35 protein-coding genes and 1 tRNA gene are annotated in these 57,671 nt (G+C 55.4%); 31 read left to right on the top strand and 5 right to left on the bottom strand.

Annotated features, from left to right (window positions below; all coding sequences use genetic code 11):
* Positions 1 to 587 precede the first annotated feature (587 nt).
* The 11 genes from I4V53_RS10090 to I4V53_RS10040 all read left to right on the top strand — a co-directional run bounded on the left by I4V53_RS10090 (position 588) and on the right by I4V53_RS10040 (position 11,621).
* The gene (locus I4V53_RS10090) at positions 588 to 1,418 is read left to right on the top strand and encodes a putative RNA methyltransferase (RefSeq protein ID WP_195985565.1); all 831 of its coding nucleotides are present in this window, start codon (positions 588 to 590) and stop codon (positions 1,416 to 1,418) included.
* Between the two features lie 5 nt (positions 1,419 to 1,423).
* On the top strand, positions 1,424 to 2,596 hold the full coding sequence (locus I4V53_RS10085; RefSeq protein ID WP_195985564.1) for a putative hexosyltransferase: 1,173 nt from the start codon (positions 1,424 to 1,426) through the stop codon (positions 2,594 to 2,596).
* Complete coding sequence (gene rimI / locus I4V53_RS10080; RefSeq protein ID WP_195985563.1) at positions 2,593 to 3,042, top strand: ribosomal protein S18-alanine N-acetyltransferase; 450 nt, start codon at positions 2,593 to 2,595, stop codon at positions 3,040 to 3,042. The genes I4V53_RS10085 and rimI overlap by 4 nt, the downstream gene beginning before the upstream one ends.
* Before the next feature lie 21 nt (positions 3,043 to 3,063).
* Positions 3,064 to 4,083, top strand: coding sequence for a tRNA (adenosine(37)-N6)-threonylcarbamoyltransferase complex transferase subunit TsaD (tsaD, locus tag I4V53_RS10075; RefSeq protein ID WP_195985562.1), 1,020 nt, complete (start codon positions 3,064 to 3,066; stop codon positions 4,081 to 4,083).
* Between the two features lie 165 nt (positions 4,084 to 4,248).
* A complete protein-coding gene (locus I4V53_RS10070) occupies positions 4,249 to 6,012 on the top strand; it encodes a phosphoenolpyruvate carboxykinase (GTP) (RefSeq protein ID WP_195985561.1) in 1,764 nt (587 codons plus the stop codon).
* 141 nt (positions 6,013 to 6,153) lie between these two features.
* Positions 6,154 to 6,543 carry an NINE protein gene (locus tag I4V53_RS10065; protein ID WP_195985560.1) on the top strand — a complete coding sequence of 130 codons (390 nt, stop codon included), beginning with the start codon at positions 6,154 to 6,156 and terminating at the stop codon, positions 6,541 to 6,543.
* A gap of 82 nt (positions 6,544 to 6,625) precedes the next feature.
* A tRNA-Pro gene (locus I4V53_RS10060) sits at positions 6,626 to 6,703 on the top strand.
* Between the two features lie 355 nt (positions 6,704 to 7,058).
* Complete coding sequence (locus I4V53_RS10055; protein ID WP_195985559.1) at positions 7,059 to 7,274, top strand: hypothetical protein; 216 nt, start codon at positions 7,059 to 7,061, stop codon at positions 7,272 to 7,274.
* A 411-nt stretch (positions 7,275 to 7,685) separates the two neighbouring features.
* Positions 7,686 to 9,110: a type I glutamate--ammonia ligase gene (gene glnA / locus I4V53_RS10050; protein ID WP_195985558.1), complete on the top strand. Its 1,425-nt coding sequence runs from the start codon at positions 7,686 to 7,688 to the stop codon at positions 9,108 to 9,110.
* Between the two features lie 273 nt (positions 9,111 to 9,383).
* On the top strand, positions 9,384 to 10,928 hold the full coding sequence (locus tag I4V53_RS10045; protein ID WP_195985557.1) for a DUF1538 domain-containing protein: 1,545 nt from the start codon (positions 9,384 to 9,386) through the stop codon (positions 10,926 to 10,928).
* Positions 10,929 to 10,940: 12 nt separating this feature from the next.
* On the top strand, positions 10,941 to 11,621 hold the full coding sequence (locus I4V53_RS10040; protein ID WP_195985556.1) for a P-II family nitrogen regulator: 681 nt from the start codon (positions 10,941 to 10,943) through the stop codon (positions 11,619 to 11,621).
* 134 nt (positions 11,622 to 11,755) lie between these two features.
* On the opposite strand, the gene I4V53_RS10035 is transcribed toward I4V53_RS10040, so the two are convergent.
* The gene (locus I4V53_RS10035) at positions 11,756 to 14,176 is read right to left on the bottom strand and encodes a lectin like domain-containing protein (RefSeq protein ID WP_195985555.1); all 2,421 of its coding nucleotides are present in this window, start codon (positions 14,174 to 14,176) and stop codon (positions 11,756 to 11,758) included.
* Positions 14,177 to 14,462: 286 nt separating this feature from the next.
* A complete protein-coding gene (locus tag I4V53_RS10030; RefSeq protein WP_195985554.1) occupies positions 14,463 to 17,276 on the bottom strand; it encodes a UvrD-helicase domain-containing protein in 2,814 nt (937 codons plus the stop codon).
* Positions 17,277 to 17,503: 227 nt separating this feature from the next.
* Here I4V53_RS10030 and I4V53_RS10025 point away from each other — a divergent pair, with 227 nt between their 5' ends.
* On the top strand, positions 17,504 to 17,824 hold the full coding sequence (locus I4V53_RS10025; protein WP_195985553.1) for a hypothetical protein: 321 nt from the start codon (positions 17,504 to 17,506) through the stop codon (positions 17,822 to 17,824).
* A 247-nt stretch (positions 17,825 to 18,071) separates the two neighbouring features.
* Here I4V53_RS10025 and I4V53_RS10020 read toward each other — a convergent pair whose 3' ends face one another.
* On the bottom strand, positions 18,072 to 18,956 hold the full coding sequence (locus I4V53_RS10020) for a helix-turn-helix domain-containing protein (protein ID WP_502709365.1): 885 nt from the start codon (positions 18,954 to 18,956) through the stop codon (positions 18,072 to 18,074).
* Between the two features lie 245 nt (positions 18,957 to 19,201).
* On the opposite strand from I4V53_RS10020, the gene I4V53_RS10015 reads away from it, so the two are divergent.
* The 7 genes from I4V53_RS10015 (at position 19,202) to I4V53_RS09985 (ending at position 31,085) form a co-directional block, all read left to right on the top strand.
* Positions 19,202 to 20,041 (top strand): RNA polymerase sigma factor, encoded by an 840-nt coding sequence (locus I4V53_RS10015; protein WP_195985552.1) that lies wholly within the window; start codon positions 19,202 to 19,204, stop codon positions 20,039 to 20,041.
* A complete protein-coding gene (locus I4V53_RS10010) occupies positions 20,034 to 20,708 on the top strand; it encodes a DUF2461 domain-containing protein (RefSeq protein WP_195985551.1) in 675 nt (224 codons plus the stop codon). The genes I4V53_RS10015 and I4V53_RS10010 overlap by 8 nt, the downstream gene beginning before the upstream one ends.
* Positions 20,709 to 20,794: 86 nt before the next feature.
* Positions 20,795 to 21,271, top strand: a complete 477-nt coding sequence (locus tag I4V53_RS10005) for an SAM-dependent methyltransferase (RefSeq protein ID WP_195985550.1) — start codon at positions 20,795 to 20,797, stop codon at positions 21,269 to 21,271.
* A gap of 602 nt (positions 21,272 to 21,873) precedes the next feature.
* Complete coding sequence (locus I4V53_RS10000) at positions 21,874 to 23,436, top strand: response regulator transcription factor (RefSeq protein WP_195985549.1); 1,563 nt, start codon at positions 21,874 to 21,876, stop codon at positions 23,434 to 23,436.
* The gene (locus I4V53_RS09995) at positions 23,433 to 25,229 is read left to right on the top strand and encodes a cache domain-containing sensor histidine kinase (protein WP_195985548.1); all 1,797 of its coding nucleotides are present in this window, start codon (positions 23,433 to 23,435) and stop codon (positions 25,227 to 25,229) included. Before I4V53_RS10000 ends, I4V53_RS09995 begins: the two co-directional genes overlap by 4 nt.
* A 190-nt stretch (positions 25,230 to 25,419) precedes the next feature.
* Positions 25,420 to 26,727 carry an ABC transporter substrate-binding protein gene (locus I4V53_RS09990; protein ID WP_353616506.1) on the top strand — a complete coding sequence of 436 codons (1,308 nt, stop codon included), beginning with the start codon at positions 25,420 to 25,422 and terminating at the stop codon, positions 26,725 to 26,727.
* 53 nt (positions 26,728 to 26,780) lie between these two features.
* The gene (locus I4V53_RS09985) at positions 26,781 to 31,085 is read left to right on the top strand and encodes a family 43 glycosylhydrolase (RefSeq protein ID WP_195985547.1); all 4,305 of its coding nucleotides are present in this window, start codon (positions 26,781 to 26,783) and stop codon (positions 31,083 to 31,085) included.
* A gap of 379 nt (positions 31,086 to 31,464) precedes the next feature.
* Here I4V53_RS09985 and I4V53_RS09980 read toward each other — a convergent pair whose 3' ends face one another.
* The gene (locus I4V53_RS09980) at positions 31,465 to 31,710 is read right to left on the bottom strand and encodes a DUF6514 family protein (RefSeq protein ID WP_195985546.1); all 246 of its coding nucleotides are present in this window, start codon (positions 31,708 to 31,710) and stop codon (positions 31,465 to 31,467) included.
* A 275-nt stretch (positions 31,711 to 31,985) separates the two neighbouring features.
* Here I4V53_RS09980 and I4V53_RS09975 point away from each other — a divergent pair, with 275 nt between their 5' ends.
* The 5 genes from I4V53_RS09975 to I4V53_RS09955 all read left to right on the top strand — a co-directional run bounded on the left by I4V53_RS09975 (position 31,986) and on the right by I4V53_RS09955 (position 44,189).
* Positions 31,986 to 39,227, top strand: a complete 7,242-nt coding sequence (locus I4V53_RS09975; protein ID WP_195985545.1) for a glycoside hydrolase family 2 TIM barrel-domain containing protein — start codon at positions 31,986 to 31,988, stop codon at positions 39,225 to 39,227.
* Between the two features lie 332 nt (positions 39,228 to 39,559).
* Complete coding sequence (locus I4V53_RS09970; RefSeq protein ID WP_195985544.1) at positions 39,560 to 40,336, top strand: hypothetical protein; 777 nt, start codon at positions 39,560 to 39,562, stop codon at positions 40,334 to 40,336.
* Positions 40,315 to 42,018, top strand: a complete 1,704-nt coding sequence (locus I4V53_RS09965) for a vWA domain-containing protein (RefSeq protein ID WP_195985543.1) — start codon at positions 40,315 to 40,317, stop codon at positions 42,016 to 42,018. Before I4V53_RS09970 ends, I4V53_RS09965 begins: the two co-directional genes overlap by 22 nt.
* Before the next feature lie 142 nt (positions 42,019 to 42,160).
* Complete coding sequence (locus I4V53_RS09960; protein WP_195985542.1) at positions 42,161 to 42,958, top strand: class I SAM-dependent methyltransferase; 798 nt, start codon at positions 42,161 to 42,163, stop codon at positions 42,956 to 42,958.
* A gap of 250 nt (positions 42,959 to 43,208) precedes the next feature.
* The gene (locus I4V53_RS09955; RefSeq protein ID WP_286167104.1) at positions 43,209 to 44,189 is read left to right on the top strand and encodes a DUF4397 domain-containing protein; all 981 of its coding nucleotides are present in this window, start codon (positions 43,209 to 43,211) and stop codon (positions 44,187 to 44,189) included.
* 306 nt (positions 44,190 to 44,495) lie between these two features.
* Here I4V53_RS09955 and I4V53_RS09950 read toward each other — a convergent pair whose 3' ends face one another.
* Positions 44,496 to 45,056 (bottom strand): GNAT family N-acetyltransferase, encoded by a 561-nt coding sequence (locus I4V53_RS09950; RefSeq protein WP_286167103.1) that lies wholly within the window; start codon positions 45,054 to 45,056, stop codon positions 44,496 to 44,498.
* Between the two features lie 369 nt (positions 45,057 to 45,425).
* On the opposite strand from I4V53_RS09950, the gene I4V53_RS09945 reads away from it, so the two are divergent.
* The 7 genes from I4V53_RS09945 to I4V53_RS09915 all read left to right on the top strand — a co-directional run bounded on the left by I4V53_RS09945 (position 45,426) and on the right by I4V53_RS09915 (position 57,494).
* Positions 45,426 to 50,885 (top strand): NPCBM/NEW2 domain-containing protein, encoded by a 5,460-nt coding sequence (locus I4V53_RS09945; RefSeq protein WP_195985541.1) that lies wholly within the window; start codon positions 45,426 to 45,428, stop codon positions 50,883 to 50,885.
* Between the two features lie 304 nt (positions 50,886 to 51,189).
* Positions 51,190 to 51,744, top strand: coding sequence for a cysteine hydrolase family protein (locus tag I4V53_RS09940; RefSeq protein ID WP_195985540.1), 555 nt, complete (start codon positions 51,190 to 51,192; stop codon positions 51,742 to 51,744).
* Between the two features lie 90 nt (positions 51,745 to 51,834).
* Positions 51,835 to 53,097 carry a cation:proton antiporter gene (locus tag I4V53_RS09935; RefSeq protein WP_195985539.1) on the top strand — a complete coding sequence of 421 codons (1,263 nt, stop codon included), beginning with the start codon at positions 51,835 to 51,837 and terminating at the stop codon, positions 53,095 to 53,097.
* A gap of 967 nt (positions 53,098 to 54,064) precedes the next feature.
* Positions 54,065 to 55,435 (top strand): NCS2 family permease, encoded by a 1,371-nt coding sequence (locus tag I4V53_RS09930; RefSeq protein ID WP_195985538.1) that lies wholly within the window; start codon positions 54,065 to 54,067, stop codon positions 55,433 to 55,435.
* Positions 55,436 to 55,658: 223 nt separating this feature from the next.
* Positions 55,659 to 55,937, top strand: coding sequence for a hypothetical protein (locus I4V53_RS09925; protein ID WP_195985537.1), 279 nt, complete (start codon positions 55,659 to 55,661; stop codon positions 55,935 to 55,937).
* A 103-nt stretch (positions 55,938 to 56,040) separates the two neighbouring features.
* A complete protein-coding gene (locus I4V53_RS09920) occupies positions 56,041 to 56,412 on the top strand; it encodes an iron chaperone (protein WP_195985536.1) in 372 nt (123 codons plus the stop codon).
* Between the two features lie 302 nt (positions 56,413 to 56,714).
* Positions 56,715 to 57,494 (top strand): formate/nitrite transporter family protein, encoded by a 780-nt coding sequence (locus I4V53_RS09915; RefSeq protein WP_195985535.1) that lies wholly within the window; start codon positions 56,715 to 56,717, stop codon positions 57,492 to 57,494.
* Positions 57,495 to 57,671: the final 177 nt, after the last annotated feature.

Raw genomic sequence — 57,671 nt, 5'->3', positions numbered from 1 at the left:
TTTTTGCACGCTTTTGCAAAAGCGTAATAGGTTGTATGATTGCACGTGCAATTAATTGTTTTAGATATTTAATTAAGAAGTATATGTTGCCTGCGCAACGATATATAAGACTATGTAATGCAGTAAAACAGAAGTTTTAAAAGAAATGTTGTTTGTGCAACAAAAAGAACTCCATCACTTTGTGAAAAAATTTTATTTTGCTTTTTGAAAGCAAAGAATGTCATTGCTTCCGCAATGTAAAATTTGTTTTACTTTTTTAAAGTAAAAAGTCTTTGCTGTCGCTTTTCAAAGCGACGAAAACCCCCGGCGAAAGCCGGGGAACCAAAGAAAAGCCCCAGAGGCAGCTCCCTGCCTCGTAAAGGACCCTATCACTCGTTCCCACTCGCTCTTCTCAGGAAGAGAGTTCCGCTCCTTGCGAGGAGCGGCAAAGGGCGCTGCCCTTTGATCCTGCCACCTTTTGGAAAGGTGGATAAATACGTTTTAGTCATCACCTATAAGGTGAAAAACAACCGTCGCCGGAGGCGCGAGTTGCCCGCGGGTCCCGCTTTTCTGAAAAGCGAGAAAACGCGATTTTGGGAGGCCAAACCATGTTTATCTGTCCCGTCTGCAAACAGCCGTTATTTCAAACGGAAAAAACCAGCCGCTGCCCGCAGGGCCACAGCTACGACATTGCGTCCGAAGGATACGTCTACCTTCTGCCGCCCAATAAGAAGCATTCCAAAGACCCCGGCGATAACAGGCAGATGGTCGCCGCGCGGCGGTCGTTCCTGGAAACCGGCGCGTATCAGCCGTTCAGCGATACCCTGAATCAATTGGCGGTGCGCCTGATGCAGGACGTTCCCAACCCCGTAGTCCTGGACGCCGGCTGCGGCGAAGGGTATTATACCGGACGGCTTGCGGAGGCGTTCCAACAGAAGGCGGACGTATATGGGTTCGATATTTCCAAATGTGCGGTGCGCGCCGCCGCTAAACGGTACAAGTCCCTGCATTTCGCGGTGGGCAGCAGCTTCGGTATCCCGTTTGCCGACGCGGGCGCGGATCTGCTCGTCAATGTGTTTGCGCCCATCGTGCCGGAAGAAATGAAACGCGTGGTGCGTCCCGGCGGCGCTCTGATCCTGGCGGTGCCGGGCGAGCGCCATCTCTATGGCCTGAAGGAAATCCTGTACGACGCGCCCTATGAAAACGAATGTAAGGATACGCAATATCCCGGGTTCACTTTTTTGGAACGCGCCGTCGTACAGGGGCGGTATACCACAACGGACAACCAGCAGATGCTGAACCTGTTTGCCATGACCCCCTACTACTGGAAAACCGGCGTGGAGGGTGGGGCGCGTCTGCGCCAAACAGAAAAGCTGGACACGGAAATCTGTTTTCATTTCCTTACATACCGGCGCGATACCGATCAAATGGAAGGATGATGCGTATGAAAAAGAGAGAAGAAAGAATCACCCGGCCGGAACTGGAAAACATGGCGTTTCTGTTTTTGGTAACAGCGGCCGCGTTTTTGATGCGGTTGTATCTGTTCCCTATTGAGTCGAATGACTACCACCAGTTTTTACAGGGCTGGTTTGCAACATTAAAAGAAAACGGCGGGTTTGCCGCGATCGGCATGAAGATCGGCGACTACATGCCGCCTTATTTTTACATATTGGCGTTTCTGACGTACATCCCGCTGAACGACCTGTTTTTAATCAAAATCGTTTCCTGTCTGGCGGATCTGGCGCTCGCGTTTTATGTCATGCGCATCGTGGAGCTGAAATATCCCGGGCGTTCCCATGGGGCGATGGCCTATGCGGCGATCCTGTTTCTGCCTACGGTGTTCCTGAACTCCGCGGCGTGGGCGCAATGCGATGCGATGTTCACCGGCGCGCTGGTTGCCTGCCTGTACTATCTGCTGGTCAAACGCCCCAACCGGGCGGTACTGGCGTTTTCCATCGCGTTTGTGCTGAAGCTGCAGGCGATTTTCTTTGCGCCGTTCCTTCTGCTTCTGTTCCTGAAGCAAAAGGTCAAGCTGCGCAGTATGATTTTGATTCCGGCTGTATATTTGCTTTCAATTATACCTGCTGTAATTATGGGGCGTGATTTATGGGACCTTTTGACGGTCTATGTCGCCCAGTCCGGCATCTATAAAAGTATCTGTATGTCCATCCCGAACCTGTACGCATTCTTGGGCAACGTCGCGCTGGACGAGGTCGGCAAGGCGGGTGTGATCTTTGCAGGCGGCGTTGTGCTGATGACGCTGTTTGTACTCTTTAAAAAGCGGTATGTGTTCACGCCGGAGATATTGGTCACAATGGGGCTGCTCTTTGCGATCCTGATGCCGTTTGTCCTGCCGCACATGCACGAGCGGTATTATTATCTGGCGGATATACTTAGCGTAATATACGTGTTCTATTTTCCGAAAAAGCTCTACACAGCGGTCATCGTGTGCGTTTCTTCCGCCTGCGCGGTGGGCAACTATCTGTTTGGTCTGGCGTACTACCCGCAGCAGCTGTTTGCAATTGCTATTTTGATCAATCTGATTCTGTTGTTTAAACATCTGCTGGAGCTGCTGGACCGCAGCCCGGTACAGGAACCGTTGGAGGCCGCAGTATGAGCGCGGTGCAAATCGTCCCGATGGAGGAACGGCACCTGGACGCTCTGGCGGAGATCAGCCGTCTTTGCTTCTCTATGCCGTGGACGCGGGACGGCCTCGCGGCGGAGCTGGCCAGCGATACCGCCCATTTTTGGACGGCAGAGGCAGGAGGCGACTGCGTCGGCTTTGCGGGGATGCACGCCGTCTGCGGGGAATGCTATGTCGATCTGGTGGCGGTCCATCCGGCGCACCGGAGGAAGGGGATCGCCCAACAGCTGGTCCGGACGATGATCGGCTGGATGGAGCAAAGCGGCGGTGCGTTCATTACCCTGGAAGTACGCGTTTCCAATCAGCCTGCCATCGCGCTGTATGAAAAGCTGGGCTTTGCGGAGGTTGGACGCCGAAAGGGCTTTTACACGGACAACCATGAGGATGCGTTGCTGCTGACGCGGAACGCACAAATTTGATGGGGTAAAGGGGAAAACAGCATGAAACTTTTGGCACTGGAAAGTTCCTGCGACGAGACGGCGGCCGCCGTGGTGGAGGACGGGCGGCGCGTTTTGTCCTCCGTGATCGCATCGCAGGTGGAAGAACATAAACTATACGGCGGCGTGGTGCCGGAAATTGCGTCCCGGCGGCATTCGGAGGCCATTGTGCCGGTGACGCAGAAGGCGCTGGACGACGCCGGCCTGACGCTGCGGGAGGTCGACGGAATTGCCGTTACCTATGCGCCGGGATTGATCGGCGCGCTGCTGGTAGGGGTCAATTTTGCGAAAGGGCTGGCGCTCTCCGCGAATAAACCGCTGATACCGGTCCATCATCTCCGCTCGCATATCGCGGCGAACTATATCACCTCGCCGGCGCTGGAGCCGCCGTTCCTGTGCCTGGTGGTCTCCGGCGGGCACACCCATATCATAAATGTAAAGGGCTATACGGAGCTGGAGGTCATCGGCCGCACGCGGGACGATGCGGCGGGCGAAGCGTTCGACAAAGCGGCGCGCGCAATGGGCATCCCGTATCCCGGCGGCGTGGAAATGGACAAGATTGCGGAGGGCGGCAGCCCGGACGCTTTCAAGCTGCCGCATCCGCGTGTAGACGGCGCTCCGTACGATTTCAGCTTTTCCGGGCTCAAAACAGCGGTCATCAACCTGATTCACAATGCGAAGCAGAAGGAGGAGACGCTTTCCGTCCCGGACCTGTCCGCATCCTTTCGGAAGGCGGTGGTGGACTGCCTGGTGCAGAATACGGAGAAGGCCGCACGGGAGACCGGGGCGCAGAAGCTGGTGATCGCGGGCGGCGTGTCCGCTAATTCCCTTCTGCGCCGCCGTTTGCAGGAGGTCTGCAAAGCGCGCGGCTGGGCGTTTTATATGCCGGCGCTGCCTCTCTGCGGGGACAACGCGGCGATGGTCGGCGCGCAGGGCTACTACGAATTCCTGGCGGGAAATACGGCGGGGATGGACCTGAATGCCTGCGCCCAAATGCCCATCCAGGGACCCAAAGCATTGTAAATTGGTAGGATTTGTTCAGGAAATGAAAGAAAGACGACAAATCCCTGCAAAATTCTAAAAATTGAGCAGGAAATTCATAATTTATCAATTGATATTCTTCAAACAATGTACTATAATGAAATTCAGTAACGTGATTTGGCCATTGGGCCGGAAGGAGAAAACTTTATGACAAAGAACGAATCCGTCTTAAATTGGATTGAAAACATGAAACAGCTTGTCAAACCGGATCAGGTTGTCTGGATTGACGGTTCCGAGGAGCAGCTCAACCAGCTCCGCGCGGAGGCCTGCTCCACCGGAGAAATGATTAAGCTGAATGAGGAAAAGCTCCCGGGCTGCTACCTGCATCGCACCGCTGTCAACGACGTTGCGCGCGTGGAAGGCAGAACCTTCATCTGCTCCCGCAAGGAAGAGGATGCAGGCCCGACCAACCACTGGATGGACCCGCAGGACGCTTACAAAATGCTGTTTGATATTGCAAAGGACAGCTATCAGGGCCGCACCATGTACGTCATCCCGTACTCCATGGGCCCGATCGGTTCTCCGTTTGCCAAGATTGGCGTGGAGCTGACCGACTCCATCTATGTTGTCATGAACATGAGCATCATGGCGCGCGTCGGCAATGCGGTCTGGGATGTCCTGGGCGACAGCAACGACTGGGTGCGCGGCCTGCACTGCAAGTGCCAGATCGACGAAGAAAAGCGCTACATCTGCCACTTCCCGGAGGACAACACGATCATTTCCGTTAACTCCGGTTACGGCGGAAACGTGCTGCTGGGCAAGAAGTGCTTTGCACTGCGCATCGCGTCCTATCAGGGCAAGACCGAGGGCTGGATGGCGGAGCATATGCTCATCCTGGGCCTTGAGAATCCGAAGGGCGAAGTCAAATACATCACCGCTGCGTTCCCGTCCGCTTGCGGTAAGACCAACCTTGCCATGCTGATTCCGCCGGAAGGCTACAAGAGCAAGGGCTATAAAGTATGGACCGTCGGCGACGACATCGCCTGGATGCGCAAGGGTCCGGACGGCCGCCTGTGGGCGATCAACCCGGAGAACGGCTTCTTCGGCGTGGCGCCGGGCACCAACCTGAAGTCCAACCCGAATGCGCTGTACACCACCAAGGAAGGCACCATCTTCACCAATGTAGTACACAATCTGGACGACAACACCGTTTGGTGGGAAGGCCTGGACAAGAATCCGCCTGAGAATGCAAAGAACTGGAAGGGCGAGCCGTGGAACGGCAAGACCGCGACCGATAAGGGCGCGCATCCGAACAGCCGCTTCACCGCTCCGGCGAAGAACTGCCCCTGCATCAGCTCTGAGTTTGAGAACGGCGCGGGCGTGCCGATCTCCGCAATCGTCTTCGGCGGCCGCCGTGCGCAGACCACTCCGCTGGTGTACCAGTCCCGCGATTGGAACAACGGTGTGTTTGTCGGTTCCATCATGGCTTCCGAGACCACTGCTGCTGCGACCGGCGCGGTCGGCGTAGTCCGCCGCGACCCGATGGCGATGCTGCCGTTCTGTGGTTATCATATGGGCGATTACTTCAAGCATTGGATCGAGATGGGCAAAGAACTGGGCGACAAGGCTCCGAAGATCTTCAACGTCAACTGGTTCCGTCTGGATGACGAAGGCAACTTCATTTGGCCGGGCTTTGGCGACAACCTCCGCGTTCTCGAGTGGATCATCAAGCGCTGCGACGGCGAAGTGGATGCACAGGAGACTGCGATCGGCTATGTCCCGTATGCGGAAGACATCAACCTGGAAGGCCTCGACTTCAGCATGGATACGCTGAAGAGCATCCTGGAAGTTAAGAACGACCAGTGGGCAAAAGAGGCGGAAGGCATCGAAGAGTTCTACACGAAGTTTGGCGACAGACTTCCGCAGGAGCTCCGCAACCAGCTTGAGACGCTGAAGGCCAACCTGAAATAAGCATTCTTTTGATAAGTTCGGGCGCTCCGGTTGATCCGGAGCGCCTTTTTGTATCTTCTTGCGGCTTGAATTGACACAATATGCCCCACGTGCTATACTGAAAAAAATAAAAAATGGAACTGACCTGAAAAGGAGCAGCATATGATTTGTAACCGTTGTGGATTTGATAATCCGCAGGATGTGCGTTATTGCAAGCAGTGCGGTGCGGACCTGTCCGCGCAGGCGCCTTCTGCGCCGCCGCCCTACCAGCCGCAGCCGAACCAGTGGAACCCGCCGCCCCCCAACTATTATGTGCAGCCGTCCTATCCCGCTTATATGGAGGTGATCTCGCCTTCCAGCCGCTGGGTGGCGCTGATCCTCTGTATCTTTCTGGGTACGCTGGGCATTCATCGCTTTTATGTGGGCAAGATCGGTACCGGTATCCTGTACCTGTTGACCGGCGGCGCGTTTGGAATCGGCTGGATTGTGGATATTATCATGATTGCGTGTGGCAGCTTCACAGACTCCTACGGCGCGCAGCTCAAGCAATAGAACAGAGAAAAAGCCCGGTTCTGCAGGGAATCCGGGCTTGCTTTTCTATAAAGGATATGGTATAATATTACACGTTGCAAATCCGGGTGTAGCGCAGTTTTGGTAGCGCGCTTGAATGGGGTTCAAGAGGCCGCAGGTTCGACTCCTGTCACTCGGACCAAGGGTAAGTCCTATAAGGACTTACCCTTTTTATATATTGACAAACTTTTTTATTTCTTTTATACTTGTAACAGCCGAAACAGTTCCTTACAGTAAATTGGAGATGGCCTGATAATTCTGACGATGACAGGCTTTTTCCTTAGTGTAGTATTGAAAGGGGTTGGTGAAATGGAGTTTTATATAAGTCTGTTGGAGAATTATTTCACCATAGTTTCAGCCGTTTCCGCTTCTGGGTCTAACCTACTGATGAGTTGGTGAAATTCCAACGAAAAGCATAGAGCTTCAGCACTTTTTCTTAAGCCCTATGCGTACACTCCGACTGAAAATTTTGTTGGAAAGGAAGGGGTAATAAACAAATGCAAAAAATTGTTTATATCAGCAACAGCAGAGACTATACTGAGCAAAAAGATATTAACGAAAATAAATATCTTATACGCATAAATAAGTTGTTGGAAGAAGGATGGACAGTTTCTCAAATGGATTCGCATACTGTTGAAGTTGATCCTAAGCTTGAAAACTACCTTCACAAAGAAACATTTGTATCGTTTGTTATCCTTGAGAAACCCGAGTAATCGGGGATAAGCTAAACGCTTTATCTCCAAATCCTATAATTACACACCGAACAACTTGGAGAGGCTGCCGACGTTTGTCGGCGGCCTTTTGCTATACTTGTATTCGTGTTAGTTTCATAAATGAAAGAGATCAAAGTATCGTCATTACACTGAAAAGTGAAGTTGAAAAACAGGATTTAAAATAGCGGGAATCGTAAGAACATGATTAATGGTAAGTTGTGTTTATTTTGCAAATGCGAGTTTGGGCTTTTTGTATTTTAATACCTCCATGAAACAATAATTGATTACACAAGGTGAAACATCAAAATAATTATCCGATCCTCTTTGTGAAAATCACTTTTTCGCTTGTTGACTCAAAAATAAAAAAATGATATGATGATTTTGTTGATTTTTACAAAGAGGAGTGATCTTATGGCAAGGGAAATACAGGAAATAAAATCCCTTATTCGAGAGAAAAACATTCAAATGGTTGATTTTAAAATGGTCGATATCAATGGGCAATATCGGCATGTGACCATACCGGCGGAGAATTTGTCCGCCGATACGATGCAGTACGGCATCGGGTTTGACGCTTCCAATTACGGATACGCCGTGGTTGAGAAAAGCGATATGGTTTTCATCCCTGACCTGGATACGGCTGTCGTCGATCCCTTCTGCCAGATTCCAACGCTTTCAATGACCGGCAACGCCATGGTCATTGATAATCCGGAAAACCGTCCTCTGACCCAGTATCCGCGCAATATCGTTTTGGCCGCCGAGCAGTATATGAAAGACAGCGGCATTGCCGATACCATGCTGATCCTTCCCGAATTTGAATTCTACTTGTTTGACCAGGTGGGCTGGGAAGTGCAGCCCAACAGCGTCGGCGTTACCATGGACGCCCAGCAGTCCTACTGGAACAGCGCGGTGGAAGGGAAGGGCTGCGTCATCCCCAAACAGAAGGCGTATCATATTGCCAAGCCCTTTGACCAGTCCTATGAGTGCCGCAGTGAGATGTGCCTGCTGATGAAAGAGGCCGGCATCGAGATCAATTATCATCATCCGGAGGTCGCGGCTTCGGGCCAGTTTGAGATTGAGCCCCAGCTGGGCCAGATGTCCAAGATGGCCGACGCCACAATGATGATTAAATATATTGTCCATAATACCGCCTTAAAGTATGGAAAGACGGCTACGTTTATGCCCAAGCCGATCTTCGGCGAGGCAGGCAGCGGGATGCATGTACATATGCTGTTGATGAAAGACGGGCAGCCTGTTTTCTCGGACGATGGCGGCTACGCGCATTTGAGCGAGACGGCTCACTATTTTATGGGGGGACTGTTACAGCACATCCATTCGCTGTGTGCGCTCACCAATCCCAGCACGAACTCCTTTAAGAGATTGGTGCCCGGATTTGAAGCGCCCGTCACCGTGGGCTACGCCACTTCAAACCGCAGTGCGGTCATCCGGATTCCGGCCTATGCGAAGAGCCCTGACAAACGCCGCTTTGAGCTTCGCAATCCCGACGCAACCTGCAATCCCTATTTCTGTTACGCCGCGATTTTGATGGCGGGCCTGGATGGCGTCAAAAACAAAATCGACCCGCATGAAAACGGCTGGGGGCCCTATGATGTAAACCTATATACGCTTTCCGATGAAGAAAAAGCAAAGCTGAAAAGCCTGCCCGTCTCTCTTGATGCGGCCCTCGACGCCCTGGAGGCGGACCACGGTTATCTGACGGCGGGCAGCGTGTTCCCAGAGGAGCTTCTCAGGAATTTTATAAAGTCCAAGCGTGAAGAGTGCCGCCAGATCGCCTCGATCCCGCATCCCGCGGAGTTTGAAAAATATTATAATATCTGATCGTAAGGAAACGGAGTTCGGACAGATTCAAACTCCATTCAGAACGTACATTAGAAAGACCGCTGATTCTTATCGGCGGTCTTTTGGTTTTTCACGCGTTTTAGTGAATCCTATTATGATGTACAAAGATGACGCCAACAGATTTTGCAGAAAAGCTTTCTTTCCTCCGGCCGCGTATGTTATAATTTCATATCGAATAAAATCATACAGGAACCAAAATCAGTTTTAGATAGATTGTCCGTCCTGCAACAAGAGTATAGAAAGAGGTGTTATGTGAGCAGAACAAAACTTCCATTATTAAAACAAAACCGGACCATTCTCTCAGAAAAGCTGAAAGAATCCCTGTCGTCGGTGCTGCCGGTGACAGGTATCGTCTTTTTGCTTTGCTTTACCATTTCCCCGGTCCCGAACGGCCTGCTGATGGGGTTCGTCCTGGGGGCGCTGCTGCTGATCCTCGGCATGGGCTTTTTTACACTGGGTACCGATATGGCGATGACGCCCATCGGCACCCATGTTGGTTCCGCCGTCACCAAATCCCGCAGCGTGTGGCTGATTGTGCTGGTGAGCCTGTTGGTGGGAATCTTCATCACCATGTCCGAGCCGGATCTGCAGGTGTTGGCCGAGCAGGTGCCCGGTATCCCCAACATGACCCTGATTCTCGCGGTTGCGGTTGGCGTCGGCGTCTTCCTTGTGGTCGCCATGCTGCGCATGCTGTTCCGTATCAAACTGTCCTATCTGCTGATCGGGGTCTATGCGTTTGTATTTCTGTTGGCCCAGTTTGTTCCAAGGGAGTTTCTCTCTGTCGCGTTTGACTCCGGCGGCGTCACCACCGGTCCCATGACGGTGCCGTTCATCATGGCGCTGGGCGTCGGCGTCGCTGCTATCCGGAGCGACAGTGACGCGGAAAACGACAGCTTCGGCCTGGTCGCCCTGTGCTCCGTCGGCCCGATCATTGCCGTGCTGATCCTGGGAATCCTGTACAGCGCCGGTACGGGCGAGTATATCCCCGTGACGATTCCGGAAATCGCCGATTCCAGGGAGCTTTCCCAGCTGTTTTTATCCTCCCTGCCCAAGTACGTGGAGGAAGTCGCGATCGCGCTTTGTCCCATTCTGGCGTTTTTTATCCTGTTCCAGATGACAAAGCTCCATCTGAAAAAGGGGGAGCTGATAAAAATATGTGTCGGCCTTGTCTATACATATGTCGGCCTGGTGCTGTTTCTCACCGGCGTCAACGTCGGTTTCATGCCCGTGGGCAACTATATCGGGCAGCTCATCGGCAGCATGGAGCACAGCTGGATCATTGTGCCGATCGGTATGGTCATCGGATATTTCATTGTAGCGGCGGAGCCGGCTGTCCATGTGCTGAATCGGCAGGTGGTTACCATTACCGCCGGGGCGATTCCCAAAAAAGCCTTGTCCACCAGCCTCTCGATCGGTGTTTCCATTTCGGTGGGGCTTGCCATGCTGCGGATTGTCACCGGTCTGCCGATCCTGTACCTGCTGGTACCCGGTTATCTGATCGCCGGGGTTCTTACGTTTTTCTCTCCCGCGCTGTTTACCGCCATTGCATTTGACTCCGGCGGCGTGGCTTCCGGCCCCATGACGGCGACCTTTCTTTTGCCGCTGGCGATGGGAACCTGCAGCGGCGTGGGCGGAAATGTAGTGGTGGACGCGTTCGGCGTAGTGGCGATGGTGGCCATGACGCCGCTGATTACCATTCAGGTGCTGGGCGTATATTACAAATACAAGTCAGAAGACACGGAAACGACGGAAGACACACCCGCCCTCCCGGAAGAGGACGACGTCATCACGTTTTAAAGAGGAGACATCATGAGCAATATGTACTATTTGGTTACGGTAGCCAAACGGGAATACGGAGAAGCCTTCCAGCAATATTTTTATGACAACGGAATCCATACGATGACAGCCGTCCTATGTGAGGGGACCGCACAGAAGAAAACCCTGGACCGTTTGGGAATCGAAAAAACAGAGAAGGTGATGATCTCCTCCGTGGTTTCCGGGACGCTGGCGGCGAAAATGCTGCGGGGGCTGATGCGTACCATGCAGATCGATGTGCCGGGCAATGGAATTGCGTTTACCATCCCGTTGCGGAGCGCGGCGAATTCCGGCAGCCTGCAATATTTGACCCACGGACAAAATACAGAACAAAATGAGGTGACGGAAATGGAAGAAACCCGCTTTTCCCTGGTGGTGGTCATTGTGCAGAGGGGCCATACCGAGGAGGTGATGGACGCGGCGCGCAGCGCCAACGCTGGCGGCGGCACCATCGTGCATGCCAAAGGGGTTGGAGAAAAGAGCGCTACACCGTTTTTCGGGGTGTCCATCGCTTCGGAACAGGAACTGATTTACATTGTCGCGAAGCAGAAGGATGAAAAGAACATCATGCGCGCCATCATGGAACAGGCCGGTTCCAAAAGAGAGCGCGTGGCGGCGGCGTTCTCCCTGCCGGTCAACCATGTTGTGGGTCTGCGCAGCCTGACGGATGAATAAAGCGCATGGACAAGTTGGATAGGCGGCAAAATGATTAAAATGTAAAAAACGGAACCCGGAGCGCGGATCCGCGCTCCGGGTTCCGCAATATGCGGGATTGTTTGCAGGGATTCCATGTGGTCAAGGAGAACGGTTTAAAGGCCCTGTTTTTTGCCATCGAGCACCATACAGGCAAGGTCCAAAGCGTTCTTTGCGTGATCGACCTCCGCCTGCGTATGGCTGACCTTGTGCAAAATCTGCTCGGCGTTTACCAGCGCATGGTCCAGCGCCGCCCTCTTTATATCGCATTCATAGAGGTACGCGTCCGTCTGTTTGATAGACTCCGCAGCGGCGATGGAAGTCTCCAACGCGGCGGTATGGACAGGCGCTGCACCGTTTAAAGCCGCCATTGCCGTGTCAAGAGCGGCCTTTGCGTGGTCGGCTTCCTTTTGCGTCGGCGCGGTTTTATGGACCGCCTGTTGGGCCGCCTGCAACGCGACGTCCAGAGCGGCCTTCTGGTCCGCGCCGCCGTAGAGATAGGCCGCGGCGCTTTTTGCGGCTTCGGCGGCGGTAATGGAATTCCGCAGAGCGGTCAGGTTTGTGGGCTGGCCGTTTAAGGCGTTCGTTGCGGTTTGCAGTGCGTTTGCCGCGCCGGTGATTTCCGCAGCAGCGGCGGAGGGCTGCTTCAGCAGGCGTTCCGCATTTGCCAGAGCGCGGTCGAACGCGTCCCTGGTGGATGCATTGTAGTATTTGGGCAGTTCCATCACTTTTTTGGCGTCGTTGACCGCCTTTTGCAGCGGAAGCCTGCTTTCGTGGCCGTCCACGGTAAAAGCCTTTAAACAGATATTGGCGGGTGTGACGATGCTCCTGCCGGATTTGCCCTGCTGCAGATCGCCGTAATCGGCAAGGTCCAGCCATTCGCCGCCGTTAAAGCTGATGAAGCTTTCACCGGGGCGGATGGAGGCGTCGCAGCGCACCCCGTCGCAGTAGCCGTCCAGCTCGCACGCAACGGGATAAATCGCTGATGCGTACCGGGCGCGGTTGTCCGCGTCAGGGTTCTGAATTTTTACCACGACCGCAAATTTTTCTCCCTTTTTCACGTTGACCGGAAGCTCCAGAGGGACGGTATGGTAGCCCGCGTAAGGCTGCGTCCCCTTCTGTTCTTCAGAAAAGGCCGGCGTACCGCTGGCCGGGTCGCCTGCAAATTTCAGATCCGTGTAAACCTGAATGGAATAGACCGCATGGTGCGCGGTGGTGTAAAACGCCGTGGCCTGAATGGTTTCATCGCCGGTGGCGGTAAAGACGTTGGACATATAGACCGGTTTGGTCGGATTGCCTGTTGCGCCTACCGTGGTGCTCCAGCCGGCGCCGTCGTATTGATAATTGTGGTCATATGGTTGGTCGGCGGAAGCGATGAACTGACAGGTTTCGGATAGGGAGCTGTCCTCATAGGAGAGATAGAAGCACCCGTCCATGCCCCAATTTTCGCCCCAGCTGTTCCGGATCAGCCAGCCGCCGTCGCCTGTTGGCAGTCTGCCAGACGTGGCGCGAAACGCCTCTTTGGGAATCTGATCGTTCCAGCCCACAATTTGTACCGCATGGTTGATGTTTACCCGGTTCGGCCCGTTGTACTGCTGGGCGATGATCACAGAGCCGTCGCTGAGCGGATAGTCGTTATAGGAGCCGGATGCGTAAGAGACGGATACGCTGTATCCATCCATCAGGGCTTTTTTGACTGCATCGCCATTCCAGTTTCCGTTGAGATCTTTCGTCGGCAGGTAGTTGCTCTCTACCAGCCGGTAAGGCGCTGTAAAATGATAGCCCTCTGCAACGTCGCCGTATTCCTGCAGGTAATCATCTTTCAGCGCCGGGGTTCCGTAGGAATCCAGTTTGGAAGAGTCAAAAAAGTCGTAGCGTTCCGGATAGGGAACGGCAGCGTCGGTCTGAAACCCAATGCGGGACAGAGTGGCGTTGGCCATAAAGGAGTTCCCACCGTATTCGTACCACGGATGCCACCGGCCCGCTGTTTCGCTGGCATTGAATGCATAGGGATGGAAGGTGTCGCCGTCCGTCCTGTCCTCCGGCAGGGCTGGATTCGCCGTGCCGTGGTAGGTAAAATAGGCCAGGTGGCGCGGGGAAAGCGTTGTTTGATCGTTCGGATAGAGGGAAGACTCCGCCGCGCCAACCGCGGCGAAAGCCCAGCAGGTTCCCCAGTTGGTCTGGTTGCGTACCGTGCCTGTTACCATTCCGTTGTCTGGAACGCTGAAAGCGCCGGGGAATCCAGTTTCCGCCTGTGCAGGCGTTTCCGAGAAGGTTCCCTCCCGCAGGTAGGACGGGTCGATGTAGGGATGCACGTAACCCAAAGACCCGCTGTGATCCGTTGGTTTGTCCCCGGTTTGGACGGAAGATTCCATCGCCGCGGGATTGATTTCACTCATGGCGAGGCTTGCCGCCAGAGCTTCCTTTGCAGGCTGCCCGCTGGCAGAGACGCCGGCGCTCCCAAAGGTACAGACCAGCAGGGACAGCGCCACCAGCAGAGACAGCACTTTACCGCCCCGTATTACATTTATTTTCAATTGTTTTCCACTCCTTCAGTGTTGCAAGGCACGTGATAGAACGGCCTGTTCTTCCTGTACCTAGATATGCGCCGATGCAAGGTTTTGTCAAATTTCACCAAGTAGTTATTTAATTAGAACGATATTGATGCAAATCGCCAAATTTTAAATAGATCTGTCGGAGACGCAGGGCGCTATTGACCAAAGCGTGGATAAAATAAAAATCCCGGCCAACAGGGCGGCTGCTTGCCTGCCCCTGCTTGGCCGGGATTTTTTATGTGGTAATGGATTGCGGCGATTCAGGCGGTTATTCGCGGATCGGCTCCATATGCGTGCAGGGCCGGTCCGTGTTGGTATAGTTGGTGCAGCCGTAAAAGATATTTCCCGTTTTGGGGCTGCGCTTGACAATCATAAAACCGTCTTTACAGGCGGCGCAGGGAAAAATATCGTGCCGGTGTTCTTTGTCGTTGGTCATGAAATCACAGACTTCCGCATCGTTCGTACACATCCAGAGGTTCAACCCGTAGTTTTTGTTGAACTCGTATTTGAGCGGAAAGCCGCATACCGGGCAGCGGAGCTGAAACAGGTCGACGGTTTCCAGGTTCATATCCGCCGCGTGCGGCAGGTGGAAGTCCCGGATCAGCTCAACCAGAAAGCGGGAGGGGCGCTGCTTGGGCGCGGCGATATAGACGCGGTTTTTGGTACGGGTCAGCGCGACGTAGAACAGGCGGCGTTCCTCCGCAAACGGCACGCTGCGGTCCTCGTAGGTCACCAGCTTCATAATGGGGTCGTCCTCCAGCTGGCAGGGGAAGCCGAACTTCCCTTCAAACATGTTGATTAAAATGACATTGTCGTAGCCGAGCCCTTTGGCGCTGTGCGCCGTCATGAACGAGAGTGGGACCTTGGGATACTGGGGGCAGTACACCCGGTTGCCGGGGCGTTCCTCGAACAGCCCGGTGCGGAACAGCTTGTACATGTCGTAATTGTACCGGCCGATCAGTAGAATGGAGGATTGCGCCCCGTATTCCGCGACAATTTTGCCGATCATTTCGAGCACGGCGCGGGCAAGCGCCTGCATCGGTTTGTATGCGTCATCAAAGGGATGGACCACAACGGGGTCCTTCAAATGTTTGGGGGAGATGAGCTGCTTGCGGATCTGCGCGGCATTTTTCTGCACAAACCCGCCCGCGATATCGATCAGCTCCTGTGAATTGCGGTAGGTGTGCGTGATTTTCAGCTCGGTACCGGAGCCCATCAGCTCCAGAAAACGCGTGAACAGGGTGATGTCCGACCCCGCGAACGCGTAAATGGACTGCCAGTCGTCACCGACCGCCACCACCTTTGCCCTGGTGATTTCAGAGAGGCGCTTGGTCAGGTTGAAGCGCTGGCGCGCGATGTCCTGAAATTCGTCGATGATGATGTATTTATAGGGCAGGGCAATGCCCTGCCGCTCGATTTCCTGCAAGTAAAAGTGCGCGTCGTTGATCATGTCTGCAAAGTCGATCTGGTTGTTCCGCTTCAGGGTTTCCTGATAGTGGGCATAGACCTGCTCCGCGATGTCCAGGAAGAGCAGCGTACGGGGATTGTCCGTCTTTTCGCGCAGCAGACGGAATCCGTTTTCCGTGTAGCCGGAGGTCTTGAACTGCTCGATGAATTCCATCAGGAACAGGATCAGGCGCACCACGTATTTGTCCTTGCCGGTCTCCACGATTTTTCGGTATACCTCGTCCAGGTTCCGCGGCTTGAGCACGAACCCGGCGGAAACGAGGGTTTCCCGCAGATGGTCGAGCAGCGGCCTGCGGTCGTTGTAAAGCGACCAGGTTTCCAGCAGTTCGGTTTTCCCTTTTTTGTGCAGCGCCCGTTTGTCCCGGATGGATTTCTTGTATTTGGCGATTTGCTGGGGAGTGAAGACGTTGCTGTAGCCGCTCTCCGTCAGCCCGTAATGCTCCAGATAGGCGGCGTGCTCCCCCTGCGTGATGTAAAAATCCGGCGTGTAGGTTTTGCGCGCGCCCGGTATGGGCAGTGGATAGGGGCGCTCATATTCGTAGTCCAGCCCATTCAGGTACAGGAAATTGGCGATCTGCACCTCCTGGATGGAACGCAGGTACTCCCCGGTCAGGGTCTTCACGCGGCGCTGGCGCTGATGCTCCACCTTTTTAACGTATTCGCCCAGGCCGCTTTTCATTGTCTCATAGTCCTGTGAGGCCTTGACCAGATGGTACTGGTTTAAGGAGGCGAACTGAAACACGTCCTCGGACAGGTCGAAATAGTAACCCATGAACAAAACCAGATTGCGCATCAGAGGCTTATTGTCAAAGATGGCCTTTTCCAGCATTTCAAACACGATCTGATAGGAGGAAAAATTGATCTCCGGTGGCGCTGCGGAAAACCGCTTGACAATCTCAAAGGCAAACGCGTGGAAGGTGCAGATTTTGGCGGGGATATTCAGCCCCTTGTTGATGCGCTCCTTCAGCTCGCCGATCGCCTTGTTGGTGTAGGAAATGACGATGATTTCCTCCGGCAGGACGTGCTTCTTTTCCACCAGATATTTGACCTTCGCGGCCATTGTGGTGGTTTTGCCCGCCCCGGCTCCGGCGACCATCAGGCAGTGGTCGTCGTCGGTGATGACGGCGCGGCGCTGTTCGTCGTCCAGCCGGATACCCGGGTCAATATCCTTTAAAATATTGTCGAAGTATGCTGCTTCCCGGTGCAGAATTGTCTCCACATACTGCTCATTGTGCGCGGTGACGGCGGCGTCCAGATGCAGAAAGCGCCGCAAAAACGATTGGAGCTGGCTGACGTCCACGCGCAGCGCCTGCGCCTGTCCGCACACATAGGAGTAAACCAGCTTATCCTTGAGGCAGCGGAAATAAGGGGCGTAGGTCTGCGCCATTCGTTCCTTCTGCCGGGAAGATATGTAGTTGTCCGCGCCGAACGCGGAGCAGTAGTCCCGGTCGAAGGATGTGAGCATGTCGGAGATCATGGCATAGTCGATCCCCTCCGCAGCGGGCGCGCCGTCCTGCGCCTGTGGGAAATAGGAGGCAGGCAGGCCGCAGTGCGGGCATTTTTCTGCGTGCGTGGAAATCTGTTGGCTGCATTCCGGGCAGGAGATCAATGCCATCGTCCATTCTCCTCTTCAAAATTGTTCCAGAACGTAAAGATGTCCTGCTTTATTCTTTATTGTATAGCAGGTGACAAATATTTACAATATGGAATGGCAAATCTCCCTGCTGCAGATACGTGTTGATGGTAAAAACTCCGTCTATTTCCCCATGTACATTGTGTTAAGCAATTTGATATGGTAGAATAAAAATATAAAAAGTTTTTACTGAAAGTGAGAAAATGAATATGAGGAAATTAGCAGCTTTCATCCCCGCAATCGTTTGTACAATTTTTTACGGCTGGGTGGCATTGGTGGGAGGAATGGGCTCTTTTAGTCCTATGGTTGTCGTATGGCTGGCATTGTTGTGGGTTGCAGGCGTTTTATTAAATAAGGTTATTTGGTGGGGCGGCTTGTTTGGCATTGTCACAGGCGCTTGTTTTATCTATATGGGCACACAGGAAACAGGGCAGATTATGCGTGAAACTCCATTTGGTGTAATCCTGTTGCTCTATTATGCAGCGTGCAGTTACTTTGTCTACAAAAAGAGTGGCTCAAAAATGAAATAAATATAACGTTCAACTTGATTTAAGCAATTAATTATCAGATATAGCCTGACCAGATGACAGGGTTGGGCTGTTTTTATGTGCTTCGTAGAAAGAGTCCAAATGGAACGAATAGTAAGACCTATCTACACAGGAAACGGCGCATCCGCTGGAAAATGCCTGCAGCGGATGCTGTGCCGATCAAGCGACAGGGTGATAAAAACAGCAAAACGCGGCCCCGTTCCGGCGGGGCCGCGTTTGTGTATCTTTCTTATTTTTTGACAGCGAGCAGCTCGATATACCCGCGCGTGCCGATGGGCTCCAGTTGAACGCGGGGATTTTCTTTGTCCCACTGGTAACCGGCGACCGAAGGGTCGTACCGGTCAATGGCCTGCCACACCTGTTCGATGGCCTCGCCATAATCCTCTTCCGCGAAGGGTTCGCCCTGGAACATCAGGTAGGTGCACGCGGGCAGTTCGATCAGATCGAAACCCTCGGGAATGGGGCCGTCGTAGTCGAGGGGGAGTTCCACGCCCTGCACATATTCGGACGTGCCGGGCTTGATGTATGCCTTTGGCAGCCAGAGCGAGACCGGCTCGCCGCTGATGGATTTGATGCTGGTCAGCAGTCCCCAGACGTCGCAGCCCACCTCCTCGCAGTAGGCGAAATAGTCGGCGGCTTTGACGCCCCGCTTGATGAGTACCTTGCGGGCGGGCTTTTCCACGGGCTGGATAAAAATATTTTTCGTGTTTTCCATGTGCTTCTCCTTCTTTCTGACCTCTCGGTATTTGACGCCGTAGGGGGTAAACAGATACAGGGGCACGGGTTCGGCGGCGTATTCACGGGGATTGCAGCCGAATTCCCGGAAGAACGCGCGCTGGTATCCGTCCACGCTGCCGAATCCCAGTTCAAATGCTACGTCCGCGATTTTGCAGCGTTCGTCCCGCAGCTTGAGCACGGACCGGGACAGCCGCAGCCGCCGGATGTAATCCGCCGGACTGAGATTAACCCATTGTATAAACAGTCGATAAGAATACCATGGGGAATAATACGACGCGCGCGCCAGATCTGCCAGCGTGATCGTTTCGCCCAGATGGGCGTCAATGTAGTCCTGCATCCGCTGGACGGCTTCCATCTGTTCCTGCAAGTGTTTCACCTCCCTGTGTTGACATCATACCATTTTGCCGGAAAGCGTTTCTCGACCTTTTTTGCTGCGTCTGTTTTTTCATAGGTTTTGCAGGCCCGGGCTGTTTTATGAATGTATCATACGGCATTTGGAAGAAACAGGCAAGCGATCCGGCTCGCATATGCCCCTGCTTTATGGTATGCTTGAAAAAAGAAAAGAAAGCTGTCACACGGCGTCCCTTTTGGCGTCTAACCTTACAGGAGGTGTCGAAAAAGATGCAACAAACGGAAAAAGAAATGATTGAAAAAGCCCTGTCCGGCGACCAGAAGGCGCTGGAAACCATCCTGTCCGGCGTACAGGATATGGCGTTTAACCTGTCCCTGCGGATGCTGGGGACGGTGCCGGACGCGGAGGATGCCACGCAGGAAATTCTCATCAAGGTTATGACGAGGCTGTCCGCCTTCCGTGGGGAGAGCAGCCTATCCACTTGGGCGTTCCGCATCGCGGTCAACCATCTGCAGGATTACCGCAGGCATATGTTTGCCCAGCGCCCGCTGAGCTTTGAGGCGTACGGCGCGGATATCGCGTCCGGGCGGGAAAAGGACGTTCCGGATCTGAGCGGCGGAGTGGACGAGGCCCTTTTGGAGCGGGAGCTGAAGCTCTCCTGTACCAATGTGATGCTCCAGTGCCTGGACGCGGAAAGCCGCTGCATATTCATTCTGGGCACGATGTTCCGGCTGAACAGCCAGGCTGCCGCTGAAATTTTGGAGATCACCCCGGAGGCGTACCGCCAGCGGCTGTCCCGCGTCCGCAAGCGGATGGCGGCGTTCCTGGCGGAATACTGCGGATTGAGCGGTACCGGCATGTGCAACTGCCGCAGGCGCGTCCATTATGCGATTGCCAGCCACCGCATCCGGCCCGACTGTCTGGAGTTTCAAAAGCTGGACGCGTGCGGATACGACGCCATTTGCTCCTTCACGGACGCGATGGAAGAGATCGACGGACTTTCGCAGATTTTTGCGGATTTCCCCGCCTATCGCTGCCCGGAGGAGGCCGCCGCACGCATGCGGGAGCTGATGGCCTCCAGGAGCTTTGCGGAGGTGCTGCATGAATAAGATTTTGACGTACCTGACGGAGCTGGAGCAGAACAATAACCGGGACTGGTTCCACGCGCACAAGCCGCAGTATCAGGAGGCTTTCCGGGACTTTGAAGCACTGCTCCAGGTTCTGATGCTGGAGTTGAAAAAGTTTGACGATCAGATCCCGGTGGTGGAACCGAAGGAACTGACTTTTAAACTGATGCGGGACACCCGGTTCAGCCACGATAAGTCCCCATATAACCCGGCGTTCCGGGCGCATATCGCGCCCCGCGGCAAGCTGCCGGTCCCGGTCGGGTATTATCTGATGCTCAAACCGGGCGGCCGGTCCTTCCTGGGCGGCGGGCTGTTCGCGGATATGTTCAAGGATGCGACCGCCATGGTGCGCGCGTATATCGCCGCCCACGGGGACGAGTGGCAGGAGATCATCACCGCGCCCGCGTTTACCGCACATTTTACTGTGGGCGGAACCGCGCTGAAAAATGTGCCGCGCGGGTACGACGCGGCGCATCCGCAGGCGGAATATTTGAAAAACAAAAGCTGGTATCTGGAATTCCCCATTTCGGACGGGCGGTGTCTGGAACCCGGTTTTGTCCCGTTCGCCGCGTCTGTCTTTGAGGCGATGCAGCCGTTCAACGCGTTCCTGAACCGGGCGCTGGAGGGCTTTGAGATGCCCACAAGATAAAATTTAAAAAAGCTTGTAGTATCAACGCAACCTGCTATACTGGAGATACGGTACCGTAAAAATCAAATCAAAGCGAGGAGATTCTTATGGATGTATTTACAGTTAAACAGATTGGTGTGATCCGCACGGGTGCGGAAGGGTTTTATGTGCAATTGGAGCCGGCTTATCGCAGGGCGCTGACCGGGCTGGAGGGATTTTCCCACTGCAATATCCTCTGGTGGTTTTCCGGCTGTGACAATGCGGCGGCGCGGGGAAAGCTGACAGAGCAAAAGCCCTATACAAACGCGCCGGAAACGTTGGGCACCTTTGCCACGCGTTCGCCGGAGCGGCCCAATCCCATTGCGCTGTCCTGCGCCTGCATCATCGGACTGGATGTGGAGAACGGCAGACTTACACTGGCGTATATCGATGCGGACGACCGGAGCCCCGTGCTGGATATCAAACCGTATACGCCGAGCGCCGACCGGGTGGAAGCCCCCGAAGTACCGAGCTGGTGCGCGCATTGGCCGGCAAATTTGGAGAGCAGCGGGGATTTTGATTGGGAACACGAGTTTAATTTCTAATCGTTTTACCGTGTACATACGGGGGACGGCATTGTCCAGCGAAATTTCGCACCCAAGGCCTTCGCAGGGTTCGACGCCCTGCGGGTTGCCGTAATGCGGAGGGATTTCCGTGGACGATTACGTCCGCCTGTTCGTTGCCGGACGGTGGATGGATCGGCGGGCGATCGGCCGCGAAAGGTGTGAGCGGGCCAAAGTACCCATTCAAAACATGAAGCTTTGCGTAAGCACAGACGAAACAGCAGTGTAAAAGGAAAAGCGCTCCTGGCGGAATGGCCGGGAGCGCTTTTTTCGTCAAAATGCGGCAAAATCTTTTCACACCACGTTGTTGCTGCGTCGAAAATACGGTATAATAACCTCACGGCGTGACCAAAATCAGAGATTTTGACGCCTGAGAGAACATTGAATCATGCCGGTGGGAAGAGCGCTTTCAAATTGCTGTGCAAGATGAACCACGCAGAGCGTTAAGCATGATTGAATAACCTCACGGCGTGACCAAAATCGAAGATTTAACGCCTGAGAGAATATGGTACTGTTGTGAAGAAGGCTTTGCCCCTTTATGGTATAATAGAAAAAGGAAATAGAAGCAGGGAGGGAAGAATGCGATGAGCGAGTACTGCCGCATCCTCATTGTGGAGGACGAGTACCTGACGCGCCAGGGGATCAAGCACCTGATCAACTGGGAGCGGGAGGGCTTCAAAGTGGTGGGAGAGGCGACGAACGGGCAGGAGGGTCTGAAACTGGTGGAGGAATTCCACCCCCATATTGTGCTGACGGATGTTGTGATGCCCGTGATGGATGGGATCGCCTTCACCAAGGAGCTTTGGGCGCGGTATCCGGACGTCCGTGTGATTGTGCTGAGCGGCTTCAGCGATTTTACCTATGTCAAATCCACGTTCCAGCATGGCGCGGTGGATTATATCTTAAAGCCGACACTGAATCCACAGGACCTTTTGAATACACTGAAAAAAGCCGCGTCGCAGATTCCCAGCTTCGTTCTGTCCAGGGGGGGCGGTGATTCGCTGGAGACACAGATGAACCAGCTGCTCTCCGGGTTTGGAATGGAAGAGGCGATGGAGGGGCTGCGCGGCTTTTTTCCCTATCCGCGCTTTTTTCTGGTTGGCATGCATGTCCCCTACACGCTGGGCAACACGGCGAACCTGGCGCAGCAGAATGCATTTCTGGCTGCCGCCACGGAGGAGTTTTTGCCCGGCGTAGTTGCGAAAACCGTCGTAGTGGATCAAAAACTGCTGCTTCTGGTCGTCAACTATACGGCGGAGCCGTACCGCGCGCTGACCGAGCGGGTCAGGCGGATGGCCGCTTCGCTTAAATCCAGGACGCCCAAGGCGTTTTATGTATACAGCCGGGAGTTTTCCGGCCTGAACCATTTGAAGGAAGTGTATCAGCAGCATTTTGCCGCTTATACCCGCCAGCGGTTTTATGACCGGGGGGCGGCGGTCCTTGCGGCGGAATCGTTTGAAAATACAGAGGATGCGCCGGTGTTCGACGCGGCGAAATTTACCGCCGAGGTGCGCGGCCAGCAGTACCGGGAGGCGGTCGACCGGCTCTGCGATTATGTGCAGGAGGCGCGGGAACGGCGCGCGCCGGGTGAGTTTGAGTTGAAATCTCTGCTGCAGGACGCGCTGTACCAGATTCTGTCCGCCTGGGAGGAACAGGGGCTGGACCCGGAGGGCGTCGGCCATCTGAAGCGGGACTGCTTTATCCGCGTCAGCGAGGCGCGGTACGCGGAGGACCTGACGGCGGCGTTTGAGATGATCCGCGCGGACTTTGCGGCGCTCGTCGAGAAATACGCGCTTCGGTCGGAACATCAGACCATGCAGGAAATCCTCGACTATGTGGCGGAGCATTATGCGGAGCCGCTTACGCTCAACGTACTGGCAAAGAAATTTAACTTTAATTACTCCTATTTATCCTCCTATTTTGCGCAGCACAACCGCGAGGGCTTCAGCGAATACCTGAACCGGGAGCGCATCCGCCGCGCGGAGGAGCTTCTTCGCAAGGAGGATATCCCTGTTTCCGAGGTGTGCGGCATGGTCGGCTACGGGGACCACAGCTATTTCTGCAAGGTGTTTAAGAAATTCACGGGGAAAACGCCCAGCCAGTTCCGCAAGCAGTACGGCGCGGCGTCGGGAGGCGGTCGGACATGAAAAAAAGCTGGAAGGGCAGGCTGCATGCCAACAGCCTGTTTATTAAAATTGTATCGGCTGTATTGCTGAGCGTCATCTGCGTCACCGCGCTGACGCTCAGTATTTCTATCCGCGCGTCGGAGAGCGTATATGTAGATACGTTTACGCAGTCCAGTTCCCAGATCATCGGGCAGATTGCAGAGAACATGAGCGGCTTTAACGACGAGGTGGTCAACATCATGGGGGCCATCAAGAACAGCTGGGCGTTCCGCAGCTACCTGACCAGCAACGACCGGACGTCGGCCTCCGCGTCGTACACGCAGTACAGTATGGTTTCCGCGCTGGAAAGTGCGCTGCCGCCGGATTACTATGAAAAAATGAGCATTGTGGTGGTGGGCGTCAACGGCTCCACCTATCTGAGCAGCGATGCGGGCCTGACCATCCCCGTGGAGGAGCTGCTCGACAGCCCGATCACGCAGGAGACGCGCCGCCAGCCCAACCGCATCCTGTACCAGTATACGGACGACGGCTTCACTACGCTGACCCAGGGCGACAGCGCCATTGTGGTCAGCACGGGGCTAAATTACGCGGGCGGGCAGTCGAATTACGGCTATGCGTATATTCTGATTCCGCAGAATGTGTTGCAGGGGTTTTACAGCAGCTTCAGCAGTGAGGCGAACGACCTGCTGCTGCTGGACGGCGGCGGCCGGATCGTTTCGTCCACCCGCAAGCAGATCGTCGGCTTTACGGACGGCGCGCTGCTGGAATCCGCAAAGCAGGTGGAGCAGAGCCAGATGAAATACCAGACGATTGTCCAGAACGGACGCTCCTCGGCGGTCGTCGCGCAGAATATCCCCCACTGGAACTGCCATCTGGTGGGCGTGATCGACCGGGACACCATCCTGCGGGAGGCCGGGGACCGGGAATCCATTGTGGTCCTGAGCATGCTGGTGGTGGCCTGCGTGCTGGTCAGCATGTTCTTTGTGGTGCGCAAGACGACGCAGCCCATCCAGTCGCTGGTACGCGAGATGAAGACGATTACCAAGGGCGATTTCAGCCGCCATATCCCGGTGGAGGGAAACTATGAGGTCAAGGAGCTGTCCAAGGCGTTCAATTACATGCTGGACGGCCTCAACAGCTATATCGATCAGCTCATGGAGATGGAGCGCGAAAAGCGGCAGGCGGAGATCAGCGCGCTGCAGATGCAGATCAACCCGCACTTCATCTATAACACGCTGACTTCGCTCAAGTGGATGATCTGGCAGGGGGATTCTCAAAAGGCGGTGCAGGCGATCGACGCGTTCAGCCTGCTGCTGCGCAGCACCATCAGCGATAAGCAGGAGCGCATCACGGCGGCGGAGGAAGTGGGCAATCTCAGGAATTACGTCTTCTTGCAGCATTTGCGCTTTGGCGAACAGATCAAGGTGGATTTTTCCCTTGCGGAGGACTGCCGGAATTGCCTGATGCCCAAGCTGATCCTGCAGCCGTTTTTGGAAAACGCCTTTTTCCACGCGTTTAACGACGCGGACGACGGCAGTATCTTTGTGTTTATCCGCCGCCGGGGCAATACGCTGGTGTGCGAGGTGGTCGACAACGGCTCCGGCATGATGCTGGAGAAGGTGGGCAGTACGCTGTCCAGCGGAGGCCGCAAGGCGGACCACTTCACCGGGATCGGCATTAAAAATGTGGATGACCGCATCAAGCTGCTGTATGGGGAGAGCTACGGCGTTTCCATCTCCAGCGAGCCGGGCAAGGGGACGTCCGTCACGGTGACGATTCCGGCCCAGGAATCCAAAAATTGTCCAAGCACCTAAAAAAATTACCAGTACCTTTTGATAATGTCTTAAAAAAAGACAAATAGAAGAGAAGAAATTCCTAGCACCTTTTGGGAAAGATAGGGTAAAATATAGCAGAAATGAAGAGATTGTTATGCGAAATGATAAGAAAACCCCAAAATCCAGCGGGCTGTTTCCCGTATCCAATCGCAGAATCGGGGGGATCATCGTGAAGCGTCGATCATTGGGGGCACTTTTGCTCTGTATGACGCTGCTGTTCCTGACGGCGTGCACGCCCAAACCGACGCAGGCTTCCCTGGTTGGGACGGACAACCCGCCGAAAACCATCACCATCTGGGCATGGGATGAAAATTTTAATATCAAGGCCGCCAATTTGGCAAAGGCCTATTACGCGAGGACCAATCCGGGCATTGAGATCAACGTTGTCAGCATGGCGCAGACGAACATCGTCTCCAAGCTGAACACCGCGTTTTCCGCCTCCAATTACGAGGGGCTGCCGGATATTGTCCTGATTGAAGATTACAGGATTCAGAATTTCCTCAAATCCTTTCCCGGGGAACTGCGAGACCTTTCCGCCATTGTCGATCCCGGCAAGTTTATGGACTATAAGCTGCGGGTGATGACGGACGATGGAAAGGTCTACGGAGTCCCCTTCGACAGCGGCGTGGCCGCCCTGTTCTACCGGCGGGATTACATCCGCCAGGCGGGTTACACAGAAGAGGATATGGAAAATCTGACTTGGGATAAATACATAGAAATTGGAAAAGCCGTCAAGGAGAAGACCGGGAAATGCATGCTGACGCTTGACCCCAGCGATTTGGGGCAGATCCGCATCATGATGCAGTCGGCGGGCGCCTGGTATATGAAAGAAGACGGCGAGAGCGTCAATTTTACGAACAACCCGGCGCTGAAAGCCGCCATCCGTACCTATGGCAGGATGGTCGATTCGGGCATTGCGCTGCAGATTTCCGGCTGGGACCCGTTTGTCAAAGCGTTTCAGGAGGAGGAGGTCGTCAGCGTGCCGTCCGGCTGCTGGGCGATGTCCAGCATTGTGCAGGCGGAGGACCAGAGCGGCAAATGGGCCGTGGCCCCCATCCCGCGCATGGCGGAGGTCCCGGAGTCCATCAATGCGTCCAGCATCGGCGGGGGCAGCTGGTATGTGATTGACAAATCCCCCGGTGCGGACCTGGCGGTGGATTTCCTCAGCAAGACCTTTGCATCCAACGACCGCCTGATGAACGACCTGGTCAAGGACATCAGCCTGGTCAGCACGCTGAAATCCGCGGGCAGCATGGAAAATTACAGCCAGCCCAGCGAGTTCTTCGGCGGGCAGAAAATTTACGAGGACTTTGCCAGATGGACGGAGCAGATTCCGCCCGTCAATTACGGGTTATATACCTACTCGATGGAGGACATCATCGCGGAGAGCCTGCAGTCCATCATGCAGGGCGTCGACATGGACGAAATCCTCAAGAACGCGCAGACGCAGGCGCGGGCGTCCATCGTCAATTCTTAGGCACAAACACCGCGTTTGTGGTGATTGGAAAATAGTTGAAGGAGAAAAGATGTATGAGAAGGAACAAACAGAAAAGTCTGTCCCTGCTGCTCTGTGTCTGTCTGCTGATGCAGGTGTTCGCGCCTGTGTCCGCAATGGCAAAAACAGAAGGCAACCCCGGTGATCTGCTGTATTTTGTCAACTGTGCCGCCACAAAAGTCGATCAGACGGCGGACGGAGACCAGATGGGCGAGTACCAGTCCGTGACCGACCAGGTTTACGGCGAGGACGCGTCCACAGGCTATGCCTGGGGCTACGTTGAGAACGCCGACATGGTGAGCGGCGGCAACAAAGAGAGCGTGGTCAAAACCGATACCTATTGGTACACCAGCGACAAGATTGAGTACGACCCGGCGACCAGCGGCTTCCGCTACAATTTCGCCGTGGAGGACGGCTTCTACGAGGTCACCATCGGCATTAAGATTCCCAACTGGTGGTCGGCCCGCAAGGTCGACATCGACCTGGAAAACGAGCGCGTCGCTTCTCAGGCCAGCGTGCCGGGCGGAAATTCCCCCAACGCGACCTTTACAAAGACCGCGGAAGTCCTTGTGGAGGACGGCGAGCTGAACGTATTCGTACATAACGAGAAGCGCACCAGCGGCAACGACGATCCGATGCTCAGCTATATCCTGGTCAAGCGCGGCCAGACCTATGGCTCGGACACCCTGGACGAAAAGATCGCGGAAATCCAGGGCAAGCTGGCCCAGGATGAGGCAAACGGCGTCGTCTACGCGGAAAAGCCGCTGGGCGAGCTGTATGTGGGCGAAGAAAATAAAGAGGACAACCTCCAGGCGATGGACGCCGCTCTTGCAGAAGCACAGGCGCTTGCGGAGCAGGCAAACCCGGGCGCAGGCGCCGTTGAAAAAATGTGCGAGCGTCTGGATACCATCTATAAAAACCTGCGTTCCATCGAAGTATACGATTCCTTCTCCGGCACCGAAGGCGCCGTCTGGAAGGACACCAACGGCAAACCGATCCAGGCGCACGGCGGCCAGGTTCAGAAGATGACCATGCCGGACGGCAGCCAGAAATGGTGGTGGATCGGCGAAGACAAGACGACCGGCAGCCACAGCAACGGCATCAGCACCTATTCCTCCGACGACCTGTTCAACTGGACGTTTGAGGGCTATGCGATGCGTTCCGTGCCGAGCCGCGAGGCGCTCGACACCGACCCGTATTTCACTACGCTTTACGGTGAACTGACGCCGGAAGAGAAGGACTATGTCTATCTGTGCATCAACAAGACGACTTCGATTATCGAGCGTCCCAAGATGATTCACAACGAAAAGACCGGCAAATACATCATCTGGTTCCACGCGGACGGACCGACGGAGGAATCCTCCTCCAGCTACGCGGCAGCCGCGGCCGGCATGGCGATCAGCGACACGCCGAATGGACCGTTTACCTTTATCCGCCGCTCCCGCCTGCATCAGCTGCCGGAAGAGGAGTACTATGAGGACAACGGCGTTCTGGACTGGTATGAAGAGGAATCCAACCGCGGCTTTGCACGCGATATGAACCTCTTCATCGACGACGACGGCGTTGCGTATATCATCTATTCCAGCGAAGAAAACCGCACGATGTTCATTTCCCGCCTGAACGAGGACTACACGGATCTGGACGTTGCGCAGGACCCGGTTGGACTGGCGAAGAACGGCGTGGACTTTGTCCGCCTGTTCCCCGGCGCGCAGCGTGAAGCGCCCGCCCTGTTTAAGTATGACGGTACCTATTATATGATTACCTCCGGCGCGACCGGCTGGAGCCCGAACCCCGCCCGCTACTGGAAAGCAGATGAGATTTTGGGCGAGTGGACCGACATGGGCGACCCGTGCGTCGGCGACGTGGACGGCAAGACCTTCTGGACCCAGAGCACCAACGTGATTCCGGTCGATCCGGAAAACGGCAAGTTCATCTATATGGGCGACCGCTGGGGCTATGGCAAGGTGCAGGATTTCAGCGCGGCGGCACTGGCGGATTCCCGCTATGTCTGGCTGCCGGTCGAGATCGACGCCACCGGCCATGTCACCCTCAACGACGTGAAAGAGTGGGACCTGAGCTATTTTGACAACATCAACAACCTCAAGCTGAAAAGCGAGATGGACGACCTCTATTACGGTGCGGATACCCTGCCGGCCCAGGCGGACGTCAGCGTCCGTGAGGACGGCAAATGGACCGACCACAAGGTCCAGATCAACTGGAACCTGAGCACCCTGATTCCGGGCGCGAAGAGCAAAGTGACCGGCGCGCTGGAGGGCTTTGACGGCCTGACCCTGACCACGGAGGTCATGGATATCCCGGAAGGCCTGCTGTACTACATCGACAGCGGCGCGGCGAAGGGCTCCGATTATTACGACATCATCTCTGAGAAAGCGCCGAACCTGGTCAATACCGAAGCGTGGGATCAGGCGTATCAGGACGGCGGCTGGGGTTACACCGGCACCGACGCCGACATCGGCAATAAAAACCCCGACAGCCTCGACGCGTATACCAGCGGCTGGTGGGCAAAGGGCGGCAAAAACATCGATTACAAGCTGCCGCTGAAGGCGGGCGAATACCTCCTTTCCCTGGGCTTCCAGGAATGGTGGAGCGTGACCCGTCCCATGAAGGCGGTCGTTTCCTACACCGGCGCAGACGGCCAGAAGGTGGAGACCACCGTCGGCACGTTTACCAACTCCGGTGAAAAAGCGTTCCTGTTCCCGTTTACCGTTGCGAACGACGCGGATGTGACCATCAGCGTGCAGCGGCAGAATTCCAGCAACCCCGACCCGGTCCTGAGCTGGCTTGCCATTACCGGCGAAGTAAAGGACGAGCCGGTACCGGAGGAGCACAGCCTGACGGTCAGTTTCCCGGCGGCAAAGGCGGAGCTTTCCATTGAGAATAAGGACCTCGGCTTTGCAAACCTCATTGGTCGCTATCAGGATACCCTGATGAGCGGCGACGAGCTGACACTTGAGTTCATGCCGAGAAACGGCAGGGAGTTTGCCTCTGTTACGGTAAACGACGCGCCCGTTTCCATTACGGATACCAACAGCTATTCCTATGACCTGGCCATGCCGAACGCGGACACGGCGCTGAACTTTGCGTTTGTGACCGTCGACAAGAGCGTCCTGCGCACGACCGTTGGAATCGCAGAGGGCCTCCAGGGCGGCGACGAATATAACAATGCGGTGCCGTCCGTGCAGAAGCGTTTTGACGCGGCGCTGGAAGCGGCGCAGAAGACGGCGGACCGGATCGACGTGACCCAGGAAGAGATCAACAAGGCGTGGTCCGACCTGCTCGACATCATCCAGCACCTCAGCTTTGCAAAGGGCGACAAGACCGCTCTGGAAGGGCTGCTGGAAATGACGGAAGACCTCAGAGAAGAGAACTACTCCGAAGCCAGCTGGGCGGCCTACCTGAAAGCATTGGAGAACGCGCAGGAAGTCTATGCGGACAAGGACGCGCTGAAGGGCGATGTGGAAGACGCTTATCAGGCGCTGTACGATGCGATCATCGCGCTGGACGAGGGCGTAAATTGGCAGACGCTCCGCACGTTGATCGAGGCGGCTGAAGAGATTGAGGCCGATCTGGATGCGTACTTGGACGCAGGCAAGCAGGACTTTATCGATGCGCTGGATGCCGCACGGGAGCTGACCGACGGTGCGACCCAGAAGGAAATCGACAAGGCGGCGGGCGCACTGACGGATGCAATGAGCAGCCTGCTTCTTATTCCCAGCAAGGATGCGCTGAGAGAGCAGGTCGAAGAGGCAAGCGCCATCGATCTGAGCAAATACACGGCTTCTTCCGCAGAGGCGGTTGCCGATGCGGTCAAGGCCGCCAATGCAGTGCTGGACAATCCGCAGGCGACCGAAGCGATGGTCAAGGCGGCGGAGAGCACCCTCAGCCAGGCCGTTGAGGCTCTGGTGGAGAAAAACGAAGATAACGACAATCACAACAGCGGCAATACCAGCGGCGGAAGCAAGGGCGGTTCCTCCAGCAGGGCCCCGGTTACCAACGACACCTACGGTAAAGCCGGTATCACAGCGGTCGGCGCGGGCGTCGCACAGGCGGCCTCCGTCGTGTCCGATACAACCGTGGACTTTGTCCTCAGGAGAGGACAGGCGTACTGCTTCAAGATGAGCGTCATCAATGGCAATGGACAGGCTCCGGCCTTTACCGTTGGCAACGGCGGCGTACTCAAGACGCAGTTTGTAGCACAGATTGGCAGCGATTACTTCTACAGAGTCTGGGCAGTCGGCGCTCCGGGCACAAGCACGGGCGTTTACACCACACTGCCGGGCGCAGCCGCTGTCAAGCACTGCACGGTAACCGTCGGCTGATTTCCACCGTGAAAACCGCATCTTTGCGGATTTTGAAAGTGTTTTGCGTTGGAATGAAGAATACACGGAACGTACCATACGTGTATAAAAGGCCACAGTCAGATGATTTTTGGGATGCGCCGGCGGTACAACCCGGCCGGCGGCCCGTTTTATCAACGATCCATTGGGATGGATCAAAACCTTCTTTCCTTCCTGATCTTTTAATATGTTTATAAGCTACACCGGCGGGCATGTGCAGGCATGTCCGCTCAACCCCGGAAAGCCGCCGTAAGGCGGCGACCTCCTCACCGGGGAGTTCAAGATAATGCAGCAGCAACAAAAAGCCGGTCCTCGTTTACGCGGGGACCGGTTTTTTGTTATGCGTATGATAGAGTCCGCATTACAATGGGGTTCCGTCAGAGAGTCCCTGTGCCAAAAAATCTTCTGCCACGTCCCGGAGATGCAGGGGGGACAGCCCCAGCCGGTTGCACTGTTCTGCCAGCTGTTCCACGGAAGGGCCGGAAAACGAGAGGTCCGCAATTTGAAGAATCAGCGTGCCGTTCCGTTCGCAGGAAAGGCAGTAGCTTTCATAAGGGGTGGCGTTCTCTGCTTGGAAAGTGCGTTTTTCTGCTCTGTACCGGATCATAAAAATGCTCCTTTCGTTTGGAATTCCTTCATTTATTATGTAGAAACAGGAAAGATAAGTGCCGCTGCTTCAAAAATATGCAAGGTACAAAGAAAATATGTCAAAAATGGGAGAAAAAACATGCGCTTTATCGCATCATTCAATTAATGCGATATATTACATATAAAATTATGAAATTTTAATTATATTTTCGTAAAAGATGCATGTAAAAAACAATATGTGATATTATGATAAAGCTTTCAAAGCAATATTTTTATATAGGGAGGAAAAGAGAAGTGAAGTTTGCAGCGAAAAAACCACGAACACGGCTGCTTGCGGCATGTTTGGCGCTGACGATGCTGACCGGTACGTTCAGCGGAACCGTCTTTGCCATGGATGAGCCGCAGGGCCAGGGACCCGTGTGGAGCGAAACGGCTCCGCAACTGTACGATTCGCAGGGGGGCCTGCTAACCCCCAAAGGACCGGACAGCAAACCGGAGGACAAAAAGTTCACCCATTTCGAGTACACTGGCAAGAACTACACCGATCTGAACGGTGAACAGGTGCGTGCGAGTGACGTTTTTGAGGTCAACCGCGAAGCGCCCCACACCACAGCCACCACCGCCTACGATTCGGAGGAGAAGGCGGTTCTTGGCGCAGTCAACTTTGAGAAAGAACAATCCGATTATGTACAGTTGCTTTCGTCTAACGACTGGGAGCTGACCGTCAAGCGCAACGATATGGAGGGCGCAAAGTTCCTAGACGGCAAATTTTATGAGAGCAGCTATGTGCAGGACCCGGCAGACGGCTGGAAGACCGTTCAGGTTCCGCAGAGCTGGACCACCTACGAGGGCGTGGACTGGGATACGCCGCTTTACGGCGATACCGTCATGCCCTGGCAGCTTAAGTACGACGCGAATGTAAAGGTGCCGGAGATCCCGGTCAATTACAGCCCGGTCGGCTTTTACCGCAAGACGTTCACCGTGGACGAATCCCTCTACGGGAACGATAACCGCATCTTTATCAACTTCCAGGGCGTTGAGACCGCATATTATGTGTGGGTCAACGGCAAGGAAGTCGGCTACAGCGAGGACAGCTTCCGTCCGCACGAATTCGATATTACGGAATATCTGAATCCTGCGGGCGAGGAAAACACGCTGGCACTCGAAGTCCACAAGTTTGCGGACGCGACCTGGATGGAAAAACAGGATATGATCCGCGACGGCGGCATCTTCCGCGACGTCTATCTGTTCGCAACCCCGCTGGTACATATCAACGACTACCAGCTGGAGACCGACCTGGACGACAACTTCCAGAACGCTACGCTGAATCTGCATGCAAACGTCAAGAACTTCAGCGCGCAGGCGGTGGACAACTATGCCGTGGAGGTCAAGCTTTTTGATGCGGAGCAGCAACCGGTGCCGGCGGACATGTTCACGACGAAGACCTTCGACGTGGGCGAGATCGCTTCCGGCGCGCAGTCCAGCAACAAAAACGCATGGGCCGTCAACAACCCGCATCTGTGGTCCGCAGAGGATCCGTACCTCTATACGCTGGTGCTGAACCTCTACGACAAGAACACCATGACTTATGTGGAGAGCATTTCCCAGCAGCTCGGCTTCCGGGAGATTTCCTTCACCCGCACGCAGCTCGACGATTCCTACCACAACATCACCGAGGAATACGAGCCGATGGCGATCAATGGAAAACCGTTGCTGATAAAGGGCGTCAACCGCTGTGAATCCGACCCGTTCTACGGCAAATATGTGCCGCGCGACGTGGCGGAAGAGGACGTCAAGCTGATGAAACAGTATAACATCAACTCCGTGCGTACCTCTCACTACGGCGACGACGAGTATTTCTATTACCTCTGCGACAAGTACGGCATGTACATGATGGCGGAGGCGAATATTGAGGCGCATTCCCTGATCAACCAGATCAACACCATGGCGAATTATTTCACCAAGGTTGCGCTGGAAGACCGGACGGCGACCTCCTTCCATACGCTGAAAAACCAGACGTCCGTAATCATGTGGTCCATCGCCAATGAGACCGGTTACCCGACGCTGGAGGATTCCGGCAATCGTCCTGCCATGAGCGAAGGCGACTACTTCTTCCCGAAGCTGGTGGCCTATTACCGCGAGCATGACGCGACCCGTCCGGTCCACAGCGAAGGCATGCGCTATCAGGGCGGCGTCGACATGGACAGCCGCATGTATCCCACGCTTGCCAGAGTGCAGCAGGCAGCGGACGCGGCAACCAAAATGCCGTACATCATCTGTGAGTACGACCATGCGATGGGCAACGGCGTCGGCAACCTGAAGGAGTATTGGGACATCATCCGCAGCAAGCCCCACATGCTGGGCGGCTATATCTGGGACTGGGTGGATACTGCCCGCGCCCTGAATATCGAAGACTGCGCGCGCCAGTACAGTGTAACGGAGCTCAGCAACCTGGGCGTCACCATGCAGGTGCAGGGCGACGACAGGCAGCAGCCCGCGGACCCGGCACAGGCTGTCGTGGACAAGTCCTTCGGCGGATTCCTCGTATTCCCCAAGGATAAGAACGCGATTTACGATCAGTATCTCTCCGGAGAGAATATCAACTTCACACTGGAAACCGTGGTGAAGCCGCAGGCCGATATCGCGGACAATATCCTGATCGCGAAGGGCGACTACCAGCTCGCACTCAAGACCTCCTCCGACGGCAAGCAGCTGGAGTTCTCCCTCTGTGCGAACATCAACGGCAGCTACAGCTGGCCCGCCATCTTCTGGGACCTCCCGGACAACTGGGCGGACAACTGGCACCAGGTCGCCGCGACCTATGACGGCAAGGTCATGAAGCTCTATGTGGACGGCGAAGAAGTCGGCAGCCGCGAGGGCTCCTACCTGGTTCCCAACTGGGACGGCGTGGACGCGCTGGGCGTCGGCTACGACTACAAGAATCCCGAGCACACCCTCAAAGGCCAGATGACGCTGGCGCGCATCTACGGCAGAGCGCTGACGAAGGAAGAAATCGTCGCGCAGCGCAGCGCAAACCCGCCGATCGGCCCGAAGAGCGACGAAGTGCTGGTCTGGGTGGATTACTCCCAGCCGTTTACGTCGGATGTGCCCGGCAATTACGACTATTATTCTGAGGACTTCGCGCACAACCGCCTGTACAACAACGGCGAGATGGTCGGCAAATTCTACGCGTACGGCGGCGACTGGGGCGACTATCCCACCGATTATGACTTCTGCGCGAACGGCCTGGTATCCGCGGACCGCGACCCGCAGCCGGAGCTGTATGAAGTCAAGTACCAGTACCAGGATTTCTGGATCACGGCCAGCGAAGAGCAGGTCAGGAACCGCCAGTTCTCCTTCTACAACGAGACCAGCTTCACCGATCTGGACGCTTACGACGTCACCTGGAAGCTGATGGAGGACGGCGTGGAAATCCAGAGCGGCAAGCTCAACGAAAGCCTTGCCCCGCGCGAAACAAAGACCTTTACTGTGCCGTACCAGCTCCCGGCGGAACTGAAAACCGGCGCGGAATATTACGTCAACTTCACCATCACCCTCAAAGACGGCACGCTTTGGGCGGAAGCCGGCCACGAAATTGCGCACGAGCAGTTCCAGGTTCCGGCGAATGCACCCGCGGCGGCGCCTGTGATTTCCGCTAAGGAAGTCGTCATTGACCAGGACAGCGATGCGGACGTTATCAAAGTCATCGGCGAGGACTTCAGCTTTGAGCTGGACAAAGCGACCGGCGCGATGCAGAACTACCTGTACAAGGGCAGCCTGCTGATCGAAAAAGGCCCGGCGCCGGACTTCTGGCGTGCGAGAAACAGCAACGACGTCGGCAGCCTGGACGGCGACTGGCAGAAGGCAAACAAGAATATCACCGTGGCGGAGAACGGCGTCAGCGTTTCCCAGAAACGCGATGGACGCAAGGTCATCACCACGAACCTGATCCTGAACGACGCGAAGGGCGCGAAGGAGACCGTGGTTTATACCATCGACGGCTCCGGCGTTGTAACCGTCACCCTTTCCCTCGATGCGAGAGGCACCGGACTGGGCTCCATCATGAAGGTGGGCTCCACGATGACGCTGCCCGCGGGCTTTAATGATATTCGCTGGTACGGCGACGGCCCGTCCGAGTCCTATACGGACCGCAGAAGCTATGCGAAGGTCGGCCTGTACGACTACACCGTTGACGAGAGCTTCTATCCGTTCGTCGACCCGCAGACCTCCGGCAACTACAGCGGCGTCAAGTGGATGGCGCTGACCGGCGCGGAGCAGGAGAACGGCGTTCTGGTTGCTTCCTATGAGGACGTGGAGGCAAGCGCGCTGCGCTTCACCATGGACGAACTGGACGAGGCCCGCCACCCGTTTGAACTGCCCGATCCGGACGGAAAAACCTATTTCCATGTGGACCTGATCTCCCGCGGTATCGGCAATGCGAGCTGCGGCCCGGACAACCTGCCGCAGTATACCATCCCCAACGACAGGGAGTATTCCTACCAGTATTCCATCATCCCGTTCGCCAAGGGCGCGGACCTGATGGAGTTGAGCAAGCCGTGGAGACTGCCGGACAATGAAGAGATCGACCGGCAGGCGGCCAAGGTGGTCGAAGACGCGATCGCGAACGTCTATGTCTATTCTTACAACCAGCTTGCGGAACTGAGAGAGATTGAAAAGCAGTACGACGCGCTGACCGCTTCCCAGAAGGAACTGGTCGCCAATTACGACGTGCTGGTCAAGGCGCTGGCGGATGTCCGCGCCATGAAGGGCACTGTGACGGTCGTCAAGGACCTGAGCAGCAACCAGATGGATCCGGAGATTCCCACCAGCGGGCAGATCCGTCCGGAAGAAACCTTTGACACCGTGCTCAAGGGCAACATGCCGGTTCCGAATACAAAGGGCTCCGATGGCGGCGACCTCTTCAACGAGGTCTTTAAAGGCAAGAACCCCTTCACCGTGGAAGCTTGGTTTAAGCCGCTGGAGTCCAACATGGGCAATAAGTACAACGTGATCGTCGGCAAGGGCGATAACTGCTTCGGCCTGCGCGCGACGCTCCAGGGCGATAAGACCTACTACGAGCTGTATATGCAGGCGACGAACGGCGACTGGTACTCCGTGGAGGATACGCTCAGCGATAAGGTTCTCACGGCGAACGAGTGGCACCAGATCGCAGGCATTTACACGGGCGATACCATGAAGATTTACCTGGACGGCGAAGTCATCCTGGAGGATAGAGACAGAAGCCAGGGCGGCCTGAAGTCCAACGACGTCAACTTCTGGATCGGTTACGATCCGGTCGGCGGATTCGTCGGCAAGAACGAGTATTCCATTGTCCGTGTGTACAACCGTGCGCTGACGGGCGAAGAGCTGGCCGCACAGGGCCTGTACGACCAGGGCAAAGCATCCGCTCCGGCGGTTGCACCGAACGACGAAAACGTCGTGCTCTGGCTGAACTTTGCAAACCTGGAGCAGAAGGCGGTTTCCAATACGCTGACCCTTACGCCGGAAAAAGCGGAGATCCCCGCCGGCGGCAGCAAGACCTTCTCCATCGTCAAGGCGGCGCCTTCCGCTGCGAAAAACGACGCGGCGAAGGTAGAGGACCTGCAAAAGCTTCTGGCACAGGCGCAGGCGCTCAATGCGGCGGACTTCACCGAGTCCAGCGCGGCGATTCTGAGCGCGGCAATAAACGTCGCAACCATCGTTGCGGGTACGCAGGATGTACCGGACAGCGTGGTACAGGCGGCTTACGACATGCTGGTTGCAGCGATTGAAGGCCTCGTATGGCAGAATGCTTATGAAGTGACCTCCGCGGAGTGGTCCGTTACGGATGAGTGGGGCGACGCGGTGGAAGGCGCATCCGTTGTTCCGGATGCGGAAAACCCGGGCAAAGCGACCGTTGCGCTGAAGACCAGCGTCCCGGCGGGAACCGAGCTCTATGTGACCGCTTCCAACGTCAACGGCGAGGAGAGCCTGACTGCGGAAAGCGTCGTAACCGTCACGGAAGCAATCCTTGCGGAACACGACCTGCGCGTGGAGTATGGTCCGAAGATCGCGCTGACCGTGGACGGCGTATCCCAGGAGGTAGCCGACAAAGCCGGTGTTTACACCCAGAAAGACATCATGGCGGACGACACCGTCAGCCTGACCTTTACCCATATGGACGACAGCAGGGAATTTGTCAAAGCGACGTTGACCGTCAACGGCGTGGAGCAGGAAGCATCCTATCAGGACGGCGACCGCACGGTTGCCTATTACGACCTGACCATGCCGAATGAAGACACAACTGTGGTGTTCTCCTATGTTGTAGTCTGGAAAACCGTGCTGCGCAATGCGATTGCAAGCGCGGAAGAGGCCATGGAGACCGAAGCGTATGCGAATATGGTCCCGGCCGCAAAGAAAAAGTTCGATGCGGCGTATGAAGCAGCCGTGAAGATGGAAGCGGATGTGACCGCCCTGCAGGCGGACGTGGACGCTGCTGCGGTCGCAATGTCCGAGGCAATGAATTTCCTGTCCTTTGCCAAAGGCGATAAGACCAAGCTGGAGCTGCTCTTCAAAACCTACGAGCCGCTGAGAGAAGAAGATTTTACCGCGGCGAGCTGGGCGAAGTACGAGGAAGCCCTGGCGGCGGCGCAGGAAGTCTATGAGGACGAAAATGCGCTGGTCAAGGAAGTTGACGACGCGGCGGCGGCACTGACGGCGGCGGTGGAAGCGCTGGAGCGCCCGGCGGATAAGGACGAGCTTGCCGCACAGATTGCACTGGCGGAAAGCTATGAACTGTCCCTGTATACCCCGGACAGCCAGGTCGGCTTCACGGATTTGATCGAAGAGGCGAAAGAGCTTCTGGCGAAGGAAGAGCCGGCGCAGAGCGAGCTGGACGCAATGGTTGAGCGCCTGGTCACCGCAATCATGAACCTGCGCCTGATCCCGGATAAGAGTTATCTGGAAGACATGATCAACGATACCAGGGACATTCAGCCGGACGGCTATACCAAGGAGAGCTATGAAGCGCTCCGTGACGCGTACGATTACGCGCTGGGCGTTTATAACGATCCGAACGCGACCGAAGAGCAGGTGAAAGACGCCGCCGACAAGCTGGCCCTGAGAAAGGCCGGCCTGGTGGCAGAGACGCCGTCCGGAAACAACAATAAGCCTTCCGGCGGCAGTTCTTCCGGCAATAAAAAACCGACCGGCGGCAAGACCACCGGAACCGGTACGGCGGTTGTCACCAATCCGGTCGTATCCGCGGCACAGAACGTGATGGGCCAGAAGTCCGTGCGTTCCGACACCACAGCAAACTTCACCTTGAAGAGAGGCAGCGCCTACTGCTTCAAGATGACGGTTGTCAACGGAAGCAATGCGGCCCCGAGCTTCACCGTGGGCAACGGCAATGTGCTCAAGACGCAGTTCGTGGTAAAGATCGGCAGCGACTACTATTACAGAGTCTGGGCCATCGGCACACCGGGCCAGAGCACCGGCGTGTATACCACGATGCCGAATGAAGCGGCACAACAGCATTGTGTTATCACCATTGCGTAAAATGGTCTTCGCTGTAAGCGCGTCCCGACCGGAAGTTCCGAATGGGGCGGCACAGCAGCACTGTATCGTAACCATCGGCTGATTGAGGCATGGTTTGATCCAGTAAGGAATCATTCAAAGGGAGCCGGCGCAGGTCATTTGACCTGCGCCGGCTCTTTTTTCTGGGGTATATATTGCCATAATGGAATAGAATGGCAGTAGTGTGCTTTTTCAGCGAAAAATATTCACCCGGTGAAGGGCGTCGTTTTCCGTCATTGTAATTTTTGTGAAGATGCGATATAATAAATTATAACAAAAATACCAAATTCCACCGGGAAGAAGGGGGAATCCATGTGAAAAAAATAGTCGCGTTGGTTGGGGCCAACCTTGCGGCGGCGCTGGCGCTGATCTATCTGCTGTCCCCCGGCCTGTTCGACGTATTCAGCCAGCCGCCGGTCTGGATGCTTTTGGGGCTGGTAATCGGGTTCGGCCTGACGATCGGGGCGCTCTGGCTGGACTATAAGCTGCTGTTTGCCAGGCAGGAGATACACCCGGTTGCGCTCAAAACCGACGTGCAGAACCGCCCGGAGGAATATACGCAGCTGCTCCGGCAGTGCCTGAACAAGCCGTTTTTCCGGAAGGATCTGGAGGCGGGCATCGACCAGATCGCACGGTTTGAGAAGAAGCAGAAGACCATCCAGCTGCTGCTGAAAACCGGAAGCAAGATCAACGCGGACAAATGCCTGACCATCCTGACCCGCGTATCCGACGTCTTCTATGAAAATGTGCGGGCGCTTGCAACGCGGGCGATCGTTTTTGACGAAGATGAATACGCGCTGTTCCGCGCCGGGAAGCTGGAGCTTGCGACGGAGCAGGCCCGGCGGCAGAAGGAAGACTTCTACACGTCGGTGGCGCAGTACACGGATGAGATCACCAACCAAAACGAGGAAATCATTCTCCGGATCGACCAGCTGAGCCTGGAGCTGACCCGCGCCAATACGGCGAACAAGTGGGATACGGATTCCATTCTGGCAATGCAGCATCTGGATGAATATATCCGCAGTACCGAACTGACGCAGAATCTGGAACGAGAGGTAGGGGAGGAAGTATGTTCGAAAATAAGAAGGTAAAGAACGGCGTGATTTTTGGCGCCATTGTAGTGGTGCTTGCCATCGTGGTCACGGTGGGCGTTTCCGTCACCAAGAATCTGGGCAAGACAAACAGCGCGATTTCCGCGGACGAGGCGAAGTCCTCCATTGCGAAGATGCTGGGCCATATCCAGGTGGAGGATCTGCCACTGCGCGCGGAGGCGCTGAACGTCAACGAATCCCTCTCCACCGCGGAGGAGCTGCCGGACATTGATACGGTGTATCCCATCGGTGTGCAGGGCGGCGGCCAGGTTACGATTGAAATCTTTACATCGCCGGAAAAGGGCGGCCCGGGCATGGATCGCTGGCTGCTCGATGTGGCGGAAGCCTTTAACAAAGCGAACCATACCACGTCGTCGGGCGCGACGGCGTCTGTAACGGTGAGGTCTGTCGATTCCGGCACGGCAGTTGAATATATATCCTCCGGGAAATACGTGCCGGACGCGTTTACGCCCTCCAGCACGCTGTGGGGCGCGATGCTGGAAACCGGCGGCGTCAGCATAAAGCTGAAATCCGACCGGCTGGCCGGCAATGTGGCCGGCATTCTTCTGACGGAGGAGATGGAAAGCCATCTGATCGAACAATACGGCAGCGCGGATTTCAGCACGGTTGTGCAGGCGACGGCCGACGGCGAGATGATGATGGGCTACACCAATCCCTACGCCAGCTCCACCGGCCTGAACTTCCTGCTGAATACCCTCTACACCGGCGACCCGGAAAATCCGCTGAGCAGCAAGGCGGTCGGCCAGTTTAACAAATTCCAGGCCAACGTGCCGCTGGTGGCGTTCACCACCATGCAGATGCGCACCGCGGCGGAGAGCAACGTGCTCGACGGCCTGATTCTGGAATACCAGTCCTATATCAACGACAGCACGCTGGCGCGCGAGTACAAATTCATCCCCTTCGGTGTGCGGCACGACAACCCCCTGTATGCGGTGGGGAATCTCTCCGCGGAAAAGGAAGAGGTCCTGGACCAATTTATCGCGGAATGCGGCTCCAAACAGTCGCAGGAGCTTGCCACCAAGTACGGCTTTAACAGCAACGAGGACTACCAATCGACGCTGCCGCAGCCCGGCGGGCAGACCATCACGCAGGCGCAGTCCATCTGGAAGGAAAACAAGGACGGCGATATGCCGATCGTCGCGCTGTTCATTGTGGATATCTCCGGCAGTATGTCCGGCGAACCGATCAACAACCTGCGCATGGCGCTGCTCAATTCCATGCAGTACATCAACGACGACAACTACATCGGCCTGATTTCCTTCAGCTCCGATGTGTACCGCGACCTGCCGATTGAGAAGTTCAACCTCAAGCAGAAGACCTGCTTCAAGGGCGCGGTCAACAACCTGACGGTCGGCGGCCAGACCGCCATGTACGACGCCCTGACCGTGGGTATGGACATGGTGGAAAAGAAGCTCGACGAGGTGGGCAACGCCAAGCCGATGATCTTTGTCCTGACGGACGGCGAGAGCAACAACGGCTACCGTTACCGCGACGTCGGCGGCATCGTCGCCGGGCTGAAAATCCCGGTCTATACCATCAGCTACAACTACTCCAACGCCCAGCTGGACGAACTGGCGGCAATCAACGAAGCGGCCAGCATCTCCGGTACCAGCGAGGATATTGTCTACAAGCTGCGCAACCTTTTCAACGCGCAGATTTAACATGATAAAGGGGCTGTATCACAAAGTGGAAAGACCGGCAGAATAAAAGCAGTTCCCTGCTTTTGGCGGGGGTCGGCAAATGCAGCCGGTCCGGTGGGTTTTGTATAGTGAGACAGCCCCTTTTCATACGGGAGGAAACAGAATGAGAAATGATCGAATTGATTCCGGCCGCGCGTTTGACTGGGGAAAAACCTCCTCTGATTACGCGCGTTACCGGGACATCTATCCGGAGGAATTTTATCAGAAAATCCTTGCTTTGGGCCTGTGTACAGAGGGGCAGACCGTCCTGGATCTGGGGACCGGAACAGGCGTGCTGCCGCGCAACCTGTACCGGTACGGCGCAAAGTTTACGGGAACGGACATCGCCCCGGAGCAGATTGAGCAGGCGAAGCGCCTTGCCGCGGAGCAGGATATGGACATTGCGTTTTTTGCTGCACCGGCGGAGGCGGTGGATTTTCCGGACCATACCTTTGACGTCGTGACCGCCTGCCAGTGCTTCTTCTATTTTGACCATGCGGTCCTGCTGCCCAAACTGGCGAAGATGCTGAAGCCGGGCGGCAAGCTGGCGGTGCTGTATATGGCGTGGCTGCCGGAGGAAGATCCCGTTGCAGGGGCCAGCGAGGCGCTGGTTTTACAGTATAGTCCGCAGTGGTCCGGCAAGGGGGAGACCCGCCATCCGATCGCGATTCCGCCCATCGCGGAGAACTGGTTTACCGTGCAGGATTCCGTTGTGTTTGATCTGCGGGTGCCTTTTACGCGGGAAAGCTGGAACGGGCGGATGAAGGCCTGCCGCGGCGTCGGGGCCTCCCTGCCGGAGGAACAGGTGCGCGCGTTTGAGCGCGAGCACAGGACGCTGCTGGAAAAAATCGCGCCGGAGCAGTTTGAAGTGCTGCACTACGCGGCGATAACGGTATTGCAGGTAAAAGAGTCCGAAATATGAACGCCTGTATTTAATCAGGAGAGGCCGGAAGCGGCTGTTTGACAGGATACATGTTGCATAAAACATCACAGAGATAAGAGTGAATCCCCCGCCAAAGGCGGGGGATTCGTCTGTTTTGCGGGTTTTTTATGCATCCTTCCGATGGTGAAACAGCTTCTTCCGGCCTCTTTTTATGTCCGGGCGGCGGATGTTCTTATCACAAGAAAATACGGTGTTTCATATATTGAAACAAAAGAGAAAGGAGATGAACATGATGGCTTCATCTGATGATAGAATTACCAGAGGGTTCGCGACAACGCCGTTGCCCAACCCGGGTGAAGGCGGTCCGGTCGCCGGCGGCGGCAGCGCTCCGTCCATTCCTCTGCCCAATCCGGGCGAAGGCGGCCCTATTATTCCTGAAAACAATATCCCGGTGATCCCGTTGCCTAACCCGGGTGAAGGAGGTTCCGTGGGAGGCTCCGGCAGCAATCTGCCGATGATCCCGCTGCCCAATCCGGGCGAGGGAGGCCCTGTCTATCCGGGCCGTCCCGGACAAACAATCCCGATCCTGCCGCTTCCCAACCCGCCGTGCTTCTTCTGCAATACGGAATCCCGGTTTGGTAAGGTGCGCTTTTTGAACGCGGCGTTCGGCTATCAACCGTTCCGTGTGTTTATCAACCGCCGTTTTATCGTAAACGGCCTGGGCTTTGCAAGCCTGACCCCCTATGGAAGGGTTTCCGACGGATTCCAGACGGTAACGGTGACCGGTACGAACGGATATGTGTACATCCAGAAATCCATGCCGTTCCGCGCGGGCGATACCGTGACCATCGCGATTATCAATACGGCCAGCGGCCTTGACCTGATGCAGATTTCTGACGAGCCCTGCACCCGCCCGCGGAACATGTCCTGCTTCCGCGCCTGCAACCTGGCGTACTACAGCAACCCGATCGACGTAATCCTGGAGGACGGCCGCGTGGTGTACAGCGATGTGCGCTACAAGGAGGTCACAACCTTCAAGCGCATCCGCCCGGGAGAGTATATGTTCTATCTGGCGGAAACAAATCTGCGTCCCATGCCGCGCTATCAGGACATCGAGACGGTGGGCTCCGGCGTGACCGACTTCGATCTGCCGGAAGCGCTGGTATCCGTCTTTGTTGACGTCAAACCGAACAATATGTATACGCTCTTCATTCTCAGCCGCGGGAATACCTCGGATGCGATCCAGACAATGGTGGTTGAAGACAGCTGATCCGGTTAAAAAAAATTTCTGATCCCTCCTTCTTTTCCTTTGGAGTCCGCCAGTTGGCGGGCTCCATTCTTTTTTATTACATCAAGAAAATTGTTGGATTTTCCACCTCTGGACGTAACAAAAAATCTGTTTCTGCCGGATGAACTGGAACGCACTCAGAAACCGGAATGACACAGCTATTTTTTGAGGCAGCCAGGTTTGTCAATGACAGCGAAACCGTTTACTCTATCGTTGACAAGGGCTGTTGCTTCTGCTGCTTTCCATTGCGTTATATGCGCACAAACTTCCTGGCAAACGGAAATGTATCTAATGCTTTTTGTATGTATATACATCAACAGTTACAATTTCTTGACCGCCCCAATTTTTTTCTTGTACAGTAAATTCCTCTTTTACAAAGCCGTTACTTAATAGCACTTTTGATGAATATAAATTTTCTGGCATAACAAATGCTTGAAGTGTTGAAATATTAACTTCATTTACTAAATATTTAACCATCAATTTCAAAACGTCTGTTGCAATTTTCTTATTCCAGTAGTCCTCATTCAGACGATACCCTACTGTTATTTTATTTTCTCTCTTTTTGTAGTCAAACATTTCTGCTAAACCTACAAGCCTGTTAGGACTATCTTTTAAATAAACTCCTGCAATGATATACTTTTTCTTTTCAAAATCTTTTCCACCAAGATTTTTGATGGCAGTCTCTAATGCTTTGTTACTTTTCTTATATAAAAACGGCGGTATATACTTATAAATATTATCATTGTTGCTTATCTCTGACAACGCTGCAACGTCATTTAATTCCATTTTTCTTATAATAATTTTTTCGTTTTCCAAATATGGAAATACACCAAATAATTCTGTCATCATATCCTCCACCGATTTCAATTTATCACTTTGCTATAAAATGTCGATGATCTCTTGCGGGCATCATTTTTATATCACTCTAATAATACCGCATTCCTGTTTTTATTACAGTAAAAAAATCGTCCGATTTTTCACTTTTAAACGTAACAAGTAAATCTTTTCCCGCTGGGGGAACTGAAAAGTACGCAAAAAACGGAAAAACACAGTCGTTTTTATAATTTATCTTCTAAATCTATATGCATTTTTGTCTGTAATTCTATATGATAGTGGATTTTAATTAGTTGATATGCTACTGTATGCTTAAAAACAGGAGAAGGAGGATCGGGGAGAAAAATCAGAAAAACGCAGGTTGTATTGAACAGGAGGATCAAAATGAAAAAGCGACTTTTATCATTGCTGCTCTCTTTGACGCTGGCAGGGACAGGCCTCGGGCTGACCCCGGCGGCAGGAGCGGCGGAACCGGCGGGCGGGGCGCCTGCCGGCGCCTTTGTGACAGAGGCGCCAGGGGCGGATTTGCAGATCAGCTTCTGGGTGGACGAGGGAACACCCTATTATAATGTGGTTCTGGACGGGACCGCACTGCTGGAAGAGGCGCCCCTGGGCCTGGAAACCACGGTAGGCAGCTTCCAGAACAATTTGTCGGTTGTTTCCAGTGAGACCTCCAGCGGGGATTCTACATGGAATACCGTGGTGGGCGACAAGGCGGTGATCGAGGACCGCTACAATCAGACGGCGGTGACGCTCTCCAATGCAGAGGGGAAGACGGTCACCGTGGAGCTGCGCGCCTACGATACCGGCGCGGCGCTCCGCTATATTCTGCCGGAGCAGGAGAAGGAGTACCGCATCACGGGCGAATACACGCAGTTTGCGTTCCCGTCCGGCGCGGTGGCGCAGATTCATGAGGACCGCAACCAGACGGTTCCGCAGACCGTCCCGGTCGAAAGCTTCGCGGGCAGGCACTATTGCCGTCCGATGACGGTCGAATACGAGCATGGCGCGGTGGTCTCCATCTGCGAGGCGAACCTGGACGACTATGCTGTGATGTATATGACAAAGAGCGCGGACCGCACACTGCGCGCCATGTATGACGGAGGAAGCGTCAGCGTGGCGGCCAATGTGCAGAAGAGCAGCCCATGGCGCGTGTTTGTCGTTGCGGAAGAGCTGGCCCGCCTGCCGGAGAACGAGGACATCATCCTCAACCTGAACGAACCGGCGGATGAGGACATGTACAAATTCTCCGAATGGGTCAAACCCGGGCGCAACCTGATGCTGGGCGCGGGCAGCGAGACGACGGAGAACCTGAAGAACTGGATTGATACCGCCAAGGCGGAACATTTTGAATATGTGCTGCTGGATTACGGCTGGTACGGCCCGGAGCTGGACGACCGCTGCGACCCGCGTCTTGACCCGTCAAAGCTGGAGCCGGAGGAAGGCGATTCCGAGGAGCTGGCGGCGGTCAAGGAGACGATGAAGCAGTTCATTACCGCGGACAGCTATTTCGATGCGGGTGAGGGGTTCCCGCCGTACGGACTGATCACCGGCGAGCCGGTTCCCGGCTGGCCGACCGGCGGCAAATTCGCGCCGAAGCTGAACATGCGGGAAATCTGCGCATACGCCAATTCGCAGGGCGTCGGCATGATCCTGTATGTCAACAACCGCCACATGTTTGATCAATACGGGCGCTATACCGTGGACGAGCTTTTCGCGCGCTTTGAGGATTGGGGCGCGGCGGGTGTAAAGCCCGGCTTCATGAATGAGGGCGAACAGGCGTATGAAAAGCGGAACGAGGAAATGATCGAATCGGCGGCGCGCCACCACCTGGTCATGACGATCCACGACGAATACGTCACCTCCGGCATCGAGCGGACCTATCCGAACGTGCTTTCCACCGAGGGCGTCCTGGGCGACGAAGGCATCAAGGGCGACCAGATTGCGCAGGACATTTCCACCCTGTTTACCCGCGCGGTCCAGGGCCCGACCGACCACACCTTCTGTTATCCGGGCAAAGCGACAAAGGGCTATGCGCTGGCGTCGTCCCTGCTGTTCCGTTCCTATATGCATTCGCTGTACTGGTATGGCAATCCATCCAGCATCGGCGGCCTGCCGGAGAACGAAAAGCAGTTCTGGAAGGATCTGCCCAGCAGTTGGGATGCATTAAAAGTTCTGGAAGCGGGCATGTCCGAGTATGCGACCTTCGCGCGCAAGACGCGCGGCCTGGACGAGTGGTTTGTGGGGAGCGTCTCGGCGATCGACCGGGAAGCGCAGATTCCGCTTTCCTTCCTCACACCGGGCCAAACCTACGTGGCGGAAATCTACGCCGACGCGGTGGGACTGACCGGAACCTCCTCCAATAAAAACAGCAGCCCGCTGGAATGTGTCAGCTACCGCATCGACAGTACGGAGACAATGTACCGCCCGATGGCGTATGGCACCGGCTATGCGGTCCGTCTGCGCCCGGCGACGGCGGACGACGCGGAACTGCCCGTTTACAAGGGCGGCCTTGAGCGCCTGCGCAACACCCTGAAAAGCATCGAAGGGCTGAAGGAATCCGATTATACCGCGGCGACCTGGCAAAAGCTGTCGGATGCGATCGCCGCCGCCAACGCCCTGCTGGAAGAGGGCAATCCCACGGATGCGCAGGTACAGACAGCTGTGGAGGCGCTGATTCAGGCGAAGGACGGACTGCGGTCCGTCAACGTACTGTCCGAGAAGCTCAACCAGGCAAAGTGCCTGCCGGAAGGCCACTATACCCCGGAGAGCTGGGCGCCTTTGGCCAAAGCGGTTGCAACCGCGAAAGAGCTGCTCGCCAGTCTGGAGGAAGTGACGCAGGCACAGCTCGACGAGGCGGCGGAGCTGGTAAAGAACGCGCTGGCCGGGCTGGTGAAACGGCCGGTGGAGCCGGCGTCGACTGTCTACCTGAGCGATCTGGACTACGAGCCGAACTCCAGCAGTTCCTGGGGACCGATCCAGAAGGACCGCTCCCACGAGAACCCGAAGCTGGAACTGATCGTCAACGGCGTCCGCACTACTTTCCCCAAGGGTTTGGGTATGCACGCCAACGCGGACGTCTATTACAATCTGGAAGGCACGGATTATGAAATCTTTGAGGCCTATGTGGGCATCGACGCGCTCAAGGACAATATGGGCGACGTTATTTTCCGCGTGTATTCCGACGATGTGCTGATCTATGAGAGCCAGCCATCCGGGACGGGTGCGCGCGAAGCGCAGAAGATTTCCATTCCAGTCGCAAATACCAAAATCCTGCATTTGCAGGCGGATACGAACGGTCCGGACCAGGGCGATCACGCCGACTGGGCGGATGCAAAACTTCTGACCATGAAGGAGATCGACCCGGCGAGCACGATCACCGGCATCGCCATTGATGGAAAACCCTTACAGGAGTTCGATCCGGGCATATATGTCTACCAGTATCCCATTCAGGCGGACGGCCCCGTTCCGGAAGTGACGGTACAGGGCGGGAACGACGCGGTTTCCTATCGGGTTTACCGCGCGGCGAAGGTGCCCGGCATCACAACGATTCCGGTAACGCGCCCGGATGGTTCCGAGGTTGTCTATCAGGTCCGTTTCAGCACAACGTCGCCGGTTCACCTGAGCGATCTGGACTGGGCCAGTATGGACAACCAGGGGACCTACGGCCATGCCGTCAAGGACAGCGGCGTGGAAGGCTTGGGTATGCTGGTGACCGGTCCCGACGGCGAAGCGCTGGAGCTGCCGGAGATCAACGGCAAGCGCAAGGGCATCGGTATGCACTCCTACTGCATGGTGACGTACGACATCGCCGGCAAGGGCTACGGCCGTTTTGAAAGCTGGGTCGGCGCAAACCATCTCAAGGAGTACCTCAACTCCATGATCTTTAAGGTGTACTGCGATCAGGAGGAAGAACCGCGCTTCACCAGCGCCGCCATGACTTATGGAATGCCCGCCGAGTTTGTCAGCGTGGACCTGACCGGCGTGCGTACTCTGAAGCTGATGCTGGACCCGAACGGCTCCATCAACGGCGACCACGGCAACTGGGCAGACGCCAAATTCCTCTCCTATGACGAGGTTCAAACGGAATTCGCAATTGACGCGGAAGTGACCGGCGGTGCGGCAGACGTTTCCGTTGCGGAAGCGGGCACAGCCGGCGAGCGCGTGACGGTTTCCGTTGCGAATGTGGAGGCGGGCAAGGTCCTCGAGTCCATCACCGTGACGGATACAGCCGGAAACGCGATCGACATAGCGGAAATCGCGGCAGGCGAGACATACAGCTTCCTGATGCCGGGCAACGACGTGACGGTACAGGTGGCGCTGCGAGATGCAAAATCCTGCCTGTTGAACGTGCAGTACGGTTCCAACGCAGCGCTTTCCGCGGAGGGAACCGGGGACGTCATTCTGGACGGCAACGGCCTGTATGCGGCGAAAGCGCAGGAGAATGAGGAAGTCACCCTGACCTTCACCCCAACGGACGGTCCGTTTGCAAGCGCAACGCTGAATGGCGAGGACATCCCGTTTGAGACCAACAGCTGCACATACACCTTCACCATGCCGGGTGAAAACACCGTCCTGCGTTTTGTATTTACCTGTGTGAATAAAAATATTCTGGAAACCCTGCTGGAAAAGGCGAACGAAGTCACCGACGAACAGCTCAACAAACTGGTCGCGTCCGTCCGTGCAAAGTTCATCGCGGCGCGCGACAACGCCCAGAAGGTCTTTGAAAGCGATAAATCCACCCAGGACGAAGTGAACGAGGCCTGGAAAGAACTGCTCGACGCGATGCATTACCTCTCCTTCGAGGAAGGCACAAAGGACGAGCTGAAATACTGGCTTGACTACGCGGCCATGCTTGATCTGGACAACTTCACCCCGAAGAGCCAGGAAGGCTATACGGAAGCATTGGCCTATGCACAGGAAGTCTTTGACGACGAGGGCGAGACGCTGAAGGCGGAAGTCGAGAAGGCGGCAAGGAACCTGCACGAAGCGATTCTGCGCCTGGAGTTCAAGGCAAACACAGAGACGCTGGCGCTGTTCGTACAGCAGGCGCAGGAAATCGATCTGGATGAATATCTGGACGGCTCGGAGAAGGAAGCCTTTGAGAAAGTTCTCCCGCAGGCGGAAGCCGTTCTGGCAGATGCCAACGCGACCCAGAAGCAAGTCGACGAAATGGCGGATAAATTGTTTGATGCCCTGACCGGCCTGCGCGTCACGCCGGACCGGGAAGCACTGAAAGACCTGCTGGAGGAATCCGAAGCGCTTGACCCGGCGGACTACACCGAGGCGAGCTATGCAATCCTCCGCGCGGCATTGAATCTTGCGTGGGATACCTGCAATGACGAGACAGCCATCCCGAAGGATGTCGCCGTACAATATGCAATGGTGGAGAAAGCCCGCGCGGGTCTGGTTCCGGCGAACAAGCCGGAAACACCTGCGAAACCTGACAACAGGCCCAGCAGCAAGCCATCCAACAGCGGCAGCAAGAGACCGTCTGGCAATGTTTCCGGCGCAGGAACGGCAGTCGCTGTGACCAGCCCGGTCATCAGCGCGGCACAGGACGTGATGGGCCAGAAGTCTGTCCGTTCCGACACGACAATGAACTTCACCCTGAAGAGAGGCAGCGCGTACTGCTTCAAGATGACAGTTGTTAATGGAAGCAATGCGGCCCCGAGCTTCACCGTGGGCAACGGCAATGTGCTCAAGACCCAGTTTGTGGCGAAGATCGACAATGACTGCTATTACAGAGTCTGGGCGGTCGGTACACCCGGCCAGAGCACCGGCGTGTATACCACAATGTCCAATGAGGAACCGCAACAGCATTGTGTAATCACAATTGCTTAAAATGGTCTCCGCTGTAAGCGCGTCCCGACCGGAGGTCCCGAATGAAGCCGCACAACAGCATTGTGTAATCACAATTGCTTAAAATGATTTTCGCTGTAAGCGCGTTCCGACCGGAGGTCCTGAATGAAGCAGAACGTCGGCGTTGTGTGATAACGTTGGCTAAAGAGATAGGATAGCGATCCGGAAGAATTTCCGAAGATGCGTCCCGACCGGAGGTCCTGCCGCAGCCCATTTGGGCTGCGGCAGGTTGCTTTTGTTTGGACAAATCTTGTGCTATAATGAACAGACAAAGGGGGCGATTAAAATGGGAGAAACGGCACTGCTGGTGGTCGACGTCCAAACGGCTCTGCTGGACGGTCACCCGTACCGGGAACGGGAAACGCTGAAAAATTGGCAGGACTTGTTGGCCGCCTGCCGGAAAAAGGGCGTTGAAGTGCTCTATGTCCGGCACGACGGCGGCGCGGGCGATGAGCTCGAGCGGGGCGCGCCCGGCTGGGAAATCGCGGGGGCGGTGGCCCCCGCGCCGGACGAAAGGATCTTTGAAAAGCGGTTTAACAGCGCGTTCCGTCAAACCGGCCTGCGGGCATACTTGGAGGAACATGAAATCACGGAGCTTGTCCTGGTGGGGATGCAGACGGAATACTGCATCGATGCAACCTGCAAAGCGGCGTTTGAATACGGGTACAGGCTGACCATTCCGGAGGACGCCGTCACCACGTTTGACAATGGGGATTTTTCCGCGGAGGACCTGTGTGCGTTCTATACGCGGCGCATCTGGAAAGACCGCTTTGCCACAGTGGTTCCCACAAAAGTATGGCTGGAGGAGCTGGAAAAGCAACCGGACGGCGGGGTCCGCTGATCCTTTCAAACAGGAGGCCGTTTGTCCATTCACAAGATCGTTCCGCTGAACAGTTTCACCCGTATCGTTTGAGAGAAAGGGTGTGCGCGTATGACTTTTTTGGATCGGATGGCAAATACCTCTGCCGAGGTGATCCTGAGCCTGTCCATCATGCTGTTTGCCGGGTTCCTGGTAACGAGGATCACCAAAAAGCTGCGGCTGCCGAATGTGACCGGATACATTCTGGCGGGCGTATTGATCGGACCGTATGTACTGCATTTAATTCCTGATTCCATGATATCCGGGATGGAGTTTGTGACGGATATCGCTTTGGCCTATATCGCATTCGGCGTGGGCAAATATTTCCGGATTTCAGAGCTGCGGAAAAGCGGCAGGCGTGTGATTCTCATCACCCTGTTTGAAGCGCTGTTCGCCGCGGCGGCTGTCACGCTGACCATGATTTTTGTGTTCCGCCTGTCGGTTCCGTTTTCCCTGCTGTTGGGGGCGATCGGTTCCGCGACGGCCCCGGCCTCCACAATTATGACCATCCGGCAGTACCGCGCGAAGGGCGAGCTGGTCAACACCATTTTGCAGGTGGTCGCGCTGGACGACGCGGTGGCCCTGATTGCGTTCAGCATCTGCGCGGCGGTGGCCGAGGAGATGGCCTCCGGCGGCACACAGATGAACTGGGGCGTTTTCCTGATCCCGCTGGCGCTGAACGCGGCGGTGCTCGCGCTGGGGGCGGGCTGCGGCGTTTTGCTCCGGTGGATCATCACGGACCGGCGTTCCCGCGAGCACCGGCTGGTGCTCATCAACGCCGTAATTTTTGCGCTGACCGGCGTGTGCACCCTGCTGGATGTGTCCCCGCTGCTGGCCTGTATGCTGATGGGGATGGTCTATGTCAATCTCATCACGGACCGCCAGCTCTTTAAACAGGTCAACCATTTTACGCCCCCGATCATGCTGCTGTTCTTTGTACTGTCCGGCATGCGGCTGGAAGTTCCCATGCTGCTGACGGCGGGCGTGATCGGCGTGTGCTATTTTGTGGTGCGGATCGTCGGCAAATATGCCGGTGCGTATCTCGGCGCGTGGGTGACCCGCTCGCCGGACGTGATCCGGAAATACCTGGGTTTGGCGCTGATTCCGCAGGCCGGCGTGTCCATCGGCCTGGCGGCGCTGGGGCAGCGTCTGCTTCCGGCGGATTTGGGCGCGATGCTGTCCACGATCATCCTGTCCTCCGGCATCCTTTATGAGATGGTGGGGCCGGCCTGCGCCAAGGGCGCGCTGGCGCTCTCGCACTCCATTCGTCCGGAGTCCGCGCCGCATGAAGAACGGCAAAAAAAGCAAAAGCCGGGAGGAAAGAAAAAAGGCTAATATTTACAAAGGCCGCGGCTCAATGGACCGCGGCCTTTCACTTTTGGCAATCTGTTCACATAATATGGATTTATGTTGCGAAAATATGGACTTTTCATTCTAAATCAAAAGTCTGTCTTGCAATTCATTGTAAAAAGCTTTATGCTATATTCATAGAAAAAAATGAATGATTTGGTTACTTCTGGGGGAATTGTATGCGGAAGGGCGCCGCTTGAGAGGCGATTTTCCGTTGTGACAAACCGTTGCCGGATGGAGCTATGATGCAGGCTTGTACTGTAATAAAGCGAATGAGTCTGCGGCTGTCCCGATAGCGGGCAGGGCTGCCGCACTTGGAAGAGATACCCGCGACTCTTTAAAATGCGCGGTTTGCGAAAACCGCAGAGCTTCAGCAGTTCTACGTGTTGGGTAGAACGAAGGAAGGAAGAAGGTCTTAAGCGGCCGGCGGATCTGGAGGTCGGATCAGCAGGAAGGAGAGCAGCCGTCGTGTCGGACGGTTGTTGGCCGCGCCCCTGATCGACGGCACAGTCTGTGGTGGGCTGTGCCGCCGTCCAAGGGTCTTTTAAAATGTGAAAAGGGATGCCGTCTCAATGACGGCAACAGCAGGAGGGGCCGATTGAAAATCGGCCCCTCCTGCTGTTTTTGCGCGGGCATATGGAAGGAATTTCCGGGCGGCCTGTGGACATAAGAGCCAAATAATGGTTGCTTTCTCTCCCTGAAACCGATATAATATAACTAATCATTCCCTTTTTTGACAAAAGAATATCACCCGGCAAAGCGTTTGGAATTTTGCGGCAAACCAGCGCCTGCGAGACCAGTAAAACGGGACCGGTTTTTCCGCACCGTGTGGTTTTCTTTAAGGCGCGCACCGGATGAACGGTTTTGGGCCAGAATTTTCATAAAATCCCGGAACTTCCTTTGGCGCGCTCTGTGGCTGAAAGGGGAAAATACTTGAGGAGTGTGATACCCAATGGCAAACAATTCCACGGCAGCCAGGAAAGACTTCTTCAGATTGAAGGAGAACAACACGACGGTTCGCACAGAGATTGTGGCGGGCCTGACCACCTTCTTCACCATGGCGTACATCATTTTCGTCAACCCCTCTATTCTGGGCGCGACGGGCATGGACGCTGGCGCGGTTATGTTGGCAACCTGTATTTCCGCGGCGATCGGCACCCTGCTGATTGGACTGTTGTCCAACTATCCTCTGGCGCAGGCCCCCGGCATGGGCCTGAATGCGTTCTTTGCGTTCACCATCTGCGGTACCTATGGCTATTCCTGGCAGGCCGGTTTGGCGGCCGTCTTTATCTCCGGCATCATCTTCATCCTGCTGACCGTCACCGGCGGCAGGGAAGCGATTGTCAACGCAATTCCGCTGCCGATCAAAAAGGCGATCAGCGGCGGAATCGGCCTGTTCATCGCAATTGTGGCGCTGGTTGGTTCCGGCATTGTGGCGAACAGCGATTCCACCCTTGTGACGCTGGGCAATTTCAGCGATCCGAAGGTGCTGCTTGCGGTCATCGGTATCATCATCACGATTGTACTGGTGGTATGGAATGTCAAGGGCGGCCTGTTTATCAGCATCATTGCTACCACCATTGTGGGCGCGATCATGCAGTTTGGCTTTAACGCGGACGTCGGCATTGCAATGGGGTCCTCTGTGGGCGCTTCCCTTGCGCCGACCTTTGGACAGTTCCTGGGCGGCTTTGGCGAGCTGCTTAAATTGGACCAGGGCATTGGCGTGGCGATCTTCTCCCTGATCGCGGTTTTAATTTCCCTGACCATGGTCGACATGTTCGACACCGTCGGCACCCTGTACGGCACAGCCGGCAAGGCGGGCTTCCTGACCAAGGACGGCAAGCTGCCGAACGCGGGCAAGGCGCTGCTGGCGGACTCCATCGCGACCTCCGTGGGCGCGGTGCTCGGCACCTCCACTGTGACCACCTATGTGGAATCCAGCGCGGGAATCTCTGAGGGCGGCAGAACCGGCCTCACCAGCGTGACCACGGCGGCGTGCTTTATCCTCGCAATTTTCCTCGCCCCGTTCCTCGGCTTCATCCCCGGCGCGGCGACCTATCCGGTCCTCGTTCTGGTCGGCGTGATGATGATGGGCGGCGTGCGCGAGATCGACTGGAACGATATGGAGCTTGCGATTCCGTGCTTTCTGACCATTGCGATGATGCCGTTTGCGTACAGCATTTCCGAGGGTATCGCTTTCGGCTGCATCAGTTACACCGTCATCAAAATGGCGCGCGGCAAGTTTAAGGAAGTGCATCCGGTCATGTACGGCATTTCGGTCCTGTTCCTGATCCGGTATATCCTTCCGTACATTCATTTCTGATTACAACGTATGTAACGTTCCCAACTGTGAAACAGGGCGGGCGGCAGTGTGAAACAGCACTGCCGCCCGTCCTGTTTTTTTGTTTAGTACCATTCGGTACTGCTGCAAACAACCTTCCTGTATTTCGTGTTACAATGCGAAAAACAGAGGATGGGACGTGCGGCGTATGGGATACTTGGATAATCGGTTTCGTAAGAGGGAACAGAGATTGAGGCGGAATTATGTGATCGATGACCATTTGCTTCAAAGACTCATCGATTTAACAACGGTTTATGAGGTTTCCGTGAGTGGGCTCGTCAATACAGCCATTGCGCGTTTGGTTGAGACAGAGAATATGACTTTGTATAAAAGATCGGAATGTGAAAATTCTGTTGTACGTACTTTTTTTATTTACGAAAGCAATTTAACCGGGTTGGAAATTCTTCGGTCCAAATTTGGCCTGAGTGTCTTTATGCTGGTCAATATTGCGATTCGGAACCTTGTGGAAGAGGAAGATGAATAATGCTTTTATGCTGGTTTGTTGTGCGGAGCAGCGGGTTTGGCATGATTTTGTCCCTGCGGTTTATACTAAGGAAAAGCTAGTTGTATCAATCGGAGGGGCTGTCATGGAAGTGTTTGCGGACTATTTGGCAGGGATAGAGAAGGAAGAACATCGAATGAAACTGAAAGAGGTGCTTTCGTGGGTAAAGCACAGCTTTCCCAATTTGGAAACCCGGATTGCCTGGAATCAGCCGATGTTTACAGACCATGGTACATTTATCCTGGGATTCAGCGTGTCAAAGCAGCACTTTGCCATTGCGCCGGAGGCAAAGACGATGGCGGCGTTTTCCAGTGAGATTGCGGCGTCCGGATACAGCCAGGGCGCGCACATTTTCCGGATCAAGTGGATCGATCCGGTCGATCATGCGCTGCTGGAGCGTATCATCCGGTACAATATAGAGGACAAAAAAGAATGTCGGACGTTTTGGAGAAAATAACGCGTCGGGTAATCGCCAAAGGACATTCGAGTCCGTATGGAAAAGTGACAAACGGGCTTGACAAAATTCGACAGCTTATGTTTTAATAATAAAGAGCAATGGCGCTTTACAGTGCTGTTGCTTTTTTTGTGTACAGCTGAAGCTTACTTAGATTTGCACGGGGTCATTCTTGATTTTGTCCGCGTTGTCAGAACCTGAATGGAAAGATGATGAAATACAGTAAAGCAGGCTCTCTGGGAATGGGGGATTCATAGATCGGTGGGCAGGGAATGCGCATTCCGGCCTCCGGGGAGGGGAAATTTATGTTTCACGAAGAGATTGCAGCGGCGGCGAACGCCGCAAAGGGAAAATATCATCTGTTGAAAACGAATCCGGCAGGCTACTTCCTCGCTTCTGTTTTGGCGGGCGTTTTCATCGGGTTTGGCGTTCTGCTGGCGTTTACAGTGGGTGGGCAGCTCAACGGGAATCCGGCCAATAAGCTTCTCATGGGCTGCACCTTTGGCGTGGCCCTAAGTTTGGTGGTCATTGCAGGCGGGGAGCTTTTTACCGGGAACAATCTGGTTATGGCCATGGGCGCCGCGAAGAAGACGGTTTCCGTCGGGGCCTGCTGCAAGGTCTGGGCGGCAAGTTATATCGGGAATCTGGTCGGGTCGGTTCTGCTTGCATTCGTCTTTGTGGGGTGCGGCCTTGCGACGGGCGCGGTGGGAAAGTTTATTTCCAGCGCGGCGGCGGTAAAGATGTCCCTTTCCCCGCTGCAGCTGGTCTGCCGGGGGATCTTATGCAATATGCTGGTCTGCCTTGCGGTCTGGTGCGGATTCCGGTGCAAGTCGGAATCCGGCAAGCTGATCATGGTTTTCTGGTGCCTGCTGGCGTTTATCACCACTGGCTTTGAGCACAGCATTGCCAACATGACGCTACTGACCATCAGCCTGCTGGCCCCCGCCGGGGATGCGGCCGTCTCCCTGGGCGGGGAGGCGTATAATCTGCTGTTTGTTACCCTCGGGAATTTGATCGGGGGAATTGCATGCGTTGCGCTTCCCTATTTGCGGATTGGAAAGCAGTACCCGGAAAACAGGGCGTAAGCCGTGCATTTGGAGCATCCTGTCCATAAAAACCAGCGGGCTGGAACTAAACGTTCCAGCCCGCTGTTCCGTTAATCAGCTTTAGCAAAAGGACAACCCCCGGCTAAGCCGGGGAGAGTAAAAAAGATTAAATAGTGAAAAAACCTTCTGGTAGAATAAAGTCGCGGTCGGTCAACT

It is taken from the genome of Clostridium sp. D33t1_170424_F3 (assembly GCF_015667585.1).
Taxonomy (GTDB): domain Bacteria; phylum Bacillota; class Clostridia; order Oscillospirales; family Acutalibacteraceae; genus Anaeromassilibacillus.
The sequence above is the reverse complement of the archived record's forward strand: the minus strand, read 5'-3'. Positions and strand labels throughout refer to the sequence as shown.

What these genes read in the sequence shown, in the direction of transcription:
- I4V53_RS10030 (WP_195985554.1), bottom strand. Translation starts at nt 17,276, where the DNA reads ATGGCATTGATCTCCTGCCCGGAATGCAGCCAACAGATTTCCACGCAC.
- I4V53_RS10065 (WP_195985560.1), top strand. Translation starts at nt 6,154, where the DNA reads ATGATTTGTAACCGTTGTGGATTTGATAATCCGCAGGATGTGCGTTAT.
- I4V53_RS09980 (WP_195985546.1), bottom strand. Translation starts at nt 31,710, where the DNA reads ATGATCCGGTACAGAGCAGAAAAACGCACTTTCCAAGCAGAGAACGCC.
- glnA (WP_195985558.1), top strand. Translation starts at nt 7,686, where the DNA reads ATGGCAAGGGAAATACAGGAAATAAAATCCCTTATTCGAGAGAAAAAC.
- I4V53_RS10090 (WP_195985565.1), top strand. Translation starts at nt 588, where the DNA reads ATGTTTATCTGTCCCGTCTGCAAACAGCCGTTATTTCAAACGGAAAAA.
- rimI (WP_195985563.1), top strand. Translation starts at nt 2,593, where the DNA reads ATGAGCGCGGTGCAAATCGTCCCGATGGAGGAACGGCACCTGGACGCT.
- I4V53_RS09955 (WP_286167104.1), top strand. Translation starts at nt 43,209, where the DNA reads ATGATGGCTTCATCTGATGATAGAATTACCAGAGGGTTCGCGACAACG.
- I4V53_RS09985 (WP_195985547.1), top strand. Translation starts at nt 26,781, where the DNA reads ATGAGAAGGAACAAACAGAAAAGTCTGTCCCTGCTGCTCTGTGTCTGT.
- I4V53_RS09995 (WP_195985548.1), top strand. Translation starts at nt 23,433, where the DNA reads ATGAAAAAAAGCTGGAAGGGCAGGCTGCATGCCAACAGCCTGTTTATT.
- I4V53_RS10010 (WP_195985551.1), top strand. Translation starts at nt 20,034, where the DNA reads ATGAATAAGATTTTGACGTACCTGACGGAGCTGGAGCAGAACAATAAC.
- I4V53_RS10070 (WP_195985561.1), top strand. Translation starts at nt 4,249, where the DNA reads ATGACAAAGAACGAATCCGTCTTAAATTGGATTGAAAACATGAAACAG.
- I4V53_RS10040 (WP_195985556.1), top strand. Translation starts at nt 10,941, where the DNA reads ATGAGCAATATGTACTATTTGGTTACGGTAGCCAAACGGGAATACGGA.
- I4V53_RS09950 (WP_286167103.1), bottom strand. Translation starts at nt 45,056, where the DNA reads ATGATGACAGAATTATTTGGTGTATTTCCATATTTGGAAAACGAAAAA.
- I4V53_RS09960 (WP_195985542.1), top strand. Translation starts at nt 42,161, where the DNA reads ATGAGAAATGATCGAATTGATTCCGGCCGCGCGTTTGACTGGGGAAAA.
- I4V53_RS10055 (WP_195985559.1), top strand. Translation starts at nt 7,059, where the DNA reads ATGCAAAAAATTGTTTATATCAGCAACAGCAGAGACTATACTGAGCAA.
- I4V53_RS09920 (WP_195985536.1), top strand. Translation starts at nt 56,041, where the DNA reads ATGGAAGTGTTTGCGGACTATTTGGCAGGGATAGAGAAGGAAGAACAT.
- I4V53_RS09945 (WP_195985541.1), top strand. Translation starts at nt 45,426, where the DNA reads ATGAAAAAGCGACTTTTATCATTGCTGCTCTCTTTGACGCTGGCAGGG.
- I4V53_RS10025 (WP_195985553.1), top strand. Translation starts at nt 17,504, where the DNA reads ATGAGGAAATTAGCAGCTTTCATCCCCGCAATCGTTTGTACAATTTTT.
- I4V53_RS10085 (WP_195985564.1), top strand. Translation starts at nt 1,424, where the DNA reads ATGAAAAAGAGAGAAGAAAGAATCACCCGGCCGGAACTGGAAAACATG.
- I4V53_RS10015 (WP_195985552.1), top strand. Translation starts at nt 19,202, where the DNA reads ATGCAACAAACGGAAAAAGAAATGATTGAAAAAGCCCTGTCCGGCGAC.
- I4V53_RS09940 (WP_195985540.1), top strand. Translation starts at nt 51,190, where the DNA reads ATGGGAGAAACGGCACTGCTGGTGGTCGACGTCCAAACGGCTCTGCTG.
- I4V53_RS10005 (WP_195985550.1), top strand. Translation starts at nt 20,795, where the DNA reads ATGGATGTATTTACAGTTAAACAGATTGGTGTGATCCGCACGGGTGCG.
- I4V53_RS09915 (WP_195985535.1), top strand. Translation starts at nt 56,715, where the DNA reads ATGTTTCACGAAGAGATTGCAGCGGCGGCGAACGCCGCAAAGGGAAAA.
- tsaD (WP_195985562.1), top strand. Translation starts at nt 3,064, where the DNA reads ATGAAACTTTTGGCACTGGAAAGTTCCTGCGACGAGACGGCGGCCGCC.
- I4V53_RS09965 (WP_195985543.1), top strand. Translation starts at nt 40,315, where the DNA reads ATGTTCGAAAATAAGAAGGTAAAGAACGGCGTGATTTTTGGCGCCATT.
- I4V53_RS09935 (WP_195985539.1), top strand. Translation starts at nt 51,835, where the DNA reads ATGACTTTTTTGGATCGGATGGCAAATACCTCTGCCGAGGTGATCCTG.
- I4V53_RS10000 (WP_195985549.1), top strand. Translation starts at nt 21,874, where the DNA reads ATGAGCGAGTACTGCCGCATCCTCATTGTGGAGGACGAGTACCTGACG.
- I4V53_RS09930 (WP_195985538.1), top strand. Translation starts at nt 54,065, where the DNA reads ATGGCAAACAATTCCACGGCAGCCAGGAAAGACTTCTTCAGATTGAAG.